The organism is Anaeromyxobacter diazotrophicus, from assembly GCF_013340205.1.
Lineage (GTDB): Bacteria > Myxococcota > Myxococcia > Myxococcales > Anaeromyxobacteraceae > Anaeromyxobacter_A > Anaeromyxobacter_A diazotrophicus.
In genome coordinates, this window is the sequence record NZ_BJTG01000003.1 from 451,778 (window position 1) to 506,525 (window position 54,748).

The following is a 54,748-nucleotide window of genomic DNA, read 5'->3' on the forward strand; positions in this document are numbered from 1 at the left end:
AGACCTGGCCCTCGACCGGGCCGCTCACGTGCTGCTCCAGCACCACCTGGGGGAAGCTCGCCGGGCGGCCCTCGATCTTCCGGTGGCAGCGCGCGCACAGGCCGTACGAGCGGTCGACGGGCGGGGGCTCCACCGAGCCGTCGTCCTTCACGTGCAGCGCGAGCGGGCCGTGGCAGATCTCGCAGCTCACGCCCTTGTGGCTGCCGGCTGCGCGCTTCTTCGATTGCTCGTCGTGGCACTCGCCGCAAGCGGCGGGGCCGCGGTGGACCGGCGCGCGGAGGTTCATCTGCTCGACGACGTTGTCGTACCGGTACGGGCCGTACATCCCGTACGACTTCGGGACCAGGAAGCCGCGGGTCACCAGGACGGCGGCGAGCACCGCCCCGAGGACGAGCGCGACGCGGAAGACGTGGCGGGCATGCTCCATCGGTGAACCTCAGTCGGCCGGCGGCCGGTTCGGGTCGCGGTCGACGCGCTCGGGGAGGAACAGCCAGGAGAGCCACCGCGCGCGCCGCCGCGGCAGCTCGAGATCCATCGGCAGGGGCTCGGGCGCGAAGAGGGTCGCGAGGAGGCTGGGGCGGCCGCGCGGGCACGAGGGCGGGTCGAAGGGGAGCGGCTCGAGCGTGAAAAGCGCCCGGGTGAATCTGCGAAGCAGCCTCGCGAAGGGGTGCGACATTCTGTCAGCACGCAATCAGGTCGCGCGAGGCGCGGCAATCCCCCCCGAAAGTGAGGCGGTCGCCGAGGATGTCCGGCACCCAGGATCGGCCAGCGAACGCGGGGAGTTGCAGCGGCGTTCGCGGCTCGAGACGCCGCGCGTCAAGGCGAGATTGAGCTGGCGGGGAGGGCGGCAGACCCCGACGACCAATTGACGACGGTCAATTAACGGTGCCGGCGGTCAGGCGCTTCGCGAAGCCGTGCGGGCGCGCGCTTGCTTCACCTTGAGTGGATGTAGCGCCGTCGCGCCGACGACCGGCGCGAGCCCGAGCGCGTGGTAGCCGCAGCGCCCGCCGAGGAAGCGCGGACGGCGGCAGCCCTTCACCTGGCAGCGCTGAGCTGGAATGTCGCTGGGTGAAACCATGAGCGCCCGCCCGCTATCTCCGCCCGCCCACGCCCATCGGTCGAGCGGGCGCCCATGTCCCTCCGGACCGCCTACAACCCCGGTCCGCGCGCGGTCGCGAGCAGGAGGCTCATGTTCCTCGCCCCGTTCTCGCCCAGGTACCGGCGAAAGCCCTCCGGATCGAGCTTCATCGTCCGGATGGTCCGCTCCACGATCGCGTCGTAGCCCTGCGCGCTCGGCTTCTTCAACTCGAGCGCGATCTTGAGGATCGCGCGGTGGTAGGCCGGATCTGCCTCGACCGGCGCGGCCGACCGGGCTGCGAGGGCGCCGGCCGTGGCCGTCTTCACCGCCGTCGCCGTCCGCCGTCCCGCTCGCATCGCCCGACCTCCTCAGCGCGTTCCCGACCCAGTGACGGTACATGACGACACATGTGCTGTCAACGCCGACCCTGATCTGGAGATCATGCCTGGTAGGATCGCGAGATCATAGATGACCGCGTCAGCCCCTCGTGGCACGCTCGCGAATCCGAGCCCCTGCCATGGAACGCGCCCGCTACATCGCCATCGACGGGCCCATCGGCGCGGGCAAGACCACCCTCGCCAACCTGCTCGTGGAGCGGCTCGGCGGGCGGCTGGTCGCCGAGCCGGTCGAGGAGAACCCGTTCCTGGCCGGCTTCTACGACGACCGGCGGAAGTTCGCGTTCCAGACCCAGCTCTTCTTCCTGCTGTCGCGCTTCCAGCAGCAGCAGACGCTCTTCCAGCAGGACCTCTTCGGCCAGCTCACCGTCGCCGATTACCTGTTCGAGAAGGACCGGATCTTCGCCGCCCTGAACCTCGAGGCCCACGAGCTGGCGCTGTACGAGCAGGTCTTCTCGCTGCTCGGCGGCCGCATCGCCCGGCCCGACCTCGTCATCTACCTGCAGGCGCGGCAGGAGGTGCTCCAGGCGCGCATCCGCCGCCGCGGGCGCCCGTTCGAGCGGCACCTCGAGCCCGAGTACCTCCAGGCGCTCGCCAAGGCCTACAACGACTTCTTCTTCCACTACGACGACGCGCCCTTGCTGGTGGTCAACACGAGCGACCTCGACCTCGCCGCCGAGGCGGACCAGGACGCGCTGCTCGCGGTCATCCGCCGGCACAAGAGCGGCGTGCAGCACTACAACCCGGCGCGCTGACGCGGGCCGAGGGCGCCGATCCCGACAGGTCCATTGGCAAGGGTCCGCCTGCCGGGCTACATTGCCTCACCCACATGGGCGGGACCCCACCACGGGGCCTGCACCGGAGGTGACATGTCGACCCAGCCTCAGGCGCCGCGGCGGCGCCTCACCATCACCGATCTGCGCAAGATGAAGGTGGCCGGCGAGAAGATCGCCATGGTCACCGCGTACGACGCCGCCATGGCGCGCCTGGTGGACGAAGGCGGCGCGGACGCGGTGCTGGTGGGCGACTCGCTGGGGATGGTCTTCCAGGGGCACGACTCCACCCTGCCGGTCGCCCTGGAGCACATGATCTACCACGCGGCCGCGGTGCGGCGCGGCCTCGCCCGGAGCGCCGGCCGCGCCCACCTCACCGTGGACATGCCGTTCGGCAGCTACCAGGCGGGGGCGGACGACGCGGTGCGCAGCGCGATGCGGCTCGCCGCCGAGGGCGGCGCCGAGGCGGTCAAGCTCGAGGGCGGGGCCGACTACGCGGACGTCATCCGCCGCATCGTCCGCGCCGGCGTGCCGGTGATGGGCCACATCGGGCTCACCCCGCAGTCGGTCCACCGGATGGGCGGCTACGTGGTGCAGGGGAAGGACTCCGAGAAGGCGCGGCGGCTGCTCGACGACGCGCGCGCGGTGGAGGCGGCGGGGTGCTCCGCCATCGTGCTGGAGTGCATCCCGGCGGAGCTCGCCCGCGTCATCACCGGCGAGCTCTCCATCCCCACCATCGGCATCGGGGCCGGGCCGCACTGCGACGGACAGGTGCTGGTCGTGAACGACCTGCTCGGCCTCGACGGCGCCTTCAAGCCCAAGTTCGTGAAGCGCTACGCCGAGCAGGGCGCCTCCACGGCCGGCGCGGTGTCCGCCTACGCGGCCGAGGTGAAGCAGGGGTCGTTCCCGGCGGAGGAGCACAGCTTCCACTCGAAGACGCTGCGGCTCGTACACGCGTCCGAGGAGGAGCGCCCCGACGACGCCCAGGTCGTCGGCGCGCCGGTGTAGTGGCCGAGCTCTACCGCGACCCGCGCGCCTGGCAGCGCCGGATGATCGCCGCTCGCGACGGGGGCCGGCGCGTGGCGCTCGTTCCCACCATGGGCTACCTGCACGAGGGGCACCTCTCGCTCATGCGCGAGGCGCGGCGGCGGGTCGGTCCGGAGGGGCTGGCGGTCGCCAGCATCTTCGTGAACCCGACCCAGTTCGGGCCGCAGGAGGACCTCGCCCGCTACCCGCGCGATCTCGAGGGCGACCTCGCCAAGTGCGCCGCGGCGGGCGTGGACGCGGTGCTCGCCCCCGAGCGCCCGGAGCAGGTCTTCGCGCCCGGGCACCAGACCTGGATCGAGGTCGGCCCGGTCGCCCAGGGGCTGTGCGGCGCGCGCCGGCCCGGGCACTTCCGCGGCGTGGCGACGGTGGTGATGAAGCTCTTCCAGCTGACGCGGCCGCAGGTGGCGCTCTTCGGCGAGAAGGACTGGCAGCAGCTGCAGGTGATCCGGGCCATGGTGCGCGACCTCGACCTCGACGTGGAGGTGGTGGGCATGCCCATCGTCCGCGAGCCGGACGGGCTCGCGCGCTCGTCGCGCAACGCCTACCTCTCGCCCGACGAGCGGCGCCGGGCGCTCGCCCTCTCGCGCACCCTGGCCGAGGCGCAGGAGCGGGCCCGCGCCGGCCAGCGCGACGCCGCTCGGCTGGCGGAGTCGGCGCGGGCGGCGCTCGCGTCGGCGGGGGCGCGCGTCGACTACGTCGAGATCGTCGAGCCCGAGTCGCTCCAGCCGGTCGCCCGCGCGGCGCCGGGCAGCCGCATGCTCGTCGCCGCCTACCTGGGCACCACCCGCCTCATCGACAACGCGGCCCTGCCGTGACCTTCGACGCCCGGCGCGCCGCGGGGTAGGGTGCGCGCGTGAGCAAGTCCGGCAAAGGGCGCGCCCCGGAGGGCGTGCAGGTCGTCGCCACCAACCGCCGCGCGCGCTTCGACTTCGAGGTCGAGGAGAGCTACGAGGCGGGCCTGGCGCTGACCGGCAGCGAGGTGAAGTCGCTCCGGGCGGGGAACCTCTCCCTGTCCGACGCCTACGCGCAGCCGCGGGGCGACGAGCTCTTCCTCTTCAACTGCCGGATCGGGGAGTACTCGGCCGCCGCGCAGTTCGGGCACGCGCCGCTGCGCGAGCGCAAGCTGCTCATGAAGCGGGCGGAGATCGAGAAGATCCGCGTGAACGTCGAGCAGCGCGGCTACACGCTCGTGCCGCTCTCGCTCTACTTCAAGCAGGGGTGGGCCAAGGTCGAGCTCGGGCTCGCCAAGGGCCGCAAGCACGAGGATCGCCGCAACGCCATCGCCGAGCGGGAGACGAAGCGGGAGATGGACCGGGCGATGTCGCGCAAGCGGAGGTGAGCGCGTCCGTCGTATCCCACGTCAGCCTACATCGGGCTTCGTCCTCCGGCGGCGGCCCGGGGCGTGCGCAGGGCCGCCCGCCCCCCGCCCGCGCGGAGCGTCTCGCCGCGCGCGCCGCTTTGCTACGCTGGTCCGCTCCGGGGGACGTCCATGTTCGACCGCGTGGTGCTGGCCAGCGACCTCGTTGACGCGACGGGCGCCGCGCTGGCGGGGGCGGGCGAGGTCGTCTCGGTCGCCTCCGTCCACGAGGCGGCGCGCGCCGCCCGCCCGCAGGCGCGCGTGCCGCTGGCGCGCAGCGCGGTGGCGAACGACCTCCACCTGCCGCTCGCCGAGCCGCCCTTCCGCCACCTCTTCCGCGGCGAGGAGGTCCGGTCGGCGGTGGCGCGGGTGGTGCTCTCGGCGCGGCTGCCGCCGGCGCTCTTCGAGGAGCTCGCCGCGCTGCGGGCGGCGGACCCCGGGCGCTACCGGCACGCCGTCGCGACCGCGGCCGTGACCGCGCGGCTGCTCATGGTGGCGGTGGGCGACGCGCCGGCGCTGCCGGACCTGGCCGCCGCCGGGCTGCTCCACGATCTCGGCATGCGGCACGTCCCGCCGGCGGTGGCGCGGGCCGCGGGCGCGCTCGACCGCGAGGGGACGCGGGCCCTCGCCGCGCACCCGCTGCTCGGCGGGCTGCACCTGGCGCGGCACCTGGGGGCGCACCCGGCCGTCGAGGCGGCGCTCGCCCATCACTGGAAGAGCGGCGCCGGTTACCCCGCGCTGGCGCGTTCGCCCTCGCGCTCGGTGGAGGTGGTCGGGGTGGCGAGCGCCTTCGTCGCGCTCACGCAGCCGCGCCCGTACCGCTCCTGCCCGTTCGACGCCCGCGGCGCCGCCGACGTGCTCATCGACGAGGCGCGGGCGCGCCTCGCCGACCCGAGCACGGTGCGGCTGCTCGTGCACGCGCTGCGCGGCGGGAGCGGCGAGTCGCGCGGGGTGCGGTTCGGGCGGCAGCGCGTCGGCCAGGCGCCGCTCGTGAACCGCCACACGCCCATCGCCCCCACCGCCGCCGCGCTCTAGGGGCCGCGCCCGAGCCAGCGGAGGGCCTCAGCCGCCGGCGCCCTGCCACCACTCGAAGGTGCGGCCGAGCGGGTCGTCCGCGCCGAAGAAGACCAGGTAGGCGGCCGCGTCGTAGGCCAGGAAGGCCGGCCGGCCGCGCGCCACGTTGCCGAGCTGCCGCAGCTGCCGCCAGGTGCCGGTGTTGAAGTAGCAGGCCGGCCGCCCGTTCACGAGCCCCAGCGGCGTCATCGCGGCGAAGTGGGTGTGGCCGTTCACGACGAAGCGCAGCCCGCGGTGCTCCCGCCGCTCCAGCGCCTTCACCGCCCGCCGGGCGAAGCGCGCGTCGAGGAGCCGCATGAGCAGGTAGTAGAGCTGGGTGAGCCGCGGCTCGTCGCGGGGCGGGGCGCGGGCCGAGAGGGCCAGCAGGAGCTTCACCCGCTGCGCGAAGTCGAGCTTGAGGCGCCGGTGGTGCTCGCGCATCCACCCCTTCACCCAGCCGCTGTCGAGGAACTCCTCCACGAGGTCGCGCCAGACGCGCCCCACCACCTGCGACAGGAACTGCGGCCGCTCGCGGGCGGCGGCCCGCACCCAGCCCGGCACCGCCAGGATGGGCCGCACGTCGTCGATGTCGTCGAGGGCGGGGTCGGGCACCTCGGCGCGGCGCCGGATCTCGCCCGGGAAGCGCACGATGAGCTCGGCGGCGATCACGTCGCCGAGCGGCGCGCTGCCGTCCGGCTCGTGGCAGAGCAGGTCGACCTCGTGCCCGTGGTAGGCGAGCACCCCGTGCTCCGGGAAGACGAGCTCGGTGGGCAGCGCCGCGTCGCCGCCGGGCATGCCGAGCGCGGCCCGCACCGCGGCGCGGGCCGCCGGCGCGTGCGCGAGCAGGCGGTCGTGGTTGCCGAGCAGGTAGTGGACCTGGAGCGTGCCCTCCCGGACCCGCGCCCGCACCGCCTCGAAGAACGGGCGATCGGCCTCGAGGGTGGCGCGGACGACCGCCTCGACCTGCGCCGCCAGCGCCGGCGAGGGCTCGTCGTACGGGCGCACCGCCGAGCCGAGCCACTGGGGGGCGCGCACCAGGTCGAAGATGTCGCCCACCAGGCACAGCTCCACCGGCGCGCCCGGGCGCCCGCCCTCGAGCCGCTGCCACAGCCGGTCGAGCTGCGCCGCGCGCGAGACGGGGCTGGGGGCGCCGGGGCGGAGGTGGAGGTCGGAGACGAAGACGAGCATGGAGGCGCGGCCCGTGGACGAGGGCCGCGGCCGGGCCTATCCCGGCGGGAGCCCCGAGGCGCGGCGGAGGAGGCCCCAGGTGTAGATGCCGGTGGAGTGCCCGTCCGACCACCGGATCTGGATGGCGTAGTTGCCGACCCCGTGCAGCTCGACCGGGCGGATGTCGGCCGGGATGGTGGCCGGATCGAGGAGCTTCCGGCCGGTGCCCTCCTCGATGCAGCTCGCGCACGGGCACTGGTCGCGGAGCTGCGCCGCGGGCAGCGCCACCCGCGGCCCGTCCGGCCAGACCACGAGCAGCTCGCCCTGCGCGCCGAGGTCGATGCTCTCCGGCGGGGCGGTGGTTTCCTGCTTGGAGGAGATCCGGTCGAGGAGGCCCATGCGCGGGTTCTGTCCCCGGCCTGGCCGCCTGTCAAGCCGAGCGCGCCAGCTCCGCGAGCAGCCGCGAGCGGTCGTCGAACGGGGTGGTGCAGGGCCGGCCCTCCGCGACCCACAGCTCGGAGGCCTCGAGCGACGGCGCGAGCCGGAGCACCGACGAGGAGCGCGTGCCGTAGTCGTGGTCGTCGAGGTGGACGCAGGTGGCCTCGAGCGGCGACGGCGCGTGCTGCACCAGCAGCTCGCGCAGCCGTGCCGGGTCGGGCTCGAGCGGCCAGCGGGAGCGCACCAGCTCGCCGCGCGGCCCGCGCCCCTCGGCGTCGCTCTCGGTCACCACGTGCAGCCCGGGGCCGAGCTCGAGCAGCGCCGCCTCGGCGCCGTCGTACAGCCACAGGAACGCCTGCGCCGCGTCGGCCACGAGGAGGTGGAACGGGTTGTAGCGCGCGGCGTCCTCGCCCGCGAACAGGGCCCGCGCCGCGCCGGCGCTCTCCTGTGCGAGCGCCTGCACCACCAGCTCGCCGCGCGAGCGGCGGCGCGGGTCGGGGAACCCGCCCTGCCGCGCGTGGTGGTTCGTGAGCGCGGCGAAGACGCCGCGCGCCGAGACGCCGATCCAGGTGCCCCCGCCCACCCGGTCGAGCGGGGCGGCGTAGCGCGGCCCGAGCCCGGGCTCGCGCAGGCCCCATGGCTCCGCCGCCCGCTTGAGCCGCTCGTCGCGGTTCGCGGCCACCACCACCGGCCAGCGGCGGTCGGTGCGCCAGGCGACGGCGAGCGTGCACATGGGGTCGCCGCCTCCTCTCCCGGCCCTCTCCTCCGGGGCCGGAGGAGAGGGATCGCGGCCGCGCCGGGGCGCGGGTGGCGCTACTTCGCCGCCTTCACCTTGGCGAGCAGGTCCTGGCGCTGCTGCTCGAGCTCGCGGGGGAGCGTCTTGCCGATCTTCTGGAACCACTCGGTCTGGCTCTCGAGCTCGCCCGCCCACTCGCCGAGGTCGATGCGCGTCGCGCCGGCGATGTCCGCGTGCTCCAGGCCGCGCACGTCGAGGTCGCCCGCCTTCGGGGTGAAGCCGAGCGCCGTCTCCTGGGCGCCGACGGCGCCCTGGCACCGGTCGAGCATCCACTTGAGGACGCGCATGTTGTCGCCGTAGCCGGGCCACAGGAACTTGCCGTCCTGGCTCTTGCGGAACCAGTTGACGAGGAAGACCTTCGGCGGCTTCGGGATGCGCTTCTCCATGTCGAGCCAGTGCCGCAGGTAGCTGCCCATGTCGTAGCCGCAGAACGGCAGCATGGCCATCGGGTCCCGGCGCACGACGCCGACCGCGCCGGTGGCGGCGGCGGTGGTCTCGGAGCCCATGGTCGCGCCCAGGTAGACGCCGTGCTTCCAGTCGAAGGACTGCAGCACCAGCGGCACCGTCGTCGAGCGGCGGCCGCCGAAGATGATGGCGTCGATGGGCACGCCCTTCGGGTCGTCGTAGGACGGGGAGAGGGCGGGGTTGTTCTGCACCGGCGCCGTGAAGCGGCTGTTCGGGTGGGCGGCCTTCTCGGCGGAGCCCTTCTTCCAGGGCTGGCCCTTCCAGTCGATGAGCTCGGCCGGCACCTCGCCGTCCATGCCCTCCCACCACACGTCGCCGTCCTTGGTGCGGGCGACGTTGGTGTAGAGCGTGTCCTTCTTGATGGTGTCCATCGCGTTGGGGTTCGTCTTGCGGTTCGTCCCCGGCGCGACCCCGAAGTACCCGTACTCGGGGTTCACGGCCCACAGCCGGCCGTCCTCGCCCACGCGCATCCAGGCGATGTCGTCGCCGACGGTGCGGATCTTCCAGCCCTGGAACGCCTTGGGCGGGATCATCATGGCGAAGTTGGTCTTGCCGCAGGCCGAGGGGAACGCGCCCGCGACGTACCGCTTCTCGCCCGTCGGGCTCTCCGCCTCGAGGATGAGCATGTGCTCGGCGAGCCAGCCCTCGTTCTTCGCCAGGTAGGAGGCGATGCGCAGCGCGAGGCACTTCTTCCCGAGCAGCGCGTTGCCGCCGTAGCCGGAGCCCACCGACCAGATGGTGTTGTCCTGCGGGAAGTGGCAGATGAACCGCCGCTCCGGGTTGCAGTCGGCCACCGAGTGGAGGCCCTTGTTGAACTCGGCGCTGGTGGGGCCGAGGCGGTCGAGCGCCACCTTCCCCATGCGCGTCATGATCCCCATGTTGAGCGCCACGTACACGGAGTCGGTGAGCTCGATGCCCACCTTGGCGAAGGGCGAGCGCGCCGGGCCCATGACGTAGGGCACGACGTACAGGGTGCGGCCCTTCATGGCGCCGTCGTAGATCGCGGCGAGCTTGTGGTACGCCTCCTGCGGCGCCATCCAGTTGTTGGTGGGGCCGGCCTCCTCCTTCGTCGGCGTGCAGATGAAGGTGAGGTGCTCGACGCGCGCCACGTCGTTCGGGTTCGAGTGGTGGAAGTAGCAGCCGGGCAGCTTCTTCTGGTCGAGCGGGATGAGCACGCCGCCGGCGACCGCCTCCTCGGTGAGCCGCTGCTTCTCCTCGGGTGAGCCGTCGCACCAGTAGACGCGGTCGGGCTTGCACATCTTCGCCATCTCGTCGACCCACGCCAGCAGCGACGGGTTCGACGTGGGGCGCTTCTGACCGCTCTCGACAGGTGCGCGCATGCGGGCCTTCCCTTGGGGCAAGTGGTTCGAGTGAAAGGTAGGGAAAGCGGAGATTATCCGAGACGCGACCGCGCCGCCACCGCGGAGATGTGCGGCCGCCCCGCCCCAATTGCCGCGGCGCCGGTCCGCCCGCACCGCGCGGCCTATCTTTGGCGGATGACGCTCCCCGTCCATGGCCCCCAGCTCCTCGACCGCGGCGTGCGCTTCTCGGTCTGGGCTCCCGCGCAGGAGCGGCTGGCGGTGCGGGTGGCCGGCGAGGAGCGCCCGCTCGCGCGGGAGGACGGCGGGTGGTGGTCGGGGGTGGTGCGCGAGGCGAAGCTCGGCGATCGCTACCAGCTCGTGCTGCCGGACGGACGAGCGCTCCCCGATCCGGCGTCGCGCCGCCAGCCGGACGGGGTGCACGGGCCGTCGCAGGTGTGGGACGCGCGCCGGTACGCCTGGCGGCACGCCTTCCCCGGCCTGCCGCTCGAGGAGCTGGCGTTCTACGAGCTGCACGTCGGCACCTTCACGCCCGAGGGGACGCTCGACGCGGCCGCGGCCCGGCTGCGGGACCTCGTCGACCTGGGCGTGACCTGCGTCGAGCTGCTCCCGGTCCAGCCGTTCCCGGGGAACCGCAACTGGGGGTACGACGGCGTCTCGCTGCACGCGGTCCACGAGGGCTACGGCGGGCCGGAGGCGCTGCAGCGCTTCGTGGATCAGGCGCACGCGCTCGGCCTCGCCGTCTGCCTCGACGTCGTCTACAACCACCTCGGGCCGGAGGGGAACTACCTGTCGGTGTGGGCCCCGTACTTCACCGATCGGCACAAGTCGCCCTGGGGCGATGGGGTCAACTACGACGGGCCGGACGCGGGGCCCGTGCGCGCCTACGTCCTCCAGGCCGCGCTGCAGTGGGTGCGCGACTTCCGGGTGGACGCGCTGCGCCTCGACGCCGTCCACGCCATCCCGGACGACAGCCCGCGCCACCTCGTCGGGGCGCTCTCCGACGCCGTGCGCGCGTTCGCCGACGGGAGCGGGCGCCGGATCCACGTGGTGGCGGAGAGCGATCTCGAGGACCGCAAGGTGGTGGACCCGCCGCCCGGAGGCTGGGGCTGCGCCGCCATGTGGGCGGACGACTTCCACCACGCGGTGCACGCGCTGCTCACCGGGGAGCGGGGCGCCTTCTACCAGGACTTCGGCGGGATGGCGCCGCTCGCCCGCGCCCTCGCCGAGGGGTTCGCCTTCCAGGGCGAGCCGTCGCGCTTCAGGAAGAAGCCGTGGGGGACGGACACCCGGGGCCTCGCCCCGTCGCAGTTCGTCTTCTCCCTCCAGAACCACGATCAGGTGGGGAACCGGCCGGCCGGGGAGCGCCTCGCGGCGCTGGTGCCGGGCGAGGCGCTCTTCCCGCTGGCCGCGCTCCTGCTCCTCGGGCCCGGCCTGCCGCTCCTCTTCATGGGCGAGGAGTACGGGGAGGAGCGGCCGTTCCTCTACTTCACGAGCCACGGCGACCCGGCGCTGGCGAAGGCGGTGAGCGAGGGCCGCAAGGCGGAGCACCTCGCCGAGGCCGGCGCGGGCGGGGTGCCCGATCCCCAGGACGAGGACACCTTCCGCCGCTCGATCCTCGCGCACCGCCGCGACGGGCGGCACGGTGAGCTCTGGCGGCACCACCGCGAGCTGCTGCGGATCCGCCGCCGGCACGCCGCCGCCCTCGGCCAGCGCTGGCCGGAGGTGGCGGTGGACGGGACGAGCCTCGCGCTGCGCCGGCCGGGCCTGGAGGTGGAGGTGAACCTCGGCCCTTCCCCGGCCGGCGGGCTGCCGGCCTGGGGGTGGCGCGTGCGCGAGGGGTGAGCGCCGTCAGCGCTTCAGCTTCTCGCGCAGCAGATCGCCGAGGGTGCCGAAGCCCTTGCCCCCGCGCCCCTGCGGCGCGGCCTGGCGCAGGTACTCCTGCGCCTCCTTGCGCTCCGCGGCCTGCTCCGCCTCGGTCTTGGAGAGCCGGAGCCGGCCCTGCTCGTCGATGGCGGAGATGGCGCAGTCGAGCTGGTCGCCCACCTTGAACGCGCGGCGCAGGTCGGTGCCGCGCGGCGTCCCGGTCTCGCTGGCGGGCACGAGCCCCCGGCCGCCGGCGAAGCGCACGAAGAGCCCGAACGGCTCGATCTTGTCCACGGAGGCCTTCACCACGTCGCCCACCCTGGGGGGCGGCGGCGGCGCGGTGACGGGCCGCGCCTCGCCGGGCGCGGGCGCCTTCGGCTCGGGGCGCGGGGCGAGCGCGCGCACGGAGAGGCCGATGCGCTCGCCGCGCTTCGCGTCCTGCTCCAGCTTCACCACCTGGACCGTGACCGCGTCGCCGGCCTTCAGGAGCTCCTGCGGCTTCGAGACGCGATCCCAGGAGAGCTCGGAGACGTGGACCAGGCCCTCCAGGCCGCCGATGTCCACGAACGCGCCGTAGTCCTGCACGCTCGTGACGGTGCCCTGGAAGACGGCGCCCTCCGCGAGCTGCTCGCGCGTCTTCCGGGCGCGCTCCGCCTTCTCCTCCTCGAGGAGCGCGCGGCGCGACAGCACCGCGTCGCGGCCGTCGGCGCGCTGGACCTTGAACTGCAGCTTCTGGCCGACGAAGGCCGAGGGATCGCCGACGAACCGGACGTCGATCTGCGAGACGGGGCAGAAGGCGCGCTGGCCCATCACCTCCACCTCGAGGCCGCCCTTGTTGACCGCCTTCACGACGCCGTCCACCGGCAGGCCGGTGCGGGCGGCCTCGACCAGGGCCTCGCGGTCGTGGGCGCCCTTGTGCCCCCGCCCCTTCGAGATCACCACCCCGCGCTCGCCGCCCTTCACCACCACGCCGTCGACGATGTCGCCGACCCGGGCGGTCACCTCGCCGTCGTCGCCCTTGAGCTCGGCGATCTCGATCATGCCCTCGGCGAGCCCGGTCCCGAGCTCGAGGAAGGCGACGTCGTGGCCGAGCTGGATGATCTTGGCGGCGACCTTCTCGCCCACCTGCCAGCGCTTGCGCGGGCCGGCCTCGCTGCCGGCCAGCAGGTCGGCGAAGGAGCCCTCCTCCGGGATCGGCGCCTCGGGCGGCGGCGGCGGCGGCTCGCCGCGGAGCTGCGGCTCGCGCGGCGCGGCCTCGCGGGCCGGCCCCTCCTCGCGCTCGCGCCGCGGGCGATCGCCGCGCGGCCGGTCCCCGCGCCCGCGCGGAGCGCCGGAGCGGGCAGGGCCGGGGCGGCCAGGCCCGCGCGCGCCGCCCGGGCCACCGCCGGGCGCGCCGCCGGGGGCGCCGCGCCGGTCGGCGACGCGCTGCCAGAGCGGCCGGGCGTCGGCCTTCTCCGGCGGGGGCGCGCGGTCGGCCTGCGGGGCAGGTTCGGGAGGGAGCGGCGTCACGACGCCCTTGCGGATCACCACCGGGCCCGCCGAACCGGGCTTCTTCTCGTCGGCCATGGGGCGCGGTTTATAGCAGAGGAGAGAAGGGGCGGCACCCGTCGTCGGGGTGGGGGCCGGGCGGCGAAAATGTTATGGACCCGCCTCCATGGCCGGCCGGGTGGTGATCTTCGTGACGCGAGGGGACGAGTCGGCGCTCCGCCTGGCGGGCGCGTGCGCCCTCGCCGCCGCCGCGATGGACGACCGGGTGGACCTCTTCCTGTTCGGCCGGGCGGTCGCGGCCGCGGTCGAGGCGGCGGGTGACCCCGAGCACCCGGCGGCGCTGCTCCACCAGGCGCGGGCGGCCGGCCGCTGCCGGCTCCTCGGGTGCAGCGCGAGCGCGGTGGCCGAAGGGGTGGACCTCGCCCGGGCGGAGGCGGCCCTGGACGCGGTGGTGGGGTGGCCGACGGTGCTGGAGTGGAGCCGCGGCGTGGTCGATCGCTTCTACTTTTGACGTTTTCGCGTGGCGAGGAAGAGCCGCCTCCTCCCGGGCGTTCTTCCGGCTGCCCTCTTCCCCGGTGAGCCATGGTGAACCTGTCGATCGATCCCCCTCCTTTTGGCGGCGGCCCTGGTGGCGGCGGCCTCGCGCGCTGGCTCGTGTACCCGGCGCTGCTCGTCGTCGGCCTCGCCGGCGGCTTCGTGGCCGGCCGCAAGACCGCGCCGCGGCTGCCCGCCGGGCCGGTGGCGGCCGCGCCCGCGCCCGCCCGGCCCCAGCCTCCGCCGGCCCCGCCGGCCGCGGGCGCCCCCGCACCGGCCCCCGCTCCTGCCGCGCCCGGTAGCGCCGCCGTCGCGGCCGCCCCGGCCGCCCCGGCCGGCAACGCCGCGCAGCCGCCGGCGGCGGTCACGCCGCCCGGCGCGCCGCAGGGCCCGCTCGTCAGGCGCATCAGCGTGACGCTCCAGGGACCGCTCGAGGAGAGCATCTCGCGGGCGCTGCCCGAGGCGGAGCGGAGCTGGGGCGAGGAGCTCACCCAGGTGGTGAACCGGCTGCTCGTGTGGTCGATGCAGGTGAGCCGCGACGGCCGCAAGGGCGACAAGCTCGAGGTGCTGTACGAGCTCCCGACGGCGCAGCCGAGCGAGGTGCAGGCCATCGGCGACGCGGGCCCGGCCTCGAAGGAGCCCACCGTGCTCGCGCTGCGCTACGGCTCGCAGAAGCTCGGCAAGCTCCTCACCGCCTACCGCTTCAAGCCCGAGGGCGCGCCCTTCGCGCGCTACTACACGGCCGAGGGCGTCGAGGTCGAGGAGCACCTCCAGGACAGCCCGGTCGAGGGGTACGAGCAGATCACCTCGCTCCTGCGCGACGGCCGCCGGCACAAGGGCGTCGACTACAAGACGCCGGTGGGCACCCCGGTGAAGGCGCCCTTCGACGGGCAGATCACCCGCCGCAACTGGCACTTCGGCGCCAACGGCAACTGCCTGGAGCTCGTCGACGCGAAGAGCGGGCGCCACGCCATCTTCCTCCACCTGGAGGCGGCCCCGAAGGAGATGCAGCCGGGCACGAAGGTGGCGAAGGGCCAGGTCATCGCGAAGTCCGGCAACAGCGGGCACTCCACGGCGCCGCACCTCCACTACCAGCTGGAGGCGCCGGACGGCCGCGTGCTCGACCCGTTCGCGGTCCTGCCGACCCGGCAGGTGAAGCTCGACGGGGCGTCGAAGGGCGCGTTCGATCAGGAGCGCAGCCGGCTGGAGCCGATGCTGATCGCCAAGCGCTAGCTGCGGGGGTGATTCCCTGCCGTCCCTCAGGGTCCGCGGCGTTCCGCGCGATCGGGTCCGAGCGGGGGCGGCGGGGTAGCCCTCCGCCGGAGCGCAGGCTGACCTGCGGAAGACTACGATCGCCCGGCGGGCGCTGCACCGCCGGTGCCGCGCCGGCGCTAGCTTCCCCGGGCGCCACCGCGGCGCGGCACGTTGCGGTGCAAGCCGCAGAGCGTTTCTGAGACGCTGGCCGTAGCAACCCCGGCAGGTCATTTGCCGAGCACCGCCGGAGGGCTACCCCACAGCCCCGGCGACCGTACCCTCGATTGGCGTGGCGTGGCGTGGCGTGGCGTTGCGCCCCTGCGCTCGCGCGCGAGCCTCTCGAAGAGGAGGGCGTCGCCGGAAAACGAAAGAGCCGCCCGGGTTCCCGGGCGGCTCTCGTGTTTCAGGGCTGCGTCAGGCGAGGGCTACTCTTCCTTGCCCTTGCGGCCGCCGGCGGCGGCCCACTGCTCGAGCATCGCGGTGGTGACCGACTTCGGGCGCTCGATGGCGTAGCCGAGGCCGCGGTCCCACACGATGTTGGCGAGCACGCCGAGCGCGCGGCCGACGCCGAACTCGACCGTGTAGAAGTCCCACTCGCGGACGCCGTAGTACCACTGGATGACGCCGGACTGCGCGTCGACGTTCGGCCAGGGGTTCTTGGTCTTGCCGTGCTCGGTGAGGACGCCCGGGGCGACCTTGTAGATCATGTTGACGAGCTTGAAGAGCGGGTCATCCGGCAGGTGCTTCTGGCAGTACTCCATCTGCGCGGTGTAGCGCGGGTCGGTCTTGCGGAGCACCGCGTGCCCGTAGCCCGGGATGACCTGGCCGCCCTTGAGGGTGTCCCAGAGGAACGCCTTCAGCTCCTCCTCGGTCGGGATCTTCCCGCCGAGCTTCTTCATCACGTTCTGGATCCAGCCCAGGACCTCCTGGTTGGCGAGGCCGTGCAGCGGGCCGGCCAGGCCGTTCAGGCCGGCGGAGAACGCGTAGTACGGGTCGGACAGCGCCGAGGCCACGAGGTGCGTCGTGTGCGCGGAGACGTTCCCCGACTCGTGGTCCGAGTGGAGGATGAAGTACATGCGCGAGACGTCGTCGTACGGCTTCGCGATGCCCATCATGTGGGCGAAGTTCCCGCCGAAGTCGAGCTTGGCGTCCGGCTCGATGTGCGTGTCGCCCTTGTACTTCATGCGGTAGATGTACGCGGCGATGTGCGGCAGCTTCGCCAGCAGGTTCATCGCGTCCTCGTACGTCGCGTCCCAGTAGTCGGTCTTCTTCATGCCCTCGGCGTACCGGTGGGCGAAGACCGACTCGCGCTGCATGGCGAGGACGGCGGTCGAGAACATCGTCATCGGGTGCGTGTCGCGCGGCATGGCGCGGAGCACGTCGAAGACGTACGCGGGCACCTCGGCGCGGGAGCGCCAGTCGGCCTCGACCTCGAGGGCCTGCTCGGCGGTCGGGACGTCGCCGGTGAGCAGGAAGTAGAAGAAGGACTCGACCGTCGGCTGCTCGAAGCCGGCCTTGCGGGGCAGCGCCGCGAAGGTCTCCGGGATCGTCTTGCCGCGGAAGCGGATGCCTTCCTGCGGATCGAGGTAGGAGATGTCGGTCACGAGGCAGCGGACGTCGCGCGCCCCGCCGATCGCCTGCCCGATGTTGACGGAGTCGATGACGACGTTGCCGAACTCCTTGTTCAGCTTTTGCGTCCTCGGCCGGAAGGCCTCGATCTTCTCGAACAGCTTTGCTTTGAGGGCGGTGGTCCTCGGCTTCGCGTTGGCCATGCGGGCTCCGATGGATCGGCGTGAGGGACTGCGTCAAAATGAATCGGACGCGAAATCCTACATGCGCAGCCGCGCGCGGCGCAATCGTCACATGAGGCAGGATGACGCGCGACAAGCGGATGCTTGCGCCGCATCAAGCTCACCGGCCGAGCGGCTCGCCGGCCGCCCGCCAAGGTGGTGCGAGATCAGGCGCGTAGCAGCTCGGACCACGGACGGGGCGCCCTGGAGGGCGCGGCACCATGCCGCACCATGAGTGCGCTAGCGCCGGCCGCCGTGCAGCGCCGCCACCACCTGTGCCGCGAGGAGCCCGGCGTCCACGGGCAGCTCGGCCGCCGCGCCGGGGGCGGCGTCGGGGAGCGCGGGCGTCGGCTCGGCGCCGGCGGCTTCCTCGCGGCGCCGCGGCTTCCCGGCGCTCGCGCCGGAGCGGCAGGGCCGGCACCAGGGCTGGTTGCGGATGGCGCCGTCCGCCATCCGGCGCAGCCCGAACTGCGCCAGCGGCCGCATCTTGTGGCACTTGAGGCACATGAGCGTGATGAAGACCTCGTTGCCGTCCGCGTCGTAGACGCTCGAGCGGCGGCGCTTCGGCTTCGCCTCGCCCGCCTCCTGGCGCGCGTTCGACTTCTCCGCGCGCGAGGCGGCGACCTCGGCGTCGCGCTTCGCGATGGCAGGGGCGAGCATCACCTTGACGGCCATTCTTCACACCTCGCGGGAGAGACACCTCCGGCGCGGGGCCGGGCGGTGGCGAGGGTCTTCGTAGCGGGTCGGTCTGACAGCGGAGCTCACTTGGCCAGAGCCCGTCGCGAGGCACACGATGCCGTCGGCGAGCCGGGCACACGACGACGGAGCAGCGGAGGCGTGCCTGAAAGGCACGTCGAGCAGCGGACGGAGGAGTCTGCCCGGCGCAGCCAGGCAGCGTGCGCCGCAGCAGGGATCAGGCCAAGTGGGCTTCGCTATGAAAGCCCGCCGGGTCAGGCGCGCGCCGCCAGCTGACGGAGCACGTACGGCAGGATGCCGCCGTGGCGGAAGTACTCCACCTCGACCGGCGTGTCGATGCGCAGCGTGAGCGGCACCCGCTCCTCGCGCCCGTCCCGGCGGTGGACGACGAGCGTCACCTGCTGGCGCGGCGCGAGCGCGCCCTCGACGCCGAGGAGGTCGTACACCTCCGTACCGTCGAGCCCGAGGCTCTCCGCCGAGACGCCCTCCGCGAACTGGCAGGGGAGCACGCCCATCCCCACCAGGTTCGAGCGGTGGATGCGCTCGAAGGAGCGGGCGACGACGGCCCTCACCCCGAGCAGCCGCGTGCCCTTGGCGGCCCAGTCGCGCGAGCTGCCGGTGCCGTACTCCTGCCCGGCCAGCACCACGAGCGGCACGCCCTCCCGCTCGTAGAGGAGCGCGGCCTCGTGGATGGAGAGCTGCCGCCCGTCCGGCTGGTGCACGGTCACGCCGCCCTCGACCCCCGGCACCATCAGGTTCTTGATCCGCACGTTGGCGAAGGTGCCGCGCACCATCACCTCGTGGTTGCCGCGCCGGGCGCCGTAGGAGTTGAAGTCCTGCACCGGCACCCCCTGCTCCTGCAGGTAGCGGCCGGCGGGCGAGCTCGGCTTGATCGAGCCGGCGGGGCTGATGTGGTCGGTCGTGACCGACTCGCCGAAGATGGCGAGCGCCCGCGCGCCGCGGAGCGCGCCGGGGGCGGCGGGCTCCTTCGAGAACGGGAGGAAGTAGGGCGGCTCGCGGACGTAGGTGCTCTGCGCGTCCCAGGCGTAGGTCTCGCCGGAGGGCGCGGGCAGCGCGTTCCAGGCGGCGCTCTGCGACTGGACGTCGTGGTAGTTGCGCCGGTACTCGGCCGGATCGCTGGCGGCGAAGAGGACCGCCTGCACCTCCTCCTCCGAGGGCCACACGTCGCGCAGGTAGACGTCCTTCCCGTCCTTCCCCTGGCCGAGCGGCTCCCGCGTGAGGTCGCGCGCGACGTCGCCGGCGAGGGCGAAGGCCACCACCAGCGGCGGGCTCATGAGGAAGTTCGCCTTCACCGCCTGGTGGATGCGCGCCTCGAAGTTGCGGTTGCCGGAGAGCACCGCCGCGCAGACGAGGTCGTGCTTCGCGAGCACCTGCTCGATGCGGGGGTCGAGCGGGCCCGAGTTGCCGATGCAGGTGGTGCAGCCGTAGCCCACCACGTCGAAGCCGAGCTTCGCGAGCGGCGCGAGGAGCCCGGTCTTCTCGAGGTAGCTCGTGACCACCCGCGAGCCGGGGGCGAGCGAGGTCTTCACGGTGGGCTTCACGCGCAGGCCGCGCTCGACCGCCTTCTTCGCGAGGAGCCCCGCCGCCAGCATCACGCTGGGGTTCGAGGTGTTGGTGCAGCTCGTGATGGCCGCGATGACGACGTCGCCGTGGCCGAGCGCGATGTCGGCGGTGGCGAGGCGCGCCTGCCCGGAGGCGCCGGCCACCCGATCGGGCGTGGGCCGGTTGTTCATCATCTCCAGCTCGGTGAGCGGGTTCGTGTTCATCACGCTGAGGCGGGTGGGCGCGGTGTGCGGCTCCTGGAGCCCGCCGCCGGGCTGCGTCCCGTTCGCCTCCTCGCCGCGGTACCGCTGCCCGAGCTCGGAGGCCGGCCGGGCGAAGCCGCCCTGGGCGGTGAGCAGCGAGGTGAAGCGCTCCTTCAGCGCGGCGAGCGGCACCCGGTCCTGCGGCCGCTTCGGGCCCGCCACCGACGGCTCCACCGAGGCGAGGTCGAGGTCGACCACCTGCGAGTAGTCGCACGCGCCCTGGCGCGGGGTGCCGAACAGCCCCTGCGCCTCGTAGTAGGCGCGGATGAGCCGCACCTGCTCGGCGGGCCGGCCCGTCGCCTCGAAGTAGCGCAGGGTCTGCTCGTCCACCGGGAAGAGGCCCAGCGTGGCGCCGTACTCGGGCGCCATGTTGGCGATGGTGGCGCGCATCGGCGCGGGCAGGGCGGCCGCGCCCTCGCCGTGGAACTCGACGAACTTCCCCACCACCTTGGTCCGGCGGAGCAGCTCGGTGACGGTGAGGACGAGGTCGGTGCCGGTGACGCCGGCGCGCAGCGCGCCGTGGAGGTGGACGCCCACCACGTCCGGCGTGAGGAAGGCGGAGGGCTGGCCCAGCATGGCCGCCTCGGCCTCGATGCCGCCCACGCCCCAGCCCACGATGCCGAGGCCGTTGATCATGGTGGTGTGCGAGTCGGTGCCGACGAGCGTGTCCGGGTAGAGCACCCCGCCCTGCTCCAGCACGCCCCGCGCCAGGTACTCGAGGTTCACCTGGTGGCAGATGCCGAGCCCGGGGGGCACGATGCGGAAGGTCTCGAAGGCCTGCGTCCCCCACTTCAGGAACTCGTACCGCTGCCGGTTGCGGTGGAACTCCATCTCCACGTTGCGCTCGAGCGCGTCGGGGGAGCCGAACGCGTCCACCTGCACCGAGTGGTCGATGACCAGGTCCACCGGCACGCGCGGCTCGACGCGCCGCGGGTCCTGCCCCAGCCGCGCCATGGCGGAGCGCATCGCGGCCAGGTCGACGAGGAGCGGCACGCCGGTGAAGTCCTGCAGGAGGACGCGCCCGACGACGAACGGCACCTCGCGCGTGCGCGGCGCGTCCGGCTGCCACCCGGCCAGCGCCCGGACGTCCTCCTCGCGGACCCGGTGCCCGTCGCAGTTGCGCGCCAGGGACTCGAGCACGATCCGGATCGAGACCGGCAGCCGCCCCATGGCGCCGAACCCCTGCTGCTCCAGCGCCGCCAGCGCGTGGTAGCGCGCCCGCTTGCCGCCGCCGAGCTCGAGCTCCCTCTGCGTGCCCAACCGGTCTTCCATGTCGCTCCTCCGGCGCTGTTCCTTACGACGGCGGCGCGGCGGCGCAACGCGCGGCGGGGGCGGCCGGATGCCGCGGCGCCGGCCCGCGCTACGCGACCCAGTAGAAGCGGCTCCAGGCGAAGAACAGCAGCGCCTGGGCGAAGGTGAACAGGATCACCACCGCGCGGTCGACCGCCTCGCGCTCGCCGGCCTTCGCCAGCGGGATGAACGCGGGGAAGACCACCGCCAGGAAGCGCGTCGCCGACATGAGCGTGCCGGAGAGCAGGACCGGCGCGAGCGAGAGGAGCGCGAAGGCCGCCAGCGCCCAGCGCCGCAGCGCGAGGAGCGCCAGGCCGAGCGCGAGGAAGAGGACCGCCCCCGCGAGCTCGAGCGGGCCCATCTTCGGGTGGAAGGCGGCGGGCTCGAGGAGGGTGCGCCAGGGCGCGGCCACCGCCCGGTGCCAGGCGGCCTGGGCGTGGAAGAGCGCCAGCGGGTCGCCGGTGAGGAGCGCCAGGTGGACCGCGTGCGCCAGGAGCCCGGCCGGCGCCGCGGTGATCGCCAGCGCGTCCCAGCGCACGGCGCGGAGGCGCCACCCGCGCTGCGACAGGTAGAGGAGGCCGAGCGCGGGGGCGACCAGGATCCCCGACGCGCGGGTGAGCCCGAGCAGGAGGCCGGTTGCGGCGGCCCAGGCCCAGCGCTCGCGCTGCGCGAGCCAGAAGGTGCCGGCGGCGAGCGCCAGGTAGAGCGACTCGGTGTAGGCGCAGGAGAGGAAGAAGCCGGCCGGGAAGAGGAGCAGGTAGAGCGCCGTCCGGCGCGCGAGCCGCTCGTCGGAGAACGCGTCGCGCACCACCAGGTAGACGAGCGCCAGGCCGAGGAGGGCGCAGGCGTTCGCGAGCGCCACCGCCACGAGATAGGGCCCGGCCTCGCCGGCCCGGGCGGCGGGCGGGAGGAGCGCCGTCCCGGCGCGCACCAGCCAGGAGTAGAGCGGGAAGAAGGCCAGGTTCGACTGCTCGCGCAGCAGCTCGGCGGGCGGCCGGTAGCCGTGCCGCGCCAGGTCGAGATACCAGGCGGTGTCGTACCGCCCCCACACGTCGAGGGCGAGCCAGGGGAGGCGCGACCAGCCGCGCGCCGCGCCGGTGGGATCGAAGTAGGTCCAGCTCGGCGCGAACTGCGCCGCGAACCAGGCGACGAGCAGGAGCCCGGCCCGCGTGAGCAGGAAGGGGTAGAGGACGGCCGCGGCGAGCGCGGCGCCGGGTCCTCGCGCGTCGGGAGGCCGTCCAGGCACAGGCGCGTTCTACACCGCCGCGCCTCGGCGCGCCCCTGGGCTCACGCACCGTGAAAAACTGCGCATTCCGGCAGGGTTCTTTGGGCTGTGGCTTGACGCCGATCAAACGGTTTGGCGCGGGGAGCGCTAGGCTGGACCCCTCGAGTCCATGGGCCGCGCCGGGTCGCGCGGAGGAGGCAGGTCGTGAGACGAGTCGTGCAGGACGTGGTGCGGGTCCTGGCGCTGGCGGCGCTGTGCGCCCGGCCCGCGCTGGCGAGCGAGGCCGCGCCGGCGCCCGCAGCGCGGCCGCCGCCGGAGAAGCCGGGCCAGTTCCAGGCCGAGCCGCCGCCCTTCACGCCCGGGATCTTCCCCTGCACCCAGTGCCACACCACCCCCGGCGACAGGACCCGCCGGGAGCTGGGCTTCCACGACGACATCCACTTCGAGCACGACGCCGAGCACCGGTGGTGCCTCGACTGTCACTCCAACGAGAACCGCGACGTGCTCCACCTCTCGAACGGGGATCCGGTGCCCTTCACCGAGTCCTACCGGCTGTGCGGGCAGTGCCACGGCGACAAGTACCGCGACTGGCGGGTGGGGGTGCACGGGAAGCGGGTCGGCCAGTGGAACGGCCAGAAGACCTACTTCCTGTGCGTGAACTGCCACAACCCGCACTCGCCCCGCTTCAAGCCCCTCACGCCCGAGCCGCGCCCCGCGCGGCCGGAGGAGATGCGCCGATGAGCGGCGAGCGAAGGACCCCGCAGAGCCTCCCGGTCCTCCCGGAGGCGCCGGCTGACCCGGGGCGGCGCAGCTTCATGCGGACGGCGGCCGCCGGCGCCGCCGTGGCGGCGCTCTCCGGCTGCGGGCTGGAGGACTTCTTCCGCAAGAGCTTCCGCGAGCTCTCGAAGGGCGACGTGCAGAAGGTGCTCGCCAGCCTGGAGCGGAAGCACAGCGCGAAGTACGGCCGGGCGGTGACCGTCTCCGGCGCGCCGGCGCAGCCCGGGGTCGAGTTCGGCTACGGGCTCGACCTCTCGCGCTGCGTCGGCTGCCGCCGGTGCGTCTACGCGTGCGTGAAGGAGAACAACCAGAGCCGCAAGAACCCCCAGATCCACTGGATCCGGGTGCTCGAGATGGACAAGGCGCGCGGCGTGGACCTCGCCCACGCCGAGGTCTACTACGAGGCCGACCAGGTGCCGCGGCCCGGCCACTTCTACATGCCGGTGCAGTGCCAGCAGTGCCGGAACCCGCCCTGCGTGAAGGTGTGCCCGGTGCAGGCGACGTGGAAGGAGCCGGACGGCATCGTGGTCGTCGACTACGACTGGTGCATCGGCTGCCGCTGCTGCATGTCGGCCTGTCCGTACGGCGCGCGCCACTTCAACTGGGCCGAGCCGACGCTGCCGAAGGAGGAGCTGAACCCGGTCACCCACTACCTGGGCAACCGGCCCCGGCCGAAGGGCGTGGTCGAGAAGTGCACCTTCTGCATCCAGCGCACGCGCGCCGGCCGCTACCCGGCCTGCGTCGAGGTGTGCCCGGTGGGCGCGCGCAAGTTCGGGAACCTCCTCGACCCGGAGAGCGAGATCCGGCGCGTGATGGACACCAAGCGCGTCTTCGTCTTCAAGGAGGAGCTCGCGACGCACCCGCAGTTCTATTACTTCTACGCCACGTGAACGGAGCGACGGCCCCATGAGCGGAATCCTCGGCTTCCTGCGCGGGTGCGCGCGGCTCGTCGCGCGCGGCAACCGCGCCTACTACGCCTGGCTGGGCGTGCTGGCGGCGGCCATCCTGATCGGGCTCCTCGCCTACGCCCACCAGTTCCGCACCGGCCTCATCGCGACGAACATGCGGGACCAGGTGAGCTGGGCCTTCTACGTGGGCAACTTCACCTTCCTCGTCGGGGTGGCGGCGGCGGCGGTGCTGCTCGTCATCCCCGCCTACGTGTACGAGTGGGAGCCCATCAAGGAGGTGGTGATCCTGGGCGAGCTGCTCGCCGTCAGCGCCATCACCATGTGCCTGCTCTTCATCCTGGTGGACATGGGGCGCCCGGATCGCTTCCTCCACATCCTGCCGCTGCTCGGCTCGCCCAACTGGCCACACTCGATGCTGACCTGGGACGCGCTGGTGCTGAACGGCTACCTGGCGCTCAACCTCACGGTCGTGGTCCACATCCTCTACAAGGGCTACCGCGGCGAGCACTACAACCGGAAGCTCATCGTCCCGCTCGTCCTCGCCTCGATCCCGGGCGCCGTCTCCATCCACACCGTGACGGCCTTCCTCTACAACGGGATGGCGGCGCGGCCCTTCTGGAACGCGTCGATCCTCGCCCCGCGCTTCATCGCCTCGGCCTTCTGCTCGGGGCCCGCGGTCATGATCATCCTCTTCCAGATCCTCCGGAAGACCACCCGCATCGCCGTGAAGGACGAGGCCATCTTCAAGGTCGCCGAGCTCATGGCGTACGCCATGTTCGTGAACCTGTTCCTGCTCGGCGCCGAGGTGTTCAAGGAGTACTACTCCGCCACCGAGCACCTGCTCTACACGCAGTACCTCTGGAGCGGCATCGGGCCGCACCGCGCGCTGGTGCCGTTCGCCTGGCTGGCGCTCGCCTGCAGCGTCTCGGCCTTCCTGCTCTTCCTCGTCCCGCGCACGCGCCGGAACTTCGTCACCCTCAACGCAGGGTGCGTCCTCATCTGGGCGGGCGTCTACATCGAGAAGGGGATGGGGCTCGTCATCCCCGGCATGACCCCCGACACGCTCGGCGAGATCTACGAGTACCGGCCCACCGCCACCGAGTGGGCCATCGCGGCCGGCATCTTCGGCGTCGGCTTCCTCGTCTTCACGGTGCTGGTCAAGGTGGCGGTGCCCATCATGACCGGCACGTTCCAGGCTCCCGACCGCGCGGCGGATCACCCCTCGCCAGGGAAGTCCGCCGCCGTGGCCTGAGCCGCCCACGCGCACCGCGTCACCCAGGAGACCCGCATGAACCGCATCGTCGCCTCCCTCGCCATCTGCCTCGCCGTCGCCGTGGCCGCGCCCGCCCGCGCGGCCGAGGACGGCAAGGCCCTCTTCGCGCAGAAGTGCGCGAGCTGCCACGGCCCCGACGGCAAGGGCCAGACGCCCATGGGCAAGAAGCTCGGCGCCAAGGACCTCACCCACGAGGACAAGGAGCCGCTCGACGAGATCGTGAAGGACATCGAGAACGGCAAGCCGCCCAAGATGCTGGCGTACAAGGGGAAGCTCACCCCCGAGCAGATCAAGGCCGTCGCCACCTATATCAAGGGCGGCCTGAAGTAGCCTGCCGGGCCGGAGGAGCGCCCGCGAGATGCCCGTCCCGACCGATCTGTACCGGCCCTCGCTGGCGCTCCTCACCGACTTCTACGAGCTCACCATGGCGGCGGCCGCCTGGAAGAGCGGCATCGCCGGGGAGGAGGCGGTCTTCACGCTCTCCTTCCGCAAGAACCCCTTCGAGGGCGGCTTCACGCTGGCGGCGGGCCTCGAGTCGGTCATCGACCACGTCTCCCGCCACCGCTTCGACGCGAGCGACCTCGCCTACCTCGCCGAGCAGCGCGACGGGCACGGGAAGCCGCTCTTCGAGCCGGGCTTCCTCGAGTACCTGGGGCGGCTCGAGCTGGCGGTGGACGTCGACGCGGTGCCGGAGGGCACCGCCGTCTTCCCCTGGGAGCCGGTGCTGCGCGTCCGCGGGCCGGTCATCCCGTGCATGCTGCTCGAGACCCCGCTGCTCACGCTGGTGAACTTCCAGACGCTCATCGCCACCAAGGCGGCGCGGGTCTGCCTGGCGGCGGGCGGCGCGCCGGTGCTCGAGTTCGGGGCGCGGCGGGCGCAGGGCTTCGACGGCGCGCTCTCCGCCTCGCGCGCCGCCTACCTCGGCGGCTGTGCCGGCACCTCCAACGTCCTCGCCGGGAAGCTGTTCGGGATCCCGGTGAAGGGCACGCACGCCCACGCGTGGGTCATGCTGTTCGACGACGAGCGCGAGGCGTTCCGGGCCTACGCCGGCGCGATGCCGGGGAACTGCGTGCTGCTCGTCGACACCTACGACTCGCTGGCGGGGGTCGAGCGCGCCATCGAGACCGGCCGCTGGCTGCGCGAGCACGGGGGCGAGCTGGCCGGCATCCGCCTCGACTCCGGCGACCTGGCCTGGCTCTCCCAGGAGGCGCGGCGGCGCCTCGACGCGGCGGGGTTCGAGCGCACCGCCATCATGGCGTCGAACGAGCTCGACGAGCACATCATCGTCAGCCTGCGCGACCAGGGCGCGTGCATCGCGGCCTGGGGGGTGGGGACGCGGCTCGTCACCGGCGCCGACGACGGGGCGCTGGGCGGCGTCTACAAGCTCGGCGCCGTGCGGCGCGGCGGCGGGCCCTGGCAGCACCGGGTGAAGCTCTCCGAGCAGTCGTCCAAGACGAGCGTGCCGGGCGTGCTGCAGGTGCGCCGCTTCCGCCACGACGGCGTCTACCTGGCCGACTGCATCTACGACGAGCTGACCGGGCTGCCGGCGGCGCCGACCATCGTCGACCCGACCGACCATACCCGGCGCCGCGAGATCCCGGCCGGCACCCCGGGGGAGGACCTCCTCGCGCCCATCTTCCGGGGCGGGCGGCTGGTCTACGCGCCGCCCGCGCTGGAGGAGGCGCGCCGGCACGCCGCGCGCGAGCTCGCCGCGCTCCACGCCGGGGTGAAGCGGTTCGTGTACCCGCACCAGTTCCCGGCCGGGCTGGAGCGGAACCTGTTCGACCTGCGCACGCGCCTCGTCCTGGAGGCGCGCGGGCTGCCCGCGGCCTGACGCCGCGCGAGAGGGGGAGCCGCATGCCGAACGAGCTGGTCCGCCCCGGCGCGCTGCGGCCGGGCGACACGGTGGCCCTCTTCTCCCCGTCCTCCGGGCTCGCCGCGCGCTTCCCGCGGGCGTACGAGCAGGGCGTGGCGGTGCTGCGGCAGGAGCTCGGGCTCGAGGTGCGCGCCCTCCCGACGGCCCGCGCCGACCAGGCGTGGCTGCGCGCCAACCCGCGCGCCCGCGCGGACGACCTGCACCGCGCCTTCCGCGATCCGGAGATCCGGGCCGTGCTCGCCACCGCCGGCGGCGAGGACGTGGTGCGCCTGCTGCCCTTCGTCGACCAGACGGTGTTCCAGACCTGTCCCAAGATCCTGATGGCGACCTCGGACGCGACGCCGCTCCTGGCGCTCGCGCACCAGGCCGGCCTCGTCACCTTCCACGGCCCGAGCGTCATGTCCGGGCTCGCCCAGGCGCGCGGCCTCCCCACCGCCTTCCTGACCCACGTCCGCGCCATGCTCTTCGAGGGGCGCGAGAGCTACGAGTACCACCCGTACGGCAGCTACCTCGAGCGCGACCCCGAGCGCGCCAGCGACGCGGAGCTGCCGCGGCTCCGGCGCGACGAGCGCGGCTGGCGGGTGGTGCAGGGCGCCGGCCGGGTGCGCGGGCGGCTCTTCGGCGGCGGGCTCGAGGCGCTGGAGCTGGTGAAGGGGACGCCCTGGTGGCCGGCCCCCTCCTTCTTCGACGGGAAGGTGCTGTTCCTCGAGATCTCGAAGGTGCTGCCCGGGCCGGAGGCGGTCCGGAGGACGCTGCGCGGCTACGGGGTGGCGGGGCTCTTCGACCGGATCGCGGGCCTGCTGGTGGGGCGGCCGCGCGGCTACGACGAGGGGCAGCGCGACGCGCTGGAGAAGGACCTGGTCGAGGTCGTGGCGGGGGACTTCGGGCGCCGCGATCTGCCCATCGTCACCCACGTGGACTTCGGTCGCACGGACCCACAGCTGATCGTCCCGCTGGGCGGCCTGGTCGAGATCGACTGCCAGGCGCGGCGGCTCTGGCTGGCGGAGGCGGCGGTGGCGAGGCCGGCCCGCTAGGCGCGCCGCGGCCGGCTCGGCCGGCCGACGCAGCGCGGCGTCGTCCCCCGTCGTAGGGCGCGGGGAGACCGGCACCCACCACGTGGACCCGGCACTGTCGGTGTGACAGGGGACGGGGAAGCCCCTTGTCAGGGCCGGTGCCGTCTGCCACCATCCACGCTCTGTGACTGTCACGAAAAGTCACGATCACTTCGCCTCCGGAGGTTTCATGTCCCGTCGCGCCCTTCCGTTCGCGGGCTCCGCCGCCGCGCTGCTGCTGGCCGCCTGCTCCGGCCAGCCGGTGCGGCCCACCATCGCCGCCCCGGAGTGCCCGGGGCCGGCCTGGACCTGCTTCCAGTCGGGGCCGTGCCCCTTCGCCGAGTGGAAGGACAGCCTGTGCGCGGTCGGGACCGCCGACTCGATCTCGTCCCAGAGCCTGGGCATCGAGGCGGCCAAGACCCGCGCCCGCCGCGAGATGGGGGCAGTGCTGAAGTCGCAGGTCGACGGGTTCACCCGCATCACGCAGGACAGCCTCTCGAAGGCCGGGGCGGGCGAGGACTCGACGCAGAAGGTGGGCGACCTGGCGCAGAACGTCGTCGAGCAGACGCTCCACGGCGTGTCCGTCCCGCGCACCTGGTACAGCCCCGACAGCAAGGTCTACTACGCCATCGCGGTCGTCGACGCGTCCACCTTCGCCAGCGCGCTCAAGGGCATGCGCGACGCGAAGGGGCTCTCCGACGCGATGAAGGAGGAGATCGACCGCCGGGCCGACGGCATCGCCAAGGACTGGGCGGCCGAGCGCGACCGGAAGAACGGCGTCGCCCACCCGTAGCCCGCCCAGCGCCCCACCGCGGAGACCTCATGCTCGCACGCCCCCTCAAGCTCGCCGCCACCCTTTTCCTCTGCGCCGGCTGCGCCACCACCCAGGTGCGCCGCATGGACGTGAACGAGGTGAAGGACCTGAGCGGCCGGTGGAACGACACCGACTCCCGGCTGGTGGCGGAGGAGATGATCGAGGACAGCCTCACGCGCCCGTGGCTCGCGAACGCGCAGGCGCGCAAGGGGGCCGCCCCGACCGTCATCGTCCAGACGGTCCGGAACAACAGCATGGAGCACATCAACACCGAGACCTTCGTGGAGGACCTGCAGCGCGCGCTCATCAACTCGGGCCGCGTGCAGTTCGTGGCCAGCGCGTCCGAGCGCGGCGAGCTGCGGATGGAGCGGGCCGACCAGGACCTCAACGCCTCGGACGCGACGCGCAAGGCGCACGGGCAGGAGTCGGGCGCCGACTACGCGCTCTCCGGCACGATCAACTCGGTCCGCGACCGCGACGGTGGCGAGTCGGTCGTGCTGTACCAGGTGAACCTCAAGCTGCTCGACCTGAAGTCGAACCAGATCGTCTGGAACGGACAGAAGAAGATCAAGAAGAACGTCGCGCGCGCCTCGGCGTCGTTCTAGCCCGTCACCTGGGGGAACACATGATCGGCAAGCGCTGGAGTGGGGCCTGCCTGGCCTGGGCAGCCCTGGTGGTCGTCGCTTGCGCGGGGCCGTCCCGCGCGCACAAGCTGGAGCTGAACGCCAAGATCGCGGCCAAGGACTGGGCCGGCGCCGAGGCGCAGCTCGAGGCCGGCAAGGACAGCCAGTACGGCGACAACAACTCGGTCCTGTTCTGGCTCGACAAGGCCGCCGTGCTGCACGACGCCGGGCGCTTCCAGGAGAGCGACGCGCTGCTCGACCTGGCCGAGCAGAAGCTCGACGCGCTCTACACCCAGAGCATCAGCCGCGCCGCCGGCACCTTCTTCGTCAACGACAACACGGACGAGTACCGGGGCGAGCCGCACGAGCGCGCGCTCCTCCACGTGCTGCGGGCCCTCAACTACGCCTACCAGGATCAGAACGAGGGGGCGGTGGTGGAGGCGCGGAAGGTGAGCGAGTTCCTCACCGAGCTGGGCGACAAGCTCGGGGCGAAGGACGTGTACCGCGGCGACGCCTTCGCCGAGTACCTCGCCGCGCTCCTGTTCGAGGACGGCGGCCGGGCCGACGACGCCCGCATCTCCATCGCGAGCGCCCGCGAGCACTACGGGTGGTACACCGAGCGCTACGGGACCCCCGAGCCGATCCTCGACCCCGGGGTCGGCACGCCCGGCGACGGCGAGCTGGTCCTGCTCCACTACAACGGCGTCGCGCCCCGCCGCGTGTCGCAGACCATCCAGGTGGCCTGGAACGACGCCATGGCGGTGGTGAACGCCAGCGCCCAGGACGAGGACAACGCGGAGGCGAAGAACGCGCTCGTCGCGGGCGTGTCCGCCGACGCGGTGACGGTGGCGTTCCCGGCGCAGATCCAGGACCCATTCCGCGTCCGCGCCTCGGAGATCGAGGTGGATGGGGTGAAGGCCCGGACCGTCCTCATGGAGGACATCGCCGCCATCTCCACCAAGGCGCTGGAGGACCGCAACGCCGCCATCCGCGCCCGCGCCGTGGCGCGCGCCACGCTCAAGTTCATCGCCGCCAAGGTGGCCGAGGAGACGACGAAGCAGCAGCTCGGCCAGGGGTGGGGCATGCTGGCCGGCATGGTGGCGCGCGCCGCCTCCGCCGCCACCGAGGTGGCCGACACCCGCTGCTGGGGCACCCTGCCGGCGGAGATCCGCATGGCCCGCCTGCGGCTGCCCGCCGGCCACCACCTCGTGAACGTGAGCTACCTCGACGAGAACGGCGCCGTGGTCGGGGTCGAGACGCTCGAGGTCGACACCAAGCCCGGCAAGCGCACCTGGGCGCACGTCCGGTCGGCCATCTAGGGCCGCGCCGCGGAGGGGCCCGGGCCGCGCGCTCGAGGCGTCCTCCGCGGCCCTTCGCGGGAGGCTTCCATGCCGCACCTCGCCGTCGCAGCCGTCGCACTGTGCTTGCTGGCCGGCCCCGCTCCCGCGCGCGACGGCCGTCCGGACTGGGTCGACGGGGAGAGCCTCGAGTGGCCCCGCCACCGGTACCTGACCGGCGTCGGCTCCGCCGACGACCGCGCCACGGCCGAGGACCGGGGCCGGGCCGAGATCGCGCGCGTCTTCACGGCGCGCGTGCTCTCCACCACCACCAGCTTCGCCTCGGAGTCGACGGCCACCGTCCGGGGCGCCTCCGCCACGGCGGCGCAGGTGGCGGTCAGCGACGACACGCGCACCAGCACGGACAAGGTGCTGGAGGGGGTCGAGATCGCCGCCACCTGGCAGGACCCGGCCACGCGCCGGATCTTCGCGCTGGCGGTGCTGGACCGCCGCAGCGGGGCCGAGCGGCTCCGGGCGCGCCTGGCCGCGCTGGACGCCTCGGCACGGCCGGCGGAGGCGGAGCTGGCGTCGGCCTCCGACCCGGTGGCCGCGGCCATGGCGGGGCTGCGCCTGCGCGCGCTGGCGCGCCGCCGCGAGCCGCTCGCGGCCGACCTGCGCCTGCTCGACCCGGCGCCGGAGGGCGGGGCGGCCCGGTACGCCAGGCTGGACGCGGCCGCGAGCGCCGCGCTGGCGCGGCTGGTGGTGGTGGCGAGCGCCGCGGGCGAGACCGCCCCCGCGCTCGAGGAGGGCGTCACCCAGGGGCTCGCCGCGCTCGGGATGAAGGCCGCCCCGGCGGCGCCCGGGGTCGCGCCGGATCTGGTGGTCGAGGTCGCCGGCGCGCTGGAGGACCTGGGCCACCGCGACGGGTGGGCCTGGTGGACGGCGCACGCGTCGCTCGCGATGCGCGAGGCGAAGAGCGGGCGGGTGCTGGTGCGCTTCGAGGAGAGCGCCCGCGAGGCGGCCACCCTCGACGCGGACGCCCGCCGCCGCGCCGCCCAGAGCGCGGGCGCCCGCGTCGCGGAGCGGCTCCCGGCCGCGCTGCTGGCGTGGGCGGACGCGCCCTGATGGCGCAGCCCAGTTGAAGTTGCGCTTGCGATGGGGGGTGTTTGCGGGGGGAGAGTTCTCCCCCCGCAAGTGAGGCGCCGAAAGGCGCCGGACCTGATCTCACGGCGGGGCGGCGCCGCCGCGATCAACTCAACCGAGCGCCGCCGTGAGCCTGGCGGCGCGGCCCGGTCCGCCGGTCAGAAGCTCGCGCCCAGGCTCAGGTACGGCCACGGCACGACGCCCGCCTTCTCGGGGTCCTTCGCGTCGAAGCCGAGGCCCTTGCCGGCCAGCGCCGAGACGCCGACGCGGAACATGAAGCCGCCGTTCAGCGGCTGGCGGCGGTAGCCGAGGACCGCCGTACCCCACAGCACGTCGCCGGCGCGCGTCGCGAGCATGCCGCCGCCGGTGGCGCTCCCGGAGGCGTGCGTGTAGATGCCGCCCGCGCCGAGCTCGAGGATGTTGTTGCCGGAGCGAAGGCCGAGGTACGTCGCCACCACCGGGACCGAGAACCACCCCACCGACGCGGAGCTGACCGTGCCGCCGGTGCTCGAGGAGAGCCCCGCCGTGAAGGACATGTAGCTGAAGCCGGCGCGCAGGCCGAAGTCGTCCGCGAAGACGCGCTCGATGTTGATCGAGTAGAGCAGCCCGGGGCCGAGGCCCTCGGCGAAGATGGAGTTGGGCGCGCTGCGCTCCTGGGCGGCGGCCGGGGTGCCCTGAGCCAGGGCGAGCGCCGCGAGCGCGGCGAGGGCGAGACGGGACATCCGCATGGTCGTTGCTCCGTAGGGCTGGGGTCAGGGCGCGGATCGCGCTCCGGCGCGCATGAGGGCAGATGCACCACCGGTGCGTCAACGGAGTCGCGCGTGACGCAGCGTGTAGCCGCCGGGCCCCGGCGCAACCCCGCGGCACGACGGGGGTGCGGGCGCCCGCGCTGCGCCGCGGCGCGCACCGCGGCGCACCCGATAGCGCGGCGCGGCTGCGGTCCCGCCCACAGCGGCGGCGCGGGTGGGCCGCGGAGGGCGATCCTCCCGCGCGCTGCGCGCCGGTGGGCTAGGCTACGCGGGCATGGCACGCGCGAACCCCTGGTCCCTCGTCCCGGCCGCCGACTACGAGGCGTGGATGGGGCCCGCCGGCGCGGGCCTCACCGCGCCGCTCTCGGCCCTCTTCGAGAAGGTGTACGCGGCCCGCCAGCCGCGGCGGCTGGCGGTGCTGGGGGTCGCGACCGGCAACGGCCTCGAGCACGTCGACCCGGCCGTCACCCGCGTCGTCGCCGCGGTGGACGTGAACCTCTCCTACCTGGCGGTCGCCCGGCAGCGCTTCATGCGGCTCGGGCCCTCGCTGCAGCTCCTCTGCGCGGACGCCGAGCAGGTGGAGCTCGAGCCGGGCGGCTTCGACCTGGTCCACGCGGCGATGGTGCTCGAGCACCTGGATCCGCGGGCGCTCCTGCCGCGCGCGGCGAGCTGGCTCGCGCCGGGCGGGGCGCTCTCGGTCGTGCTGCGGCTGCCGGGCGGCGACCCGGTGCCGGCGCAGCCCGGCGCGGCGGCGCTGCGGGAGGCGGTCGAGCAGACACGGCTCGTCCCCCCGGAGGAGCTGCGCCAGCTCGCGGCCGCGAGCGGTCTCGCCGAGCGGCGCGCCTTCGTGGTGCCGCTCCCGGGCGGGCGCCGCCTGTTCACGGCGCTCTACGGAAGGTCCGGGGAGGGGCGCCCGTGACGGAGCGCGCCCGCGAGCTCTGGCTGGTGCGGCACGGCGAGACGGAGTGGAGCCGCATCGGCAAGCACACCGGGCGGAGCGACATCCCGCTCACCGCCGAGGGCGAGCGGCAGGCGCGCGCCGTGGGCGCCTACCTCGCCGGCCGCCCCTTCGGGCAGGTGCTGGTGAGCCCGCTGCGCCGCGCCCGCCAGACCTGCGCGCTCGCCGGCTACGAGGCGCTCGCCCGCGTCGTGCCGGACCTGGCGGAGTGGGACTACGGCCCGTACGAACGGCGGCTCAGCAGCGAGGTGCGCGCCGAGATCCCGGGGTGGACCGTCTGGACCCACGGCGTCCCGTCTCCCGGCGAGACCCTCGACCAGGTGGCCGGCCGGGCGCGGCGCGTGCTGGCCGAGGTGGAGGCGGGGGAGGGCGACGCGCTCCTCTTCGCGCACGGCCACCTCCTGCGCGTGCTCGCCGCCTGCTGGGCCGGGCTGCCCCCCGCTGCCGGCGGCGTGCTCGCCCTGGGCCCGGGCAGCGTGTCGGTGCTGGGCTTCGAGACGGAGCGGCGCGTGATCAGGCGGTGGAACCTGGCGCCCTGACCCAGTCGCCCTGGCCCTGGGATTCACTCCCGTCCGAGCGCAGAGCGGGTCCGAGCGGGGCGGCGGGGTGGCCCTCCGGCGTCGGCTCCGGACGACCTGCCGGGAGGGATCCGGCGGCCGGCTCGGAAACGCTCGGCGGCTTGCACCGCAACGTGCCGCGCCGCAGAGGCGCTCGCGGGGCGCGCGCCGGCGCGGCACCGGCGGTGCAGCGCCCAGTTCATCGGGCGGGGAGCTCCCGCAGGTCGACCTCCGCTCCTTCGGAGGACCACCCCGCCGCCACCCGGCGAACGGCGCCGGCGAGGCGTCGCCCCGCGGCCGCGGCGCCCTTCGCAAGATCGGCTCACGATCCGGTACCTCGCCGGCCCGGCGTAGGCGTCGGCGTCGCGCCAGCGGTTTGCGCGCTCTCGCCGCACGCCCCAGAAGTGCTTCCGCCAGCGGCGGTGGGTGGAGCGCTCCGGTCCGTATTCTTCCGGAACCGGTCCATGTGCTCCCTCCCGAAGACCTGCTCCGCGTGCAGCGAATTGTGAGTGCGGCACACCAGTCTCAGGTTGTCGGCGGTGCTGCGCCCGCCGAGCGCCACCGGGTGGATGTGGTCGAGCTCCAGCATCCAGGTGCTCCCGCAGCGGCGGCCGTCCGGTGAGCACCAGGCGCAGCGCCCGCCGTCCCGCCGCCAGACCTCGCGGCGCACCGCGGCCGGGATGGGCTCGCGCTCACCGGGGGCCGGGGCTGGAGCCTTCTCCGCCGGCTCGGGGCTCTTCCGATTCCGGGAAGGCGCGACCGCGCCGGGGCGCTTGCCGTGCTTCTCCAGCGCCCGTCGCGCAGAGGTTCCGCGAGCCCGTGGAGCCGGCGCAGCACGCGCATGGCGGCGATGCGCCGGCCGGCGGCTCCCTCGCTGAGGTGGAGGGTGCGGAGGCACCACTCCCACAACGACGGGTACCCGGCCTCGGCCCAGGCCCGGCGCTGGTCGAAGACGTCAAGGTGGAGGAGGAACTCGACCTGCGCCTGGCGCTCGTGGCCGGCCAGCTCGGCCAGGCGGTGGACGAGGGAGGCGTTGTCGAGGGAAGCGGGAGCGGCGTCGAGCATGAGACCTCCGGTGCGTGTTGTCTGACGGTAACACGCACTTTTCGAGCCTCCGGGGGGCCCCTGGCCCCCACGCCCGCGCCTCTTCAGAAGGGGGCCGCCGACTTCGCCTTCGGCTGCGCCGAGCGCCTCGCAGCCGCCAAGCATGGCGCGCTGGCGCGTGGTTCCGAAGAGGCGTGAGCGCGCGAGCGCTCTTGGCTGCGAAGGCAGTCAAGCGCGAACCGCGCTCACCGTTGGGGCGTGCGCCGCGGGCGCAACGTCATTCACGATCGGCGAATACACGTAAGCCGGGCACGCGCCGCCGCCGCGAACGCGCGGCTCCGCCTCGCGTGCGCCGCCCGCAGGCCAACGCCGCTCGGCGTCGCGCCACCGGCCGCCCACCTGCCGCGCGCCGTCGCTGCCGAAGCCGCCGGCCCGCCGCCAAGACCGCCCGCGGCTGCTGGGCCGCATGCCCTCGAAGATGTGAGTCATGATGAGGGAAGCACGGCAGGCGCCGCGGAGCGGTCCCACCCTCCCGGCAGCGGAAGGCCCCGCGCCGGCGGCGAAGGGTCCGAGCCCAGGGCGCACATGGACCAGTTCCGGAAGGGCGCGGACCGGAGCGCTCCACCAACTATCGCCAGCGGAAGCACTTCTGGGGCGTGAGCGCCGGGCACTGCGGTACCGGATCGTGAGTCGATGTGCGGCCGGCGCCGCGGCTGGAATGCGACGCCTCGCCGGCGCCGGCCGGCCGACGCGTGGCCAGCGGCGCGGCCCGCGCCCTCAGCTCTCCGCGGCCCCGACCACTCCCGTCGTCGCGACCCGCAGGTCCTCGTGCGTCACGCGGCCGAGCAGGCGGAGGAGGCCGTCGCCGATGGTGATGGGGTGAGGGGGGCAGCCGGGGATGAAGAGATCGACCGGCACGCCGGGGATGGCGCCCGCGACGCCGTCGTTCACGACCGGGCTGCCGGCGAAGGGTCCCCCGGAGATGGCGCAGGCGCCGACCGCGATGACGAGCTTGGGGGCGGGCGTCGCCTCGTAGGTCTTGCGGAGCGCGGTGAGCATGTTCTCCGTCACCGGGCCGGTGACGACCAGGCCGTCGGCGTGGCGCGGCGACGCCACGAACTGGACGCCGAAGCGCGACAGGTCGAACTGGATGTTGCCGGTGGCGTTGAGCTCCGCCTCGCAGCCGTTGCAGCCGCCGGCCGAGACCTGCCGCAGGCGCAGCGAGCGCCCGAAGAGCGCGCGCATCCGCGCGTCGAGGGCGCGGGCGAGCTTCGCCTCGTCCCCGGCGACGACGAGCTCCTCGCGCGTCCGCGTCGCCAGGCGGAAGTCGCGGGTGAACGTGAGCGCGCCCTCGGAGCAGGCCTCGGCGCACGCGCCGCAGAAGAGGCAGCGGCCGAGGTCGAGCGCCATCTCCGGCGTCCCGGGCGCGGTGACGGCGGCGGTCGCGCAGGCCTCGAGGCAGGCGGCGCAGCCGGCGGTGCAGCGCGCCGGGTCGAGGACGGGCCGCCCGCGGAAGCGCTCGGGGAAGCGCGCCGGCCCGTCCGGCCACGCCACCGTCTGGCGGCCGAGGCGCAGCCGCGCCTTGAGGATCTCGATCACAGGTCGTGCCCCGCGTAGGAGAGGTTGAAGCTCTTGTTGCAGAGCGGGAAGTCGCTCACCTGCTCGCCGCGCAGCGCCTGGGCGAGCCCCATCCAGTTGTGGAACGAGGGGTCCTTCACCTTGTAGCGCCCGAGCCGGCCCTGGTCGTCCGTCAGCGCGACGTGGGCGATCTCGCCGCGCCAGCCCTCGACCATCGAGACGGCCAGCCGCCCCGGAGGGAGCGCCGGGAGCGCGGCGCGCACCGGGCCCTCCGGGAGGCCGCGCAGGTGATCGAGCACGAAGCCGGCGCTCCGGTCGATCTCGAGCCACCGCACCCAGGCCCGGGCGAAGACGTCGCCCGACTCGCCGGTCGCGACCGGCAGGTGGGTGAAGCGGTAGAGGCCGAACGGGTGGTCCCGCCGGACGTCGCGCGAGGCGCCCGAGGCGCGCGCCGCCGGGCCCACCAGCCCGAGCGCGTCGCACAGCTCGCGCGAGACGACGCCGGTGCCGTCGGTGCGGTTGCGGGCCGAGGGCGAGCGGAAGAGGAGCGCCACCGACTCGCGCACCCGCGCGAAGGCGTTCGCCAGCTTGTCGGCGAGCCGCGCCGCGTCGCCGGCGGACAGGTCCACCCGCACGCCGCCGGGGACGAGCAGGCCGCGGCCGAAGCGGTTCCCGCACAGCTCGGCGGTGGCGTTGAGGAACTCGGCCCGCAGCGCGCCGCAGCCGGCGGCGGTGGGCTGGAACCCGACGTCGCCGGCGATGGCGCCCAAATCGCCCACGTGGTTCGCGAGCCGCTCCAGCTCGAGCGCGATCCCGCGCAGGTAGGAGCCGCGCGGCGGGGCCTCGACGCCCGCCAGCGCCTCCATCGCGCGGCAGAAGGCGAGCCCGTGGCCGATGGAGGTGTCGCCGGCGAGGCTCTCCGCCAGGCGCAGCGCGCGCGGCAGGCTCGCCCCCTCCAGCAGCCGCTCCGCGCCGCGGTGCTGGTAGCCGAGGCTGATCTCGAGGTGGAGCACCTGCTCGCCGTGGCACTGGAAGCGGAAGTGGCCGGGCTCGATGATCCCGGCGTGCACCGGGCCGACCGCCACCTCGTGGATCTCCTCGCCCTCGACCCGGAAGAACGGGTAGTCGCCCGGGATGTCGGGGAAGGGCTCGCTGCGGCCGAAGGCGTCCCGCACCGGCATCCGGGCGTGCTCGAACCGCAGCGGCTTCAGCCAGGGGTGGCCCTCCGGGACCACGCCGTACTGCTCGGCCAGCTCGCGCTCGAAGGCCTGCAGCGCGGGGAACTCGTCCGACAGCGAGGGCCAGCGGGCGCCGACCACGGTGGAGAGGAGCCCGAGCCGGCTCTCGCGGTCGTCCGCGAGGACCGCCGTGACCAGCACCCGGTTCTCCTCGTGGCGCCGGCCGAAGAGCGCCGAGACGCGGCCGCCGGCCGCGATGGCCTGGCACAGCCCGTCCTGGAAGCGGTCCACCGGGACGAGCGGGACCTCGCGCGCCTCCACCGCCTCGCCGTTCCACGTCTCGAGCAGGCCGGACACGCTAACCCCCCACCCGCGCCGCGGCGGCGTCGAAGAGGCTCGCCAGCTCCCGCGGCAGGAAGAGCCCGAGCAGGAGCACCACCGCCATCAGGAAGAGCGGCGGCCCGGCGGTGAGCCAGCTGTCGCCGTGCGCCTTCACCTCCGGCGCGCCGGCCGGGTCGCCCAGCACCACCTTCAGCACGGTGGCGCCCATCCCCACGAAGATGATGGAGAGGAAGGCGAGGTAGAGCGCGCCCACCACCCAGCGGCCGCCGCCCAGCGCGCCGTTCAGGATGGAGAACTCGGAGAAGAACGGGCCGAACGGCGGCGAGCCGGTGACGGCCAGGAACCCGGCCAGGAAGAGCGGGCCCGAGACCGGCAGGCGCCGCGCCGCGCCCCGCACGTCGTCGACGCGCTTCGAGCCGTAGGAGCGGTGGAGGTTGCCGGCGGTGAGGAACAGGACGCCCTTGGTGAGCCCGTTGTTGACGGTGTGGAACATGGCGCCGGAGGCGGCCGCCCCGCCCAGCCCGAGCCCCAGGGTGAGGATGCCCATGTGCTCGACCGACGAGTAGGCCAGCATGCGCTTGAAGTCGCGCTGGCCGATCATGAACACCGCCGCGAGCGCCATCGAGAGGAGCCCGATGCCCACCAGCGCGTCGCGCGCGAAGGGCGCCTCGCCGGCCGCGGAGCACACCTGCAGCACGCGGGCGAGCGCGACGAACCCGACGCTCGTCACGCCGCCGGAGAGGAGCGCGCCCAGGACGCCGGGCGCCTCGCCGTAGGCGTCGGGCTTCCAGGAGTGGAGGGGCGCGAGGCCCATCTTCGTGCCGTAGCCGACCAGCAGGAACACGAAGCCGGCCCGGACCCAGGGCGACGAGAGCGCGGCGCCGGCGCGGGTGAGGTCGCCGAGGAGCAGCGAGCGCGGCCCCCCCGGGCCGGCGCCGGCCAGCGCCAGGAAGAAGGTGCCGAGCAGCGCCAGCGCGATGCCGAGCGAGCAGACGAGGAGGTACTTCCAGGCCGCCTCGAGCGAGCGCGCGGTCTTGTCGAAGTAGATGAGCGGCGCGGTGGAGAGGGTGGTGAGCTCGATGGCCACCCAGAGCAGGCCGAGGTGCTGCGACAGGGTCACCACCGTCATGGCGGAGAGCAGGACGAGCAGCCCGCCCACGAAGACGCGGTTGTCGCGGTCGGGGCGGCGCTTCAGGTAGCCCTGCGCGTAGACGGCGCAGACGCAGAAGAGCGCGCTCGTCATGGGCAGGACGATCCGCGCCAGCGGGTCGAGCTCGAGCCAGCCGCCGAGCGCCGGGCCCGGCCGCGTCACCCAGAGGACGGCGACGCCGCCGAGGTGGAGGACCGCCCCCGCCAGCAGCGCGAGCGGCCGGCGCGCCTGCGAGGGTCCGGCGAAGGCGACCGCCGCGAGCGCGAGCGGGGCGAGGATGACGAAGAACATCGGCGGTCAATCCTTCAACGCGGAGAGCTTCTCCGTGTCGAGCGACGAGAACTCGCGGTTGATGTGGAACATGACGATCCCCATCACGAACACCGCCGCGAAGAGGTCGAGCAGCACGCCGGCCTCGACCATGGTCGGCATGAAGTCCGAGAGGAGCAGGCCGAAGACGAACACGCCGTTCTCCAGCACCAGGAACCCGATCACCTGGGAGACCGCCTTGCGCCGCGACACGACGAGCAGGAGGCCGGTCCACACCGTGGAGAGCGCGGTGGGCACGATGAAGTCGTGCTTCTCGGGGGTGGGCAGCGGCATGGCGCTCGAGAAGGCGAAGGCGAGCGCGACCCCCAGGCCGCCCAGGATGAGCGACGGGATGAACCCGACGATGGGCTCCACCTCGCGGCGGATGGCGGCCTCGCGGATGGCCCACAGGAGCAGCCACGGGATGACGACGCCCTTCACCACCAGCGCGCCGACGGAGAGGGCGAGGACGTGGCCGAGCTCGGCGGCGTGCGAGGCGAGGAGCAGCGGCAGGACCGCCAGCAGCGCGCCCTGGGCGGCGGCGGCGCGGATGACGGCCTTGAGGCGGCTCGACGCGAGCAGGAAGAAGTCGAGGACCACCACCAGGATGAACACCATCTCGGTCCAGGCGGACATGGAGGTCACCGGAGCAGGAGGACGAGGCCGAAGGCGGAGAGGACGGACGCGCCCACCAGGAGTTGCGGCACCCGCACCAGCCGCAGCCGCGCCATGATCGACTCGATGACCCCGACCAGCGCCGCGAACCCCGCCAGCCCGGCCAGGAACATCGCCAGCCCGGCCAGGCCCTCGACCGGGAAGCCGAGGACGAGCCGGACGAAGAGCGCGCCGAACAGGAACAGCTTGAGCGACGCGCCGTAGAGGATGAGCGCGAGGTCCGGCCCGGAGTGGTCGAGCACCATGACCTCGTGGATCATGGTGAGCTCGAGGTGGGTGTTGGGGTCGTCCACCGGGATGCGCGCGTTCTCGGCCAGCGCCACCACGAAGAGCGCGATGGCGGTGAGCAGGAGCGCCGGGGCGGCGCGCCCCCAGGCGAGCGGGAGGGCCGGGCCGAACATCCCGCCCAGCGAGAGCGACCCGGTGGCGCGCGCCAGGGTCATGAGGCAGAGGAAGAGGGCGGGCTCCGCCAGGCTGGAGAAGGTCACCTCGCGCGCGGCGCCCATGCCCTCGAAGGACGAGCCGGTGTCGAGCGCGGCGAGCACGGTGAAGAAGCGCGCCAGCCCGAGCAGGTAGGCGAAGAGGACGAAGTCGCCCGCGAACCCGATCGCGGCCGGCGCGCCGCCGAAGGGGGTGAGCAGGCCGGCGGTGGCCACCGCGGCGAGGCCCACCACCGGGCCGGCGCGGAACACCCAGGTCGTGGTGCGGCTGTAGACGGCGCCCTTGCGCAGCAGCCGCGCCAGGTCGGCGTAGAGCTGCCACGGCGGCGGCCCCTCGCGCCCGGCGAAGCGCGACTTCACGCGGTTCACGATCCCGAGCAGGAGCGGCGGGAGGGCGAGGAAGGCCGCCAGGTAGGCGAGGGCGAGGAGCATCGTCACGGGCTTTACCACCAGAGGAAGCGCCAGGCGAGGAGGGCGAGGAGGGTGAGGCCGACGAGCAGCGCCTGCCCCTGCACCTGGCCGCGGTGGAGGCGCCGCACGCGCTCCGCGCCCCAGCTCGCGCTCGCGAGCAGGGGCAGGAGCGCGACGTCGAGGACGGTGTCGGGGACGTGCGAGCTGAAGGTGGCGCGCCGCGGGAAGGGGCCGCGCGGCGGCTCGACGCGGGCGCGGGGGAAGAACGCCCAGCCGAAGCGCAGGGTCAGCATCTCGGCGAAGGAGGAGCCGGTGTACTGCATCCGCGCGGTGGGCCGGGTGTAGCCGCAGCCCCACGTCTCGGCCGCCGGCGCCCCGCGCGCGCGCCGCCGCCGCCAGGCGGCGAGGAGCCCGGCCGCCGCGAGGAGCACGGCGGCGCAGCCGGTGAGGGCGCTCGCGGAGTCCACCGCGGACCGCGCCGCCCCGGCGGCGAGGCCGGCCGCCGGGGGCGCCCAGGCCGAGGCCGCCCGGCGCAGCGCCGGCAGGAGCAGCCCGGGGAAGAGGCCGATGAGCACGCAGCAGGCGGCGAGCCCCGCCATGGGGGCGAGCATCGCCCGCGCCGCCTCGTGCGCGCGCGCGCCCTGGTCCGAGCGCGGCGTCCCCAGGAAGACCGTCCCGAACACCTTCGCGAAGCAGGCCGCCGCGAGGCCGCCCACCAGGGCCAGCGCCGGCGCCGCCAGCGCGGCCCACGCCGCCAGCGACGGGGCCGACAGCGCCCGCAGCGCCCCGAGGTAGACGAGCCACTCGGAGACGAAGCCGTTGAGCGGCGGGAGCGCGCTGATGGCGACCGCGCCGAGCAGGAACAGCGCCGCGGTGAGCGGCATCGCGCGCGCCAGGCCCCCCAGCCGGTCGAGCTCGCGCGTCCCGCAGGCGTGGTCGACCGCGCCGGCGCCGAGGAAGAGCAGCGCCTTGAAGAGCGCGTGGTTCACGACGTGGAGCGCGCCGCCGGCGAAGCCGAGCAGGACCAGGGCGGGATCGCCCACGGCGCGGCCCACCAGCGCGAGCCCGATCCCCATGGCGATGATGCCGACGTTCTCCACCGAGTGGTAGGCGAGCAGGCGCTTCAGGTCGTGCTGCGCCAGCGCGAAGGCGACCCCCAGCACCGCCGAGGCGGCGCCCACCGCGAGGAGCGCGAGCCCCCAGCCGAGCGGCGGGGCGGCGAAGAAGCCGGTCACGCGCAAGATCCCGTAGAGGCCGGTCTTGAGCAGGACGCCCGAGAGGAGCGCCGAGACGTGGCTGGGCGCGGCGGCGTGCGCGCCGGGGAGCCAGAAGTGGAGCGGCATGAGCCCGGCCTTGAGGCCGAACCCGAGCAGCGCCAGCGCGAACACCCCCCAGGTCGCGGGCAGGCCCGCGCCGGCCATGCGCGCGAAGTCGAAGGAGCCGGCCGCGCTCCCGAGCAGCGCGAAGAGCGCGAAGAGCGCCAGGGTGCCGACGTGGGTCGCGGCCAGGTAGACGAAGCCCGCGCGCTGCACCTCCGGCTTCTCCTGCTCGGTGAGCACGAGCAGGAAGCCGCACAGCGCCATCACCTCCCAGGCGGCGAGGAACAGCATCGCGTTGGCCGCCAGCACCACCAGCGCCATCGCGCCGGTGACGAGCCCGTAGAACCCCTGCAGCCGGAGCGCCTGCGCGCCGCGGCGCGCCTGCGCGAAGTAGGCGAGGCCGTAGACCGAGCCCGCCGCCGGGATCCCGAACACGGGCAGGAGGAAGACCGCGCCCAGCGCGTCCAGGCGCACCGCGAGCGCGCCGCCCGGGACGCTCCAGCGGGCGTGCAGCCCGGCCGGCGCCGCGCCGCCGAGCGCCAGGGCGGCGCCGGCGATCCCGAGCGCCGCCCCGGCCACGAGCACCGCGCAGGCGGCGCGCTGGGCGAGGGCGGGCGCGCGCCGCAGCGCGAGCGCGGCACCTCCGGAGCAGGACGCCAGCACGAGACCCGCGAGGACGAGGGCGAGGCTCACGCGGCCGCTCTCATGGCGCTCGCAGGACGAGCAGCGCGGCGAAGGCGAGGAGGGTCGCGACCGTGTAGACGAGCTGGAGGTTGAGCCGCTGGGCCTGGTAGCGGCGCAGGCGGCTGGCGCGGTCGCCGAAGGCGCGGAAGAGCGGGTCGAAGAGCCGCGTGCGCGCCGGGTCGCGCGCCTCGAACCGCGCCGAGGCGCGGGCGGGCAGGACGCCCTTCGGCGGCACGACGCGGCCTCGCGGCTGCAGGAGGCGCGGGGCGAGGCCCGACAGGAAGAGCTGCCCGAACGAGGCGCCGGTGTACTGCACCCGCGGGCTCGGGCGGGTGAAGCCGCAGCCCCAGGTCTCGCTGGCGGCGACGGGCCGGCCCCGGCGCGCGCGCCGCGCGAAGAGCGCGAGGGCACCGGCCACGAGGAGCAGCGCGGCGAAGCCCAGCCGGACCGGCACCGCCAGCGCGTGCACCGCCGGCGCGAGGTGGGCGGCCGCCCGCGCCCCGCCCACCTGCGCCAGGGCGGGCGCGGCGAGCCGGAGCGCGAGGTCCGGAAAGAGCCCGAGCGCGGCGCAGAGCGCCGCCAGCGCGGCGAGCGGCGCCCACAGCCCGCGCGAGGGCTCGTGGGCCGCCGCGGCCTCCGGGCTGCGCGGCTCGCCGAGGAGCGCGATCCCGCCCAGGCGCGCGAAGGCGAGCGCCGCGACCCCGCCCACGAACGCGAGCGTCGCCACCGCCACCCAGGCCACGATCGACGCGCCGCCGGGCGCGGTGGCGGCCGTCCGCAGGAGGCCGAGGTAGACGAGCCACTCGGAGGAGAAGCCGTTGAGCGGCGGGAGCGCTGCCAGCGCCGCCAGCCCGAGGAGGAACAGGCTCGCCGTGCGCGGCAGGCGGGCGAGGAGCCCGCCCATGCGCTCGAGGTCGCGGCCGTGCGCGGCGTGCGCCACCGCCCCCGCGCCCATGAAGGCGAGGCCCTTCATGAAGGCGTGGTTCCAGACGTGGAGGAGCGCCCCCGCCCAGGCGAGCGCCGCCACCGCGGGCTCGCCGCGCGCGCCGGCCGCCACCGCCAGCCCGACGCCGAGCGCGATGATCCCGACGTTCTCCACGCTCGAGTAGGCGAGGACCCGCTTCACGTCGCGCTGGCCGAGCGCGAGCGTGATGGCGGCGAGCGCTCCGGCGAGCCCGACGCCGCCCAGCACCAGCCCGAACCCGGCCGGCGCGGGGGCGAGCCACAGGAGCGCGCGGAGGATCCCGTAGACGCCGGTCTTGATCATGACGCCGGAGAGGAGCGCCGAGATGTGGCTCGGGGCGGCGGGGTGCGCCTCGGGCAGCCAGACGTGGAGCGGGACGAGGCCGGCCTTGGTGCCGAAGCCCACCACCGCCAGCGCGAAGAGGAGGGCGGCCGGGACGGCCGGACCGGCGCCGCGCGCCGCCGCGAACGCCTCGAAGTCGAACGACCCCGCCTGGCGCCCGAGCAGCACGAAGAGCGCGAAGAGGAAGGCGGTGCCGAGGTGCGAGGCGACGAGGTAGACGAGCCCGGCGCCGCGCACCTCCGCGTCCTCGTGCTCGAAGACGACCAGCAGGAACGAGGCGGCCGCCATCACCTCCCACGCCACCAGGAACAGCACCGCCTGGCGCGCCGAGAAGACGAGCGCCATCGCGGCGAGGAGCAGATTCTGGAAGAAGAGGAAGCCCGGCAGCCCGCGCCGCCCGAGGTGCGGCCGCATGTAGGCGTGGCCGAAGATCGCGGCGGGGATGGCCAGCGCGAAGAGCGCCACCTCGAAGAAGGCGGAGAGCGGGTCGAGCCCCACGCGGAAGGCGGCGAGCGGCGCGGTCCAGGGCAGGGTGAAGAGCTGCTCGCCGCCGCCGGCGAGCGCGGCCAGGGCGGCCGCCAGGCCGAGCGCGCTGCCCGCCACCGCGCTGGCGGTGCCGGCGCGCAGCGCGAGCGCCGGCCAGCGCCCGAGCGCGAGCGCGGCGAGGCCGCCCAGGAGGAGCAGGGCGAGCGCGGCGAGGTGGAGGGTCACGTGGGCTCCTCGGCGGGGCCGGCGCGCCGCTGCGCGAGGGCGGCCTCGACCCGGTCGAACGCCTCGAGCAGCGCGGGCTCGCCGGCGCGGGAGGCGACGAGCTCCGCCACCGCCGGGTCGCGCAGCGCCGCCGCGAGCACGGCCAGGAGGTGCAGGTGGACCCGCATCGAGCGGGAGACGAGCGTGAAGAGGGTGTGCACGGGGGCGCCGTCGAGCGCGTCGTAGGCGATGGGCTGCGCCAGGTACGACACCGCCACCATCGGCGCCGGCACCCGCAGCAGGATGGGGTTGCGCGGGTGCGGGATGGCGACGCCGTGGCCGAGCCCGGTGGAGCCGAGGTGCTCGCGCGCGAGCAACATCTGGTGGAGGAAGCCGCGGTCGACGGCCGGCGGCAGCCGCAGCGCGTCCACCACCGCGCGCAGCACCGAGGCCTTGTCGGTCCCCGGGACGGCGTGCTGGACGCCGCCCGCGCGCACCGCCTCCGAGAGGCGGGGCAGCGCCGGGCCGCCCTCGTCCGGCTCGGCCAGCATCTCGGGGGGCACCGCCAGGCCGCGCGCCGCGGCGAACTCGAGCAGGTCGAAGCGGTCGAGCTGCCACTGCTCGTGGACGCGCCGGGCGGAGATCTCGCCCCGGCGGATCCACCGCGTCAGCGTGGCGTCGTCCACGCCCAGGAACTTGGCTGCGGAGCGGAGGTCGAGCTGCGTCATCGCGATGGGCGGGGCCTGAGGGGGCCGCACCGCCCGTGTCGCCGCACACTACTCGTCCGGGGATCGTGGCGCAAGAACGCGCCGCGCCGTCAGCCGCCGCGCGGCGGTCCGCCGGCCACCTCGCCCGGCGCGGCCTGCGCGGCGCGCAGCTCGGCGAGCTCGACCGCCTCGCCCACCGCGCGCAGCCGCGGCTGCTCCGGGGTCCCGAAGTTCCCCACCAGCGCCGGGCCGGACGCCACCCCGACGCGGACGGCGAGGCGGGGCGCCGCGCGCGCCGCCTCCAGGTCCCGCGCCAGCTCGGCGAGCGCGGCGCCGCAGCGCGCGGCGCTGGCGGGCGCGCCGTCGTCGCGGGCGACCAGCCCGAAGACCGCCAGCAGCCCGCCGCCGAGCCGCTCCTCGACGGCGGCGCCCGCGGCGCGGGCGGCGGCCGCGAGCGCGGCCTGCAGCGCCAGCACGCGCGCGGTCACCTCCGCCGCCGGCAGCGCCGCCGCGGCCGCGTCGAGCCCGCCCAGCGCGACCACCACCGCGCCGGCCTGCTCGCGCAGCACCGGCTCGAGCGGATCGCGCTCGGCGACGTCGGCGCGCAGCAGCGCCGCCGCGGCCGCCTCGTCGAGGTGCTGCAGGAGGAGCTGGCGGAGCTCGTCGCCCGCGCGCGTCCGCTCGGCGATGCGCATCCGCTCCACCGCCAGCGCGGCCTGGAACCCGACCTGGGTGGCGAGCTCGAGGTCGTCGGCGTTGAACGCGTCGGCGAGGCCGCGCTCGAGCAGGAGCACGCCCAGGATCCGGTTGTCCGCCCAGATCGGCGCGCAGATGCACGACCGCATGCCCTGGGCGATGATCGACTGGCTCTGGGCGAACCGGAGGTCCTGCTGGGCGTCCAGGGTGAGGATGCCGGCCCGGCTGCGCAGGGTGGCCTCGATCAAGGTCGCGGAGCGGCGCGGCGGGGCCTCGGCGGGCTGCGCCGCGACCGAGGTGAGCTCGCCGCGCTCGTCCATGAGCAGCACGCTCGAGCTCTCGGCGCCGGTGGCGGCGGAGAGGACGTGCAGGAGCCGCTCCAGGGCCTCCGCCAGCGTGGCCGCGCCGAGCTGCGCCCGGCCGATCTCGTTCAGCACGCCGATCTGGCGGCGGGCCACCCCGGTCGTGCCGCCGCCGCGCACGGTGTCGCGGCGCGGCGTGCCCTCGTCCGGGGCCACCGCCTCGGCGATGGAGGTGGCGGCGGCCGGCGGTCCAGCCGGCGGGAGCGGGGCGACGCCGGCCTCGGCCGAGAGGTCGGCGATGTAGCGGATGATGGTGCGCTGGTCGGAGAGGATGCCGGGCGGCGGGGCCGGCTCGGCGCGGGCCCGCAGCTCGGTCGAGGTCCGCCCGAAGCGCAGCCGCGCGCCGGGCTGGATGGGCGCCTCGTGCACGCGCTGCTCGTCGACGAAGGTGCCGTTGCGGCTGTCGAGGTCGACCACCCACAGCTGCTCGCCGCGGCGCTCGAACAGCGCGTGCATGCTCGAGATCCAGGGGTCGGCCACCTGGACGTGGCACTCCGGAGAGCGCCCCAGGACCGTGGGGACGTCGGGCAGGAAGAAGACGGTCCCGCCGCAGATGCCGTTCACCACGAAGAGCTCGGCCAAGGGTCCTCGCTAGGAGACGATGGCCGCCGATGATAGCCTAACCTCGAGCCGAGCGCCGAGATGCCGACCTGTCCGACCTGCCGGAGGGCATGCGAGGAGGGCGCCACCGCGTGCCCGGTGGACGCGACCCCGCTCGTCCCGGATCCGCTCCTCGGGCAGATCCTCGGAGAGCGCTATCGCCTGCTCGCGGTCCTCGGCGAGGGCGGCATGGGGACCGTCTACCGCGCCGAGCACGTCGTGCTGCGCAAGCGCATGGCGGTGAAGGTGCTCCGGCCGGAGCTGTCGGCGGACCAGGACCTGGTGCGCCGCTTCCAGCAGGAGGCGGTCGCCGCCAGCGCCATCGGGCAGGAGAACATCGTCGACGTCACGGACTTCGGGCGCACCGCCCAGGGCGCGCTCTACTTCGTGATGGAGGAGCTGGAGGGGCAGGGCCTCTCGGTCCTGCTCGCCGCCGGCCCGCCGCCCCTGGAGCGGGCGCTGCTCATCCTGGCGCAGGTCTGCCGCGCCCTCGCCGCCGCGCACGGCCGCGGCATCGTCCACCGCGACCTCAAGCCGGACAACGTGATCGTGGTCCGGCGCGAGGACGGGACGGACTTCGTGAAGGTGGTGGACTTCGGGATCTCGAAGAACGGCGCCGGCCCCGAGCCCGGGCGGCTCACCACCCGCGCCGGCTTCATCATGGGCACCCCGGAGTACATGGCGCCCGAGCAGGGCGCCTCGGCCACCGTCGACCACCGCGCCGACATCTACGCCTTCGGCGTGCTCGCCTACGAGCTCTTGACCGGCCGGCTCCCGCTCCGCGGCGAGACCGCCATCGCCACCCTGCTCGAGCACCAGACCAAGGTGCCGGAGGCGCCCAGCCAGCTCCGCCCCGGGCTGCCCCCGGCGCTCGACGCGCTCGTGATGAAGGCGCTCGAGAAGCGGCCCGAGCAGCGCCAGCAGAGCATGTTCGAGGTCGCCGCCGAGCTCACCCCGGTGCTCGCCGGGCTGGGGTTGCCGCCCGTGTACGAGCGCGCCCCCACGCCGGCGCCGCGCTTCGCCCCGGGATCGGGCCTGACCCAGCGCTTCGAGTCGCTGGCCGGGCCGGGGTCCGCCCTGTCCCGCTCGACCGGTCGCGGCGCGACCCTGGCGCTGGAGGAGGGGCAGACCGCGGGGTCCCGGCGCGGCCGCGGCCGGCGCGCGCGCTACGGCGCCGCCCTCGTCCTGGCCGTGGCCGCGATCGCCGTCCTGGTCGCCCTGCGCCGCGCTCCGGCCCCGGACGCCGCGGCGGCGCGCGCGCCCGGGGAGCGCGCCGCGGCCGCGCGGGGCGAGCCCACCCCGGCGCCGCCTGCGCCCGCGCCCGACCTCCCCTCACAGACACTCACCGTCACCCCCGCCCCATCCCGGGCGGAGCAGCGGATCTCGCCGCCGGCGCGCGGCCGAGCGCTTGGCGGGCGGCCTGCGAGCGGCGACAATCGCGGCCGCAAGCTCGACGATCTGAAACCGGACCCCTTCTGACGCGCGCGGGGGCGCGCGACGCTGGGATGCATGCGCGCCCTCCTCGCCGCCCTCCTCCTCGCCGCCGCCGCGCCCGCCGCCGGGCAGGACCCGCTCGCCGCGGCCGGCGAGGCGACGGCCCAGGCGAAGGCGCACTTCCGGCGCGGGACCGAGCTCTACCGCGCGGCCCGCTACCGGCCCGCCATCGCCGAGTTCGAGGCCGCCTGGCGGCTCCGGCCGCACGGCGCGATCCAGTACAACCTCGGGCAGTGCCACGAGCGCCTGGGCGAGCTCGGCCCGGCGCTCGCCGCCTACCGCGCCTACCTGAAGGCGGCGCCCGAGGCCCAGGACCGCCGGGCGGTCGAGGCGCTCATGGCGGCGCTGGCGGCGCGGCTCGGCGCCCGCGGGGTGCAGCAGCTCTTCGTGGAGAGCGCGCCGCCCGGCGCCGAGGTGAGCGTCGACGCGCTGCCGCGCGGGCCGACGCCGCTCGCGGCCGAGCTGCCGCTGGGCGCGCACCGGCTCCTGCTGGAGAAGCCCGGCTTCGCCCCGCTCCGGCGCGAGGTGGTGCTCGCGCCCGACCGCACGCTCGAGCTCTCGCTGCCGCTCGCGCCCGAGGCGCCGCTCGCGCGCCGCGCGCCCGACCTCGCTCCGGCCGCCGCGGCCGCCCCGCTCTCCGCCGGCGCCGGGCTGGCCGCGCCGCCCGAGGTGAAGGTCAGCGCCGGCGGCGCACGCCGCTACACCTGGGTCGCGGCCGGCGTCGCCGGCGCGGCGCTCGTGGCCGGGATCGCGTACGGGCTCGCGGCGCGGAGCGCGAGCGCCGAGCTCCGCTCCAGCGAGCACACCGGGGCGACCGCCCAGCAGCTCGCCGCCGACGCCGCCGCGCGCGCCCGCAACGCCAACGTCCTCTACGGCGTCGCGGCGGCGGCGGGCGCGGCCGGGGTGACGCTGTTCTTCCTGGAGGGCACCTTCTGATGCGCGCCGCCGCGCTCCCGCTCGCCCTGGCGCTCTGCGCCTGCCAGGTCGCCACCGAGGGCGCGCCGTGCTCGTCGGCGGCGAGCTGCCCGTCCGGCCAGAGGTGCGGGGCGGACGGGCGCTGCAGCGCGAGCGCGGCCTCGTGCCCACCCCCCGGCCTCGCCTTCCACGTCGATCCGGTCGCCGGTTCGGACCTCGCGCAGGTGCCGGAGCCGACCGGCGCGCTCGCGCCCGCCGCCTGCCGCTTCCGCGCGCTCGGCCCCGCCCTCCTCGCCGCCGCCCAGGCGGCCGGCCCCGGCGGCGCGGCGGTGACGGTGCAGGTCCACGGCGGGACGGCCTCCGGCCCGGCGGTCTTCACCGAGCTGTTGCCGCCCATCGCGGCCGGCGTGTCGCTCTCGGGCGGGGACGGGCCGGACGGCGCCTACGTGCTGCAGCCCCCGAGCCCCATCGTGCTCGTGCCGGGCGCCAGCCTCTCGGGCTTCGTGCTCCGCCCCGGGGCGGACCGGATCGACGGGGTGGTGGTGGCCTGCGCCGGGGCCTCGGCGCTCGCCGCCGTGGTCCACGACGTCCGGGTCGAGGGCGCGGCGCCCGGGGGCGCGCCGCCGAGCTTCTCGGCCGGCGTGCGCTCCACCGGCGCGTGCTCGGTCACCGTGAAGGACGCGACCTTCGACGGGGTCGCGGTGGCCGTCCAGGCGAGGGCGGGCGGGACGCTGCTCGTGGACGGCTGCACCATCGTCCGCGGCGGCCGGGGCGTCTGGCTCGACGGCTCGGTGCCGCTCACCGCGACGATCCGCGACACCACCATCGAGCAGGGGAGCGACACCGGGCTCCAGGTCGACCAGGCCACCCGCGCCACGCTCACGCTCGCCGGGAACACCATCGACCGCAACTGCGCCATCCGCCAGCGCTCGGGGCGGCGCGGCGGCGGGGTGGTGTTCCTGGGGGGGACGCCTGGCCAGCTCGCCTTCACCGGCAACCGCGTCTACGGCAACGGCTACGACCAGGTGCTGGTCGATCCGGCCGGCGCCGAGGAGCAGGACGCGCTCCAGCTCGTCGGCGCCGCCGACGCCGCGCGCTGCGCGACCGAGGCCAACCAGCTCGACTGCTATGACCCGCTGCACGGGGGCATGGGCGTGGCGTGGGCGGGGGGGCAGGGCGGTGTCCACGTCGCGGCGCAGGGGAACTCCTGGGCGGCGGGCCCGCCCGCGCAGGGCGCGGACTACGGCGCCGGCGTCGACGCCGGCGCGGCCGGCGGCTGGTACTGCCCGGCCGCGGTCCTGCCCTGCCCGCAGCCGCCGGTCGCCTGCCCGTGACCCAGGGCGCTCACAGGTTGAGCCGCTTCATCGCCTCGGCCGGATAGCGCGTGCCGGCGAAGGCGCCGCGGGGCGCGGCCGCCTCGATCCGGCGCAGGTCCTCGGCGCCGAGCGTCAGATCGGCGGCGGCGGCGTTCTCCTCCAGGTACTTGCGCCGCTTCGTGCCCGGGATGGGCACCACGTCCTCCCCCCGCGAGAGCACCCAGGCCAGCGCGAGCTGGGAGGGCGTCACCCGCTTCTCCGCCGCGAGCTCGCGGACCCGGTCCACCAGCGCCAGGTTCCGCTGGAAGTTCTCGCCCTGGAAGCGCGGGTTCGAGCGGCGGAAGTCGCCCTCGGCCAGGTCCTCCGGGCGGCGGATCTGGCCGGACAGGAAGCCGCGGCCGAGCGGGCTGTAGGCGACGAAGCCGATCCCGAGCTCGCGCACGGTGGGGAGGATCTCGTCCTCGACGTCGCGGCTCCACAGCGAGTACTCGGTCTGGAGCGCGCTCACCGGGTGCACGGCGTGCGCGCGGCGGAGCGTGGCGGGCGCAGCCTCGGAGAGGCCGAGGAAGCGCACCTTCCCCGCCTTCACCAGCTCCGCCATGGCGCCGACCGTCTCCTCGATGGGGACGGTCGGGTCGACGCGGTGCTGGTAGTAGAGGTCCACGTGGTCGACGCCGAGCCGCGCGAGGGACGCGTCGCACGCCCGCCGGACATACTCGGGCCGGCCGTTGATGCCCACCCACGACCCGTCGGCGCGGCGCTCGTTCCCGAACTTGGTGGCGAGCACCGCCTGGTCGCGCCGCCCGCGCAGGGCGCGCCCGACCAGCTCCTCGTTCTTGAACGGACCGTACATGTCGGCCGTGTCGAGCAGGGTGACCCCGAGCTCGAGCGCCCGGTGCAGGGTCGCGATCGACTCCGCCTCGTCGCCCGGCCCGTAGAACTCGCTCATCCCCATGCAGCCGAGCCCCACCGCCGAGACGGTGAGCCCCTGCCGGCCCAGCTTGCGCGTTCGCATGGACCTGGACCTATCCGGCCCGTCACAGCGCCGCACGGCGCGGTCGCATGGCCGCGCCCGCGATGACGAGCAGCAGGATGGCGCCGATGAGGCTGCCCAGGAACCCGGCGCCGTGCAGCTCCTGCACCGAGCCGCCGCCGAGCGCGGTGGCCACCAGGCCGCCGACGAGCGAGCCCGCCACCCCGAGCAGCGTCGTCATGACGAAGCCCATGTGCTGCCGGCCCGGCACCAGCGCGCGCGCCAGGAGGCCGATGATGAAGCCGAAGACGATCCAGGCGATGATCCCCATGTCGTGCTCCCCCTTTCCAGCCGCAAGGTACGTCCCCGCCGCCCTCGCCGCCCGCCCGGCCGGAGGCTCCGCCGGCGTCCGCACGCTTTACCGGGCGCGACCCGTTCGCTAGAACGGCGCGGTGACCTCGCTCCTCGCCGCGCTGGCGCTGGCCGCCGCTCCGCCCGCCTGGCGGGTGGAGGTCGCCACCCTGGGCGGTCTCTCCGGGCGGGGCGCGGGCGCCGTCAAGATCTCCTCCGCGGGCGAGGTGGAGGTGGTGGCGCCGTCGGGGCAGCGCTGCCGGAGCCAGCTCGCTCCGGCCGAGCTCGCCCGGCTGGCGCGCGCGGTCCGGCGCGCCCGCCCCGCGCGCTGGCGGCCCCGGTACTACCTGCCCGACAACCCCACCGGCTGCTGCGACCAGACGGCGACCACGCTGGCGCTGCTCCACGGGCCGCGCGCCGCCCCGCGCGCGGTGACCGGCTGGTACGACGAGAGCCGGCAGCTCGTGCCGGCCGACGCCCTGGCGTTGCACGACGCCGCCCTGGACGTCGCGGCCTCGCAACCAGGTTGTTTCTCCCGCTGAGCGTCGACCCGTGGTAAACGTTCGCGCCCTGCTCCAACCGGGGCCTCTCTCCAACTGTCGCTGCGCCTGCTCCGCCGGCCCCCTACAAGGAGGGGCCGTGACTCCCCCGGTGGTGATCCCCGCATGACACACAAGAGCAAGCTCTGGCTGCTGGTCGTCGTCGCCCTGCTGGTGGTGGTGGCAGCCATCGTGGCCATCAAGGCCACCCAGATCACCGGCATGATCAAGGCCGGCAAGTCGTTCGTGCCGCCGCCCGAGTCGGTCACCTCCGCCACCGTCGAGGCGTCGCGCTGGGAGGCGTCGCGCGAGGCGGTGGGCACCCTGGTGGCGGTGCGCGGCGTCACGGTCGGGGCCGAGCTGCCCGGGGTCATCCGGGAGATCGGCTTCGACTCCGGCGCGTCGGTGAAGCGCGGCGCCATGCTGGTGAAGCTCGACACCGCCACCGAGGAGGCGCAGCTCGCGGCGGCGCGCGCCGACGCGGCCCTGGCCAAGGCCACCCTGCAGCGCGCGCGGCAGCTGCGCGCCGGCGGCGCCAACACCCCCGCCGATCTGGACGCGGCCGAGGCGCGCGCCCAGCAGACGGCCGCGACGGTGACCGGCCTCGAGACCACCATCGCGAAGAAGACCATCCGGGCGCCGTTCGACGGGCGCGTCGCCATCCGCCAGGTCGAGCTCGGCCAGGTGGTGTCGGCCGGGGCGCCCATCGCCGCGATGCACTCGGTCTCGCCCATCTACGCCGAGTTCGCGCTGCCGCAGCAGGCGCTGGCCGACCTCACGGTGGGCCAGCGCACCCGCCTGCGCACCGACGCCTTCCCGCGCGCGCAGTGGGAGGGGCAGGTGACGACGGTGAACCCCGAGGTGGACCCCGCCACCCGCAACGTGCGGGTCCGCGCCACCTTCCCCAACGCCGACGGGCGGCTCCGCCCCGGCATGTTCGTCAACGTGGAGCTCCTGTCCGGGCAGAGCCGGCCGGTGCTCCTCGTGCCCGCCACCGCGGTGCTCTTCGCGCCGTACGGCGACTCGGTCTTCCTGCTGGAGGAGAAGAATGACGCGGCCGGCAAGGCCGGGCTCGTGGCGCGCCAGGCCTTCGTGCGGCTGGGCGAGCGCCGGGGCGACTTCGTGGCGGTGACCGAGGGGCTCTCGGCCGGGCAGCGCGTCGTGAGCAGCGGCGCGTTCAAGCTGCGCAACGGCGCGGCGGTGGTGGTCAACGAGGCGCTGGCGCCGGCGGCCGAGCTGGCCCCGCGGGCCAAAGAGGAGTGAAGGGCGCGCCATGAGCTTCACCGATCTCTTCATCCGGCGGCCGGTCATCGCGATCGTGGTGAACCTGGTGATCGTGATCGCCGGGGTCCAGGCGATGCGGACGCTCAACGTGCGGCAGTACCCGCGCAGCGAGAACGCCGCCATCACCGTCACCACCGTGTACGTCGGCGCCAGCGCCGACCTGGTGCGCGGGTTCATCACCACCCCGCTCGAGCGCGTCATCGCCGCGGCCGACGGCATCGACTACCTCGAGTCCGAGAGCAAGCAGGGGATGTCCACCATCACGGCCCACCTGCGCCTCGACTTCGACGCCACCAAGGCGCTCTCGGAGATCGGCTCCAAGGTGGACCAGGTCCGCCGCGATCTCCCGCCCGAGGCGGAGATCCCGATCCTCAACATCGTGTCGACGGACAGCCAGTTCGCCTCCGCCTACCTGAGCTTCTCGTCCGAGCTGCTGAAGCAGAACGAGATCACGGACTACCTGGTGCGGGTGGTGCAGCCGCGGCTCTCGGCCCTCGAGGGCGTGCAGCGCGCCGACATCC

At 74.7% G+C, this 54,748-nt stretch carries 52 protein-coding genes (2 of these 52 cut by a window edge); 27 read left to right on the forward strand and 25 right to left on the reverse strand.

The window, feature by feature from the left end; all coding sequences use genetic code 11:
• The 3 genes from HWY08_RS08020 to HWY08_RS08030 all read right to left on the reverse strand — a co-directional run.
• Positions 1–427, reverse strand: partial view of a cytochrome C gene (locus HWY08_RS08020; protein WP_176064326.1) — the 5' portion only. The gene continues 38 nt to the left of window position 1, outside the view; only the first 427 of its 465 coding nucleotides appear in the window; it begins with the start codon at positions 425–427; the stop codon falls past the left edge of the window.
• A gap of 9 nt (positions 428–436) precedes the next feature.
• Positions 437–676 carry a hypothetical protein gene (locus HWY08_RS08025; protein WP_176064327.1) on the reverse strand — a complete coding sequence of 80 codons (240 nt, stop codon included), beginning with the start codon at positions 674–676 and terminating at the stop codon, positions 437–439.
• A 473-nt stretch (positions 677–1,149) separates the two neighbouring features.
• Positions 1,150–1,434, reverse strand: coding sequence for a hypothetical protein (locus HWY08_RS08030; protein ID WP_235969519.1), 285 nt, complete (start codon positions 1,432–1,434; stop codon positions 1,150–1,152).
• A gap of 161 nt (positions 1,435–1,595) precedes the next feature.
• On the opposite strand from HWY08_RS08030, the gene HWY08_RS08035 reads away from it, so the two are divergent.
• The 5 genes from HWY08_RS08035 (at position 1,596) to HWY08_RS08055 (ending at position 5,685) form a co-directional block, all read left to right on the forward strand.
• Positions 1,596–2,228, forward strand: coding sequence for a deoxynucleoside kinase (locus tag HWY08_RS08035; RefSeq protein WP_176064328.1), 633 nt, complete (start codon positions 1,596–1,598; stop codon positions 2,226–2,228).
• Between the two features lie 114 nt (positions 2,229–2,342).
• A complete protein-coding gene (panB, locus tag HWY08_RS08040) occupies positions 2,343–3,254 on the forward strand; it encodes a 3-methyl-2-oxobutanoate hydroxymethyltransferase (protein WP_176064329.1) in 912 nt (303 codons plus the stop codon).
• Positions 3,254–4,108, forward strand: a complete 855-nt coding sequence (panC, locus tag HWY08_RS08045; protein ID WP_371869307.1) for a pantoate--beta-alanine ligase — start codon at positions 3,254–3,256, stop codon at positions 4,106–4,108. Before panB ends, panC begins: the two co-directional genes overlap by 1 nt.
• A gap of 38 nt (positions 4,109–4,146) precedes the next feature.
• Positions 4,147–4,632, forward strand: a complete 486-nt coding sequence (gene smpB, locus HWY08_RS08050; RefSeq protein WP_176064330.1) for an SsrA-binding protein SmpB — start codon at positions 4,147–4,149, stop codon at positions 4,630–4,632.
• Between the two features lie 150 nt (positions 4,633–4,782).
• Positions 4,783–5,685, forward strand: coding sequence for an HD-GYP domain-containing protein (locus HWY08_RS08055; protein WP_176064331.1), 903 nt, complete (start codon positions 4,783–4,785; stop codon positions 5,683–5,685).
• 27 nt (positions 5,686–5,712) lie between these two features.
• Here HWY08_RS08055 and HWY08_RS08060 read toward each other — a convergent pair whose 3' ends face one another.
• From HWY08_RS08060 to HWY08_RS08075, 4 genes are all read right to left on the reverse strand, one after another.
• On the reverse strand, positions 5,713–6,891 hold the full coding sequence (locus HWY08_RS08060) for a metallophosphoesterase family protein (RefSeq protein ID WP_176064332.1): 1,179 nt from the start codon (positions 6,889–6,891) through the stop codon (positions 5,713–5,715).
• 36 nt (positions 6,892–6,927) lie between these two features.
• On the reverse strand, positions 6,928–7,269 hold the full coding sequence (locus HWY08_RS08065) for a DUF971 domain-containing protein (RefSeq protein ID WP_176064333.1): 342 nt from the start codon (positions 7,267–7,269) through the stop codon (positions 6,928–6,930).
• Positions 7,270–7,300: 31 nt separating this feature from the next.
• Positions 7,301–8,041 carry an NRDE family protein gene (locus HWY08_RS08070; protein ID WP_176064334.1) on the reverse strand — a complete coding sequence of 247 codons (741 nt, stop codon included), beginning with the start codon at positions 8,039–8,041 and terminating at the stop codon, positions 7,301–7,303.
• Between the two features lie 80 nt (positions 8,042–8,121).
• Positions 8,122–9,909 (reverse strand): phosphoenolpyruvate carboxykinase (GTP), encoded by a 1,788-nt coding sequence (locus tag HWY08_RS08075; protein WP_176064335.1) that lies wholly within the window; start codon positions 9,907–9,909, stop codon positions 8,122–8,124.
• Positions 9,910–10,065: 156 nt separating this feature from the next.
• On the opposite strand from HWY08_RS08075, the gene treZ reads away from it, so the two are divergent.
• On the forward strand, positions 10,066–11,733 hold the full coding sequence (gene treZ, locus HWY08_RS08080) for a malto-oligosyltrehalose trehalohydrolase (RefSeq protein ID WP_176064336.1): 1,668 nt from the start codon (positions 10,066–10,068) through the stop codon (positions 11,731–11,733).
• A gap of 6 nt (positions 11,734–11,739) precedes the next feature.
• Here treZ and HWY08_RS08085 read toward each other — a convergent pair whose 3' ends face one another.
• The gene (locus tag HWY08_RS08085) at positions 11,740–13,320 is read right to left on the reverse strand and encodes a 30S ribosomal protein S1 (RefSeq protein ID WP_176064337.1); all 1,581 of its coding nucleotides are present in this window, start codon (positions 13,318–13,320) and stop codon (positions 11,740–11,742) included.
• A gap of 88 nt (positions 13,321–13,408) precedes the next feature.
• Between HWY08_RS08085 and HWY08_RS22090 the strand changes: the two genes are divergently transcribed.
• Together HWY08_RS22090 and HWY08_RS08095 are read left to right on the forward strand one after the other, a co-directional pair.
• Positions 13,409–13,753, forward strand: coding sequence for a DsrE family protein (locus tag HWY08_RS22090; protein ID WP_176064338.1), 345 nt, complete (start codon positions 13,409–13,411; stop codon positions 13,751–13,753).
• A 71-nt stretch (positions 13,754–13,824) separates the two neighbouring features.
• Positions 13,825–15,009 carry a M23 family metallopeptidase gene (locus tag HWY08_RS08095; protein WP_176064339.1) on the forward strand — a complete coding sequence of 395 codons (1,185 nt, stop codon included), beginning with the start codon at positions 13,825–13,827 and terminating at the stop codon, positions 15,007–15,009.
• A gap of 446 nt (positions 15,010–15,455) precedes the next feature.
• On the opposite strand, the gene HWY08_RS08100 is transcribed toward HWY08_RS08095, so the two are convergent.
• From HWY08_RS08100 to HWY08_RS08115, 4 genes are all read right to left on the reverse strand, one after another.
• Positions 15,456–16,802, reverse strand: coding sequence for a citrate (Si)-synthase (locus HWY08_RS08100; protein WP_176064340.1), 1,347 nt, complete (start codon positions 16,800–16,802; stop codon positions 15,456–15,458).
• 258 nt (positions 16,803–17,060) lie between these two features.
• Positions 17,061–17,495, reverse strand: coding sequence for a hypothetical protein (locus tag HWY08_RS08105; protein ID WP_176064341.1), 435 nt, complete (start codon positions 17,493–17,495; stop codon positions 17,061–17,063).
• Between the two features lie 275 nt (positions 17,496–17,770).
• Entirely contained in the window at positions 17,771–20,614 is a 2,844-nt protein-coding gene (locus HWY08_RS08110) for an aconitate hydratase (RefSeq protein WP_176064342.1), read from the reverse strand.
• Positions 20,615–20,702: 88 nt separating this feature from the next.
• The gene (locus HWY08_RS08115) at positions 20,703–21,878 is read right to left on the reverse strand and encodes a mannosyltransferase family protein (RefSeq protein ID WP_176064343.1); all 1,176 of its coding nucleotides are present in this window, start codon (positions 21,876–21,878) and stop codon (positions 20,703–20,705) included.
• A gap of 183 nt (positions 21,879–22,061) precedes the next feature.
• Here HWY08_RS08115 and HWY08_RS08120 point away from each other — a divergent pair, with 183 nt between their 5' ends.
• The 10 genes from HWY08_RS08120 (at position 22,062) to HWY08_RS08165 (ending at position 31,582) form a co-directional block, all read left to right on the forward strand.
• Complete coding sequence (locus tag HWY08_RS08120) at positions 22,062–22,598, forward strand: hypothetical protein (protein WP_235969520.1); 537 nt, start codon at positions 22,062–22,064, stop codon at positions 22,596–22,598.
• Positions 22,595–23,524, forward strand: a complete 930-nt coding sequence (locus tag HWY08_RS08125; protein WP_176064344.1) for a 4Fe-4S dicluster domain-containing protein — start codon at positions 22,595–22,597, stop codon at positions 23,522–23,524. The genes HWY08_RS08120 and HWY08_RS08125 overlap by 4 nt, the downstream gene beginning before the upstream one ends.
• Before the next feature lie 16 nt (positions 23,525–23,540).
• Complete coding sequence (gene dsrP / locus HWY08_RS08130; RefSeq protein ID WP_176064345.1) at positions 23,541–24,794, forward strand: sulfate reduction electron transfer complex DsrMKJOP subunit DsrP; 1,254 nt, start codon at positions 23,541–23,543, stop codon at positions 24,792–24,794.
• A gap of 36 nt (positions 24,795–24,830) precedes the next feature.
• A complete protein-coding gene (locus HWY08_RS08135; RefSeq protein WP_176064346.1) occupies positions 24,831–25,145 on the forward strand; it encodes a c-type cytochrome in 315 nt (104 codons plus the stop codon).
• Between the two features lie 28 nt (positions 25,146–25,173).
• Positions 25,174–26,649: a nicotinate phosphoribosyltransferase gene (locus tag HWY08_RS08140; protein WP_176064347.1), complete on the forward strand. Its 1,476-nt coding sequence runs from the start codon at positions 25,174–25,176 to the stop codon at positions 26,647–26,649.
• A 23-nt stretch (positions 26,650–26,672) separates the two neighbouring features.
• A complete protein-coding gene (locus HWY08_RS08145) occupies positions 26,673–27,725 on the forward strand; it encodes a S66 family peptidase (protein WP_176064348.1) in 1,053 nt (350 codons plus the stop codon).
• Between the two features lie 208 nt (positions 27,726–27,933).
• Positions 27,934–28,536 carry an LPP20 family lipoprotein gene (locus HWY08_RS08150; RefSeq protein WP_176064349.1) on the forward strand — a complete coding sequence of 201 codons (603 nt, stop codon included), beginning with the start codon at positions 27,934–27,936 and terminating at the stop codon, positions 28,534–28,536.
• Between the two features lie 29 nt (positions 28,537–28,565).
• Positions 28,566–29,162 (forward strand): penicillin-binding protein activator LpoB, encoded by a 597-nt coding sequence (locus tag HWY08_RS08155; RefSeq protein WP_176064350.1) that lies wholly within the window; start codon positions 28,566–28,568, stop codon positions 29,160–29,162.
• Between the two features lie 20 nt (positions 29,163–29,182).
• Complete coding sequence (locus tag HWY08_RS08160) at positions 29,183–30,499, forward strand: COG3014 family protein (protein ID WP_176064351.1); 1,317 nt, start codon at positions 29,183–29,185, stop codon at positions 30,497–30,499.
• 69 nt (positions 30,500–30,568) lie between these two features.
• The gene (locus HWY08_RS08165; RefSeq protein ID WP_176064352.1) at positions 30,569–31,582 is read left to right on the forward strand and encodes an LPP20 family lipoprotein; all 1,014 of its coding nucleotides are present in this window, start codon (positions 30,569–30,571) and stop codon (positions 31,580–31,582) included.
• A 176-nt stretch (positions 31,583–31,758) separates the two neighbouring features.
• Here HWY08_RS08165 and HWY08_RS08170 read toward each other — a convergent pair whose 3' ends face one another.
• The gene (locus tag HWY08_RS08170; RefSeq protein ID WP_176064353.1) at positions 31,759–32,328 is read right to left on the reverse strand and encodes a hypothetical protein; all 570 of its coding nucleotides are present in this window, start codon (positions 32,326–32,328) and stop codon (positions 31,759–31,761) included.
• 295 nt (positions 32,329–32,623) lie between these two features.
• Here HWY08_RS08170 and HWY08_RS08175 point away from each other — a divergent pair, with 295 nt between their 5' ends.
• Positions 32,624–33,268, forward strand: a complete 645-nt coding sequence (locus HWY08_RS08175) for a class I SAM-dependent methyltransferase (RefSeq protein ID WP_176064354.1) — start codon at positions 32,624–32,626, stop codon at positions 33,266–33,268.
• A complete protein-coding gene (locus HWY08_RS08180) occupies positions 33,265–33,846 on the forward strand; it encodes a histidine phosphatase family protein (protein WP_176064355.1) in 582 nt (193 codons plus the stop codon). The genes HWY08_RS08175 and HWY08_RS08180 overlap by 4 nt, the downstream gene beginning before the upstream one ends.
• Before the next feature lie 340 nt (positions 33,847–34,186).
• Here HWY08_RS08180 and HWY08_RS22175 read toward each other — a convergent pair whose 3' ends face one another.
• Positions 34,187–34,453, reverse strand: a complete 267-nt coding sequence (locus HWY08_RS22175) for an HNH endonuclease (RefSeq protein ID WP_371869309.1) — start codon at positions 34,451–34,453, stop codon at positions 34,187–34,189.
• Between the two features lie 230 nt (positions 34,454–34,683).
• Between HWY08_RS22175 and HWY08_RS22180 the strand changes: the two genes are divergently transcribed.
• Positions 34,684–35,106: a hypothetical protein gene (locus HWY08_RS22180; protein ID WP_371869310.1), complete on the forward strand. Its 423-nt coding sequence runs from the start codon at positions 34,684–34,686 to the stop codon at positions 35,104–35,106.
• Positions 35,107–35,685: 579 nt separating this feature from the next.
• Here the strand turns inward: HWY08_RS22180 and HWY08_RS08190 are convergent.
• The 9 genes from HWY08_RS08190 to HWY08_RS08230 form a co-directional block, all read right to left on the reverse strand.
• On the reverse strand, positions 35,686–36,507 hold the full coding sequence (locus tag HWY08_RS08190) for an NADH-quinone oxidoreductase subunit B family protein (protein WP_176064356.1): 822 nt from the start codon (positions 36,505–36,507) through the stop codon (positions 35,686–35,688).
• A complete protein-coding gene (locus HWY08_RS08195; RefSeq protein WP_176064357.1) occupies positions 36,504–38,021 on the reverse strand; it encodes a hydrogenase large subunit in 1,518 nt (505 codons plus the stop codon). Before HWY08_RS08195 ends, HWY08_RS08190 begins: the two co-directional genes overlap by 4 nt.
• A gap of 1 nt (position 38,022) precedes the next feature.
• Positions 38,023–39,447, reverse strand: a complete 1,425-nt coding sequence (locus HWY08_RS08200; protein WP_176064358.1) for a proton-conducting transporter transmembrane domain-containing protein — start codon at positions 39,445–39,447, stop codon at positions 38,023–38,025.
• Between the two features lie 6 nt (positions 39,448–39,453).
• On the reverse strand, positions 39,454–40,101 hold the full coding sequence (locus tag HWY08_RS08205; RefSeq protein ID WP_176064359.1) for an NADH-quinone oxidoreductase subunit K: 648 nt from the start codon (positions 40,099–40,101) through the stop codon (positions 39,454–39,456).
• Between the two features lie 5 nt (positions 40,102–40,106).
• Positions 40,107–41,012 carry a respiratory chain complex I subunit 1 family protein gene (locus tag HWY08_RS08210; RefSeq protein WP_176064479.1) on the reverse strand — a complete coding sequence of 302 codons (906 nt, stop codon included), beginning with the start codon at positions 41,010–41,012 and terminating at the stop codon, positions 40,107–40,109.
• 11 nt (positions 41,013–41,023) lie between these two features.
• A complete protein-coding gene (locus HWY08_RS08215; RefSeq protein WP_176064360.1) occupies positions 41,024–43,003 on the reverse strand; it encodes a proton-conducting transporter transmembrane domain-containing protein in 1,980 nt (659 codons plus the stop codon).
• A gap of 10 nt (positions 43,004–43,013) precedes the next feature.
• The gene (locus HWY08_RS08220) at positions 43,014–45,011 is read right to left on the reverse strand and encodes a proton-conducting transporter transmembrane domain-containing protein (RefSeq protein ID WP_176064361.1); all 1,998 of its coding nucleotides are present in this window, start codon (positions 45,009–45,011) and stop codon (positions 43,014–43,016) included.
• Complete coding sequence (locus HWY08_RS08225) at positions 45,008–45,718, reverse strand: PTS sugar transporter subunit IIA (RefSeq protein ID WP_176064362.1); 711 nt, start codon at positions 45,716–45,718, stop codon at positions 45,008–45,010. The genes HWY08_RS08220 and HWY08_RS08225 overlap by 4 nt, the downstream gene beginning before the upstream one ends.
• Positions 45,719–45,807: 89 nt before the next feature.
• Positions 45,808–47,337, reverse strand: a complete 1,530-nt coding sequence (locus HWY08_RS08230) for an FHA domain-containing protein (RefSeq protein ID WP_176064363.1) — start codon at positions 47,335–47,337, stop codon at positions 45,808–45,810.
• 60 nt (positions 47,338–47,397) lie between these two features.
• Between HWY08_RS08230 and HWY08_RS21845 the strand changes: the two genes are divergently transcribed.
• Genes HWY08_RS21845 through HWY08_RS08245 form a run of 3 tightly spaced genes read left to right on the forward strand, consistent with a single transcriptional unit; the run spans position 47,398 to position 51,098 of the window.
• Complete coding sequence (locus tag HWY08_RS21845) at positions 47,398–48,834, forward strand: serine/threonine-protein kinase (protein WP_176064364.1); 1,437 nt, start codon at positions 47,398–47,400, stop codon at positions 48,832–48,834.
• 30 nt (positions 48,835–48,864) lie between these two features.
• The gene (locus tag HWY08_RS08240; RefSeq protein WP_176064365.1) at positions 48,865–49,785 is read left to right on the forward strand and encodes a PEGA domain-containing protein; all 921 of its coding nucleotides are present in this window, start codon (positions 48,865–48,867) and stop codon (positions 49,783–49,785) included.
• Positions 49,785–51,098, forward strand: a complete 1,314-nt coding sequence (locus HWY08_RS08245; RefSeq protein ID WP_176064366.1) for a right-handed parallel beta-helix repeat-containing protein — start codon at positions 49,785–49,787, stop codon at positions 51,096–51,098. Before HWY08_RS08240 ends, HWY08_RS08245 begins: the two co-directional genes overlap by 1 nt.
• 10 nt (positions 51,099–51,108) lie before the next feature.
• Here HWY08_RS08245 and HWY08_RS08250 read toward each other — a convergent pair whose 3' ends face one another.
• Positions 51,109–52,095, reverse strand: a complete 987-nt coding sequence (locus HWY08_RS08250; protein ID WP_176064367.1) for an aldo/keto reductase — start codon at positions 52,093–52,095, stop codon at positions 51,109–51,111.
• 22 nt (positions 52,096–52,117) lie between these two features.
• Entirely contained in the window at positions 52,118–52,384 is a 267-nt protein-coding gene (locus HWY08_RS08255; RefSeq protein WP_176064368.1) for a GlsB/YeaQ/YmgE family stress response membrane protein, read from the reverse strand.
• A 121-nt stretch (positions 52,385–52,505) separates the two neighbouring features.
• Here HWY08_RS08255 and HWY08_RS08260 point away from each other — a divergent pair, with 121 nt between their 5' ends.
• From HWY08_RS08260 to HWY08_RS08270, 3 genes are all read left to right on the forward strand, one after another.
• Complete coding sequence (locus tag HWY08_RS08260; RefSeq protein WP_176064369.1) at positions 52,506–52,946, forward strand: hypothetical protein; 441 nt, start codon at positions 52,506–52,508, stop codon at positions 52,944–52,946.
• A gap of 123 nt (positions 52,947–53,069) precedes the next feature.
• Positions 53,070–54,206, forward strand: coding sequence for an efflux RND transporter periplasmic adaptor subunit (locus HWY08_RS08265; RefSeq protein WP_176064370.1), 1,137 nt, complete (start codon positions 53,070–53,072; stop codon positions 54,204–54,206).
• A 10-nt stretch (positions 54,207–54,216) separates the two neighbouring features.
• On the forward strand, positions 54,217–54,748 hold the start of the coding sequence (locus HWY08_RS08270) for an efflux RND transporter permease subunit (RefSeq protein WP_176064371.1). The gene runs 2,594 nt beyond the window's last position; 532 of the gene's 3,126 nt are visible here — the first part of the coding sequence; its start codon is at positions 54,217–54,219; its stop codon lies beyond the right edge, outside the window.

What these genes read in the sequence shown, in the direction of transcription:
- HWY08_RS08160 (WP_176064351.1), top strand. Translation starts at nt 29,183, where the DNA reads ATGATCGGCAAGCGCTGGAGTGGGGCCTGCCTGGCCTGGGCAGCCCTG.
- HWY08_RS08065 (WP_176064333.1), bottom strand. Translation starts at nt 7,269, where the DNA reads ATGGGCCTCCTCGACCGGATCTCCTCCAAGCAGGAAACCACCGCCCCG.
- HWY08_RS08225 (WP_176064362.1), bottom strand. Translation starts at nt 45,718, where the DNA reads ATGACGCAGCTCGACCTCCGCTCCGCAGCCAAGTTCCTGGGCGTGGAC.
- HWY08_RS08035 (WP_176064328.1), top strand. Translation starts at nt 1,596, where the DNA reads ATGGAACGCGCCCGCTACATCGCCATCGACGGGCCCATCGGCGCGGGC.
- HWY08_RS08255 (WP_176064368.1), bottom strand. Translation starts at nt 52,384, where the DNA reads ATGGGGATCATCGCCTGGATCGTCTTCGGCTTCATCATCGGCCTCCTG.
- dsrP (WP_176064345.1), top strand. Translation starts at nt 23,541, where the DNA reads ATGAGCGGAATCCTCGGCTTCCTGCGCGGGTGCGCGCGGCTCGTCGCG.
- HWY08_RS08110 (WP_176064342.1), bottom strand. Translation starts at nt 20,614, where the DNA reads ATGGAAGACCGGTTGGGCACGCAGAGGGAGCTCGAGCTCGGCGGCGGC.
- HWY08_RS08105 (WP_176064341.1), bottom strand. Translation starts at nt 17,495, where the DNA reads ATGGCCGTCAAGGTGATGCTCGCCCCTGCCATCGCGAAGCGCGACGCC.
- HWY08_RS08085 (WP_176064337.1), bottom strand. Translation starts at nt 13,320, where the DNA reads ATGGCCGACGAGAAGAAGCCCGGTTCGGCGGGCCCGGTGGTGATCCGC.
- HWY08_RS21845 (WP_176064364.1), top strand. Translation starts at nt 47,398, where the DNA reads ATGCCGACCTGTCCGACCTGCCGGAGGGCATGCGAGGAGGGCGCCACC.
- HWY08_RS08125 (WP_176064344.1), top strand. Translation starts at nt 22,595, where the DNA reads ATGAGCGGCGAGCGAAGGACCCCGCAGAGCCTCCCGGTCCTCCCGGAG.
- HWY08_RS08135 (WP_176064346.1), top strand. Translation starts at nt 24,831, where the DNA reads ATGAACCGCATCGTCGCCTCCCTCGCCATCTGCCTCGCCGTCGCCGTG.
- HWY08_RS08140 (WP_176064347.1), top strand. Translation starts at nt 25,174, where the DNA reads ATGCCCGTCCCGACCGATCTGTACCGGCCCTCGCTGGCGCTCCTCACC.
- HWY08_RS22090 (WP_176064338.1), top strand. Translation starts at nt 13,409, where the DNA reads ATGGCCGGCCGGGTGGTGATCTTCGTGACGCGAGGGGACGAGTCGGCG.
- HWY08_RS08245 (WP_176064366.1), top strand. Translation starts at nt 49,785, where the DNA reads ATGCGCGCCGCCGCGCTCCCGCTCGCCCTGGCGCTCTGCGCCTGCCAG.
- HWY08_RS08055 (WP_176064331.1), top strand. Translation starts at nt 4,783, where the DNA reads ATGTTCGACCGCGTGGTGCTGGCCAGCGACCTCGTTGACGCGACGGGC.
- HWY08_RS08095 (WP_176064339.1), top strand. Translation starts at nt 13,825, where the DNA reads ATGGTGAACCTGTCGATCGATCCCCCTCCTTTTGGCGGCGGCCCTGGT.
- HWY08_RS08100 (WP_176064340.1), bottom strand. Translation starts at nt 16,802, where the DNA reads ATGGCCAACGCGAAGCCGAGGACCACCGCCCTCAAAGCAAAGCTGTTC.
- HWY08_RS08070 (WP_176064334.1), bottom strand. Translation starts at nt 8,041, where the DNA reads ATGTGCACGCTCGCCGTCGCCTGGCGCACCGACCGCCGCTGGCCGGTG.
- HWY08_RS08205 (WP_176064359.1), bottom strand. Translation starts at nt 40,101, where the DNA reads ATGTCCGCCTGGACCGAGATGGTGTTCATCCTGGTGGTGGTCCTCGAC.
- HWY08_RS08030 (WP_235969519.1), bottom strand. Translation starts at nt 1,434, where the DNA reads ATGCGAGCGGGACGGCGGACGGCGACGGCGGTGAAGACGGCCACGGCC.
- HWY08_RS08145 (WP_176064348.1), top strand. Translation starts at nt 26,673, where the DNA reads ATGCCGAACGAGCTGGTCCGCCCCGGCGCGCTGCGGCCGGGCGACACG.
- HWY08_RS08210 (WP_176064479.1), bottom strand. Translation starts at nt 41,012, where the DNA reads ATGCTCCTCGCCCTCGCCTACCTGGCGGCCTTCCTCGCCCTCCCGCCG.
- HWY08_RS22175 (WP_371869309.1), bottom strand. Translation starts at nt 34,453, where the DNA reads ATGCTGGAGCTCGACCACATCCACCCGGTGGCGCTCGGCGGGCGCAGC.
- HWY08_RS08175 (WP_176064354.1), top strand. Translation starts at nt 32,624, where the DNA reads ATGGCACGCGCGAACCCCTGGTCCCTCGTCCCGGCCGCCGACTACGAG.
- HWY08_RS08250 (WP_176064367.1), bottom strand. Translation starts at nt 52,095, where the DNA reads ATGCGAACGCGCAAGCTGGGCCGGCAGGGGCTCACCGTCTCGGCGGTG.
- HWY08_RS08240 (WP_176064365.1), top strand. Translation starts at nt 48,865, where the DNA reads ATGCGCGCCCTCCTCGCCGCCCTCCTCCTCGCCGCCGCCGCGCCCGCC.
- HWY08_RS08200 (WP_176064358.1), bottom strand. Translation starts at nt 39,447, where the DNA reads ATGTTCTTCGTCATCCTCGCCCCGCTCGCGCTCGCGGCGGTCGCCTTC.
- HWY08_RS08150 (WP_176064349.1), top strand. Translation starts at nt 27,934, where the DNA reads ATGTCCCGTCGCGCCCTTCCGTTCGCGGGCTCCGCCGCCGCGCTGCTG.
- HWY08_RS08075 (WP_176064335.1), bottom strand. Translation starts at nt 9,909, where the DNA reads ATGCGCGCACCTGTCGAGAGCGGTCAGAAGCGCCCCACGTCGAACCCG.
- HWY08_RS08155 (WP_176064350.1), top strand. Translation starts at nt 28,566, where the DNA reads ATGCTCGCACGCCCCCTCAAGCTCGCCGCCACCCTTTTCCTCTGCGCC.
- treZ (WP_176064336.1), top strand. Translation starts at nt 10,066, where the DNA reads ATGACGCTCCCCGTCCATGGCCCCCAGCTCCTCGACCGCGGCGTGCGC.
- HWY08_RS08170 (WP_176064353.1), bottom strand. Translation starts at nt 32,328, where the DNA reads ATGCGGATGTCCCGTCTCGCCCTCGCCGCGCTCGCGGCGCTCGCCCTG.
- HWY08_RS08265 (WP_176064370.1), top strand. Translation starts at nt 53,070, where the DNA reads ATGACACACAAGAGCAAGCTCTGGCTGCTGGTCGTCGTCGCCCTGCTG.
- HWY08_RS08165 (WP_176064352.1), top strand. Translation starts at nt 30,569, where the DNA reads ATGCCGCACCTCGCCGTCGCAGCCGTCGCACTGTGCTTGCTGGCCGGC.
- HWY08_RS08025 (WP_176064327.1), bottom strand. Translation starts at nt 676, where the DNA reads ATGTCGCACCCCTTCGCGAGGCTGCTTCGCAGATTCACCCGGGCGCTT.
- panB (WP_176064329.1), top strand. Translation starts at nt 2,343, where the DNA reads ATGTCGACCCAGCCTCAGGCGCCGCGGCGGCGCCTCACCATCACCGAT.
- HWY08_RS08060 (WP_176064332.1), bottom strand. Translation starts at nt 6,891, where the DNA reads ATGCTCGTCTTCGTCTCCGACCTCCACCTCCGCCCCGGCGCCCCCAGC.